Here is a 56358-nt window from a genome sequence, read left to right on the forward strand (position 1 = left end):
ACACCCGCATTTCGAACAAGACACAGGCGTTGCTAGCGCCGACCAACGGATACCACCCCGTGCACCCCACCGAGGTTTTGTTCCAGGACGATGCCCTGCCGGCCCAATTGCCGGTCTGCGACCACTACGCGGGCGCAGAAAAACTGATGCGCAAGTCGCTCGCCCTGCAACAAGCCCTTGGCCCCGTTTTCGATATCACGTTTGACTGCGAAGATGGCGCCGCCGTCGGCCAGGAACGTGCGCACGCCGAACTGGCCGCCGCACTCATCAATAGTGACGACAACCGCTTCAACCGCGTCGGCGTACGCATCCACGATCCGAACCACGATGCGTGGACGCATGACGTCGACATCCTTGTGGGCCTTGCCGGCCGCCGCCTCGCCTACGTGACCGTGCCAAAGATACGTGACGTCGTGGAAGTGGCGCGCGTGACCGATCGCGTCAACCAGGCCGCCAAGGCAGCCGGCATTGCGAGGCACCTGCCGATCCACGTGCTGATCGAAACGCATGGCGGGCTGGCGCAGGTGTTCGATATCGCCGCGCTGGTGCAGGTGGAATGCCTGAGTTTTGGCCTCATGGATTTCGTTTCAGCCCACAACGGTGCGATTCCAGGCGCGGCGATGGGCTCGCCCGAGCAGTTCGAACATCCGCTGATCCGCCGCGCGCTTGCCGAGATTTCGGCCGCGTGCCACGCGCACGGCAAGGTGCCGTCGCACAACGTCAGCACCGATATCAAGCACCCGGACCGCGCCGGCGCCGATGCCGCGCGTGCCCGCAACGAGTTCGGCTATCTGCGCAAGTGGAGCATCCATCCCGATCAGATCGCGCCGATCGTTTCCGCATTCCGCCCATCGCACGAAGAAGTGACACAAGCGAGCGCCATTCTGGCGGCTGCGCAGGATGCCTCGTGGGGACCGATCCAACATGAAGGCCGGCTGCATGACCGCGCGAGCTATCGCTATTGGTGGGCCGTGCTGCAGCGCGCGCACACGACCGGTGTGGAGTTGCCGGCCAACGCCGTCGCGCGATTCTTCGCGTGACAGCCACAGAGAGGAGATTCGCCATGATGGCAAATACCCATGCCAGTGCAGGCGCCCGCTTCCGCCAGGCGCTGGTCGATGAGTCGCCGCTGCAGGTGGTCGGCACCATCAACGCCAACCACGCGCTGCTGGCCAAGCGCGCCGGCTATCGCGCGATCTACCTGTCGGGCGGCGGCGTGGCAGCTGGTTCGCTGGGCTTGCCGGACCTCGGCATATCGGGCCTGGACGACGTTTTGACCGACGTCCGCCGCATCACCGATGTATGCGACGTACCGCTGCTGGTAGATGTCGACACGGGCTTCGGCGCTTCCGCCTTCAACGTGGCACGCACGACCAAGTCACTCATCAAGTTTGGCGCAGCGGCCATGCACATTGAAGACCAGGTCGGCGCCAAGCGCTGCGGCCATCGCCCCAACAAGGAGATCGTTTCTAAGGACGAAATGGTCGATCGCATCAAGGCTGCCTTAGATGCCCGCACCGACGCGAGCTTTGTCGTCATGGCCCGCACCGATGCGCTGGCCGTCGAAGGGTTCGACCGCGCCCTGGAACGCGCCGTGGCCTGCGTGGAAGCTGGTGCGGACGCGATCTTTCCCGAGGCGATGACGGAACTGTCGATGTACCGGAAGTTTGTCGACGCGGTAAAGGTGCCGGTGCTAGCCAACATCACCGAATTTGGGCAGACGCCGCTTTTCACGCGCGATGAGCTGGCATCCGCAGGTGTGTCGATGATCCTGTATCCGCTATCGGCATTCCGCGCGATGAACAAGGCAGCGGAGAACGTCTACACCGCCATTCGTCGCGATGGCACGCAACAGAACGTCGTCGACACCATGCAGACGCGCATGGAACTCTACGACAGCATCGGTTACCACGACTACGAAGCCAAGCTGGACGCGCTGTTCGCACAGAACCGCGGATGAACCGGCCAGCATCCATACCAACACAAACGAGGAGAACGGAAGGCAAAACCGCGGAGTAAGCTGCCTAGGAACGACCCAAAAAACGATGTTGATGCTTGCACGACACCCCCATTTGGCGGAGCGGTCGGGCCAGCATGTAACAGAACGTTGGGCACGGCGTCCAAATCGGTCAAAATACCGGCCGGTGTGCGAAATGCCGTGGCATTCCGTGGCCTGGCAGCCGCCTCCCCCAATCTGTCTTACCGAAGGAAACCCTATGAACAAATTCATCGTCGGCGCCTGTGCTGGCGTTCTTTCGCTGGCTGCATCGCCATATGCAACCGCCCAGACTACGCCGGCAAAGCCGGCTGCCAAAAAGGCTCCGGCCAAGAAGAAGGTCACCAAAAAGGCTGCTCCTGTTGCCGCCGCCAAGCCCGAAGGCGTGCAATGGAAGTGCGAACTCGGCAACGAGCTCTACATTACAGGCGACATGACGCGCGACCAGATCATCAAGCTGCACTGGAAGGGCAAGAACTACGACCTGCCGCGCCAGCTGACCCGCACCGGCGCCGACCGCTACTTTGACCAGAAGACGGGCTTCGACCTAGTGGTCATCCCGGCCAAGGCCATGCTGTTCGACCGCAACGAAGGCCACCGCCTGGCCGATGAATGCCAGACCGCCGAAATGGCTGCCGGCGCTCCGGCCCCGACGCAAGCCGGCGCCCTGCGCGCTCCGGCCGGCCTGCCGTTGATGATGCCGGACAGCCCGGCACCGGCACCGGCACCGGCACCGGCACCGGCACCGGGCACGGCCCAACCGGCCCAGCAGTAACGCGCTGTCGCGCAAGAGGCCCACAGGAACCGCCCATGTCCGCACCGTTTGCGAACATCCGCACGAATCCGGACAAGGTCATCGTCGACGATGTGACCTTGCATGGATGCGCCGGGCGCCTTGGGCCGGCCGTAACTGGAGCCGTCGAGCCGCATGGCACGATGGCTCCAGGCACCGCCCTCGCCGCCGCTCAGGCAATCGAGGCGCACCAAGATACCGTCGCCCGCGGCCAACGCACCCATGCGCTGCGCATGAAAATTGCCCGCGTGGACGACAAGCGTTTCACCACGAATGACCACGACGCCAAGAAGCGTTCGATCGCCCATGGCATCACCGCCCGCATCAACGGCGGCAAGGCGTTCGGCGGCGTCGTGGCGCAGTACCCGACCGGTCAGAAGCCATGTCGGTCAAGGCGTTTGCCGGTTTGTATGTGATTTGATTTTGTCGATTTGATGTGTCCGCCAGGGGTGCCCGGCACCCCGTGCAATCCTCAAGCCTTGGAGTCATGCCATGCCCCACAATCTGAAAAAAACACTCAAGGAATTTAAGATCAACGGCGGCCAGACCGGCAAGTTCCACTCCCTGCCGCAACTGGGCAAGGAACTGGGCGTGGCGATCGAGCGCCTGCCGGTGTCGATCCGCATCGTGCTGGAGTCCGTCCTGCGCAACTGCGACGGCAAGAAGGTGACCGAAGAGCACGTCGCACAACTGGCCAACTGGAAGCCGAACGCCGAGCGCGTTGACGAAATCCCGTTCGTGGTCGCCCGCGTGGTGCTGCAGGACTTTACCGGCGTGCCGCTGCTGGCCGATCTGGCCGCCATGCGCAACGTGGCCGAGCGCATGGGCAAGAACCCCAAGAAGATCGAGCCGCTGGTGCCGGTCGACCTGGTGGTGGATCACTCGGTGCAGATCGACCACTTCCGTGAAAAGAAGGCACTGGACCTGAACATGCAACTGGAGTTCTCGCGCAACAACGAGCGCTACCAGTTCATGAAGTGGGGCATGCAGGCATTCGACACGTTTGGCGTGGTGCAGCCGGGCTTCGGCATCGTTCACCAGGTCAACCTGGAATACCTGGCACGCGGTGTCCATAAGAAGGACGGCGTGTTCTATCCGGATACGCTGGTCGGCACTGACAGCCACACCACCATGATCAACGGCATTGGCGTGGTGGGCTGGGGCGTGGGCGGCATCGAAGCGGAAGCCGGCATGCTGGGCCAGCCGGTGTATTTCCTGACGCCGGACGTGGTAGGCGTGGAGCTGAAGGGCCGCCTGCGCGAAGGCTGCACTGCAACCGACCTGGTGCTCACGATCACAGAAATGCTGCGCAAGGAAAAGGTCGTCGGCAAGTTCGTCGAGTTCTTCGGCGAAGGCACGGCCAGCCTGTCTCTGCCGGACCGCGCAACCATCGGCAACATGGCACCGGAATACGGCGCCACCATGGGCTTCTTCCCGGTGGACGACAAGACGATCGACTACTTCAAGGGCACGGGCCGCACGAAGGACGAAATCAAGGCGTTCGAAGCCTACTTCCGCGCACAGAACCTGTTTGGCGTGCCGAAGGCCGGCGAAATCGACTACACCAAGACGCTCACGCTGGACCTCGGCACGGTTGCCCCGTCGCTGGCTGGCCCGAAGCGCCCGCAGGACCGTATCGAAATCGGCAATGTGAAGTCGACGTTCTCGTCGCTGTTCTCGAAGCCGGTTGCGGAAAACGGCTTCAACAAGAAAGCTGAAGATCTCGACAAGACCTTCACGACCACCAACGGCGTTGACGTGAAGAGCGGCGACGTGCTGATCGCCGCCATCACGTCGTGCACGAACACTTCCAACCCGAGCGTGCTGCTGGCGGCGGGTCTGCTGGCCAAGAAGGCCGTCGAAGCCGGCCTGGAAGTGGCGCCGCACATCAAGACCTCGCTCGCCCCGGGGAGCCGCGTGGTGACGAAATATCTGGAAGCCGCCGGGCTGCTGCCGTACCTGGAAAAGCTGGGCTTTGGCGTGACGGCATACGGCTGCACGACCTGTATCGGCAACGCCGGTGACCTGACGCCGGAGCTCAACGATGCCATCGTGAAGAACGACATCGTTGCTGCCGCTGTGCTGTCGGGCAACCGCAACTTTGAAGCGCGTATCCACCCGAACATCCGCGCCAACTTCCTGGCCTCGCCGCCGCTGGTCGTCGCTTACGCGATCGCCGGCAACGTGACGCGCGATCTGATGACCGAGCCGGTCGGCAAGGGCAAGAAGGGCAAGGACATCTATCTGGGCGACATTTGGCCGACCTCGGACGAGATCGCCAAGCTGATGAAGTTCGCGATGAACGCCGACACGTTCCGCACGAACTACGAGCAGGTCAAGAAGCCGTCCAAGCTGTGGGCCAACGTCAAGGGCACGAAGGGTCAGGTCTACGACTGGCCGAAGTCGACGTACATCGCCGAACCGCCGTTCTTCGAGAGCTTTGGCATGACGCCGGTTGCTGCCTCGGCATCGGTCAAGGGCGCACGCGCACTGGGCGTGTTCGGCGATTCCGTGACGACCGACCACATCTCCCCGGCCGGTTCGATCAAGGAAACCTCGCCGGCCGGCAAATACCTGCTGGCCAATGGCGTGCTGAAGGCCGACTTCAACAGCTATGGCTCGCGCCGCGGCAACCATGAGGTGATGATGCGCGGCACGTTCGCCAACGTGCGCATCAAAAACCTGATGATCCCGGCCAAGGCAGACGGTTCACGCGTGGAAGGCGGCGAAACGCTGTTCCAGCCGAGCGGCGAACAGATGTCGATCTACGACGCCGCCATGAAGTACATCGCCGAAGGCACGCCGACGGTCGTGTTCGGTGGCGAAGAGTACGGCACGGGCAGCTCGCGCGACTGGGCTGCCAAGGGCACGCAGCTCCTGGGCGTGAAGGCCGTCATCGCACGCAGTTTCGAGCGTATTCACCGTTCGAACCTGGTCGGCATGGGCGTGTTGCCGCTGCAGTTCAAGGGCAGCGACTCGGCACAGTCGCTGGGCATCGTGGGCGACGAGACCTTCGACATCGAGGGCCTGGACGGCGAAATCAAGCCGCAACAGGACGTCACCCTGGTCATCCATCGCGCCAACGGCGAGACCACGCGTGCGCAAGTGCTGCTGCGCATCGACACCCCGATCGAAGTGGACTACTACAAGCACGGCGGCATCCTGCCGTTCGTGCTGCGCCAGTTGCTGGCGGCTTAAGCCCTCAAGCCCCACGCTACGTTGGAGCAGACTGGAACCGGCTCTTCGGAGCCGGTTTTTTATTGCCTGCCGAATCAAACAAGGTGACGTCGCTCCCCAATCGGCGGGCAGGCTTTGGTACAGTGTGCCGAATAGGCCGCGTGATGTCTTCCCCCCCTTGGCAGCAAGCTCGCCGTCCGGCCTTGCCTGACCGTTTCATTGCTGGAGTCCCCCACCCATGGCCCAAGTGGTACTAGCGTTCATCGTCGTGGCGGCTGCCGTGTTCTACATCCTCGTCAAAGCACCGCAGACCGACGCCCCGATCCCGGCCCCGGCAGCGCCCGCTGTAGCGGCAGCGCCTGTGCCCCCGCCTCCGCCATTGGCAGCTTCCGCGCCGGTTGCCGAGCCACATCCGGCACCAGTCAACACACCGGCTGCATCCGAACCCACAGCGGTCTCCGTACCTGCGGCCGCAAGCAGCGCGGCAGCGGGAGCATCGGCGCCTGCGGCCAAGCCTTAACGTTTTTGCCCTATGGGTTTCGTAATAGGCGTCGCGCAGCGGCGTACAAGGGTAAAATGACGCCCCTTCATTCTTCCAACGAACGGTACGGCACAGCATGGCAGGATTCCGCTCCAAGGCTCCCCAACGTCTTTCCCCCGATGCAGAACGGCTGGTAGCCGATGCGCTGGCGCTGGACGCGTCAGGCAGCCGCATCGAAGACGTCTATTGGGAACAAAGGCTGTCCGAACGTCTTTCCCGGCTGCTCAAGAACGGCAGCCAGACCGCGCTCGACGCCGCGCTCGACCATCTTTTCAAGCACAACGAGGAGGCCTCCGACGTGCTCGCCGAACAGGCCGAGACACTCGCCGAATCGGCCATCCTCAGTTCGGGTGGCGTCGAATATGACGCGTTGCTGATCGCAGCGCCCATCCTGGCACACACGCGCTACATGATCCCGTCGGGCACGATCAAGCCCGAGATGGCGCAGACGCTGCAGGTACACCTGCAGGCCCATGTGATGGCCTCCAACGCTCGCGTAGCGCTGGCCCCTTACCTGTACAGCATCGATCAGCTGCCGCGCACGCATTCCGACACCTTTGCGCTCACGCACAAGCTGGCCGCCTATGCACTCTCTGGCCAACCCGCCAAGGTCGAATTGCGCGACATGCCCGAGACGGCGCCGATCCTGGCCGACCCGCGCTACCTGGTGGCAATCGTCGTGGCGCAGCACGGCCAAGCGCTGTTCCGCTGGCAGGAAGACGCCAAGGAGCACCACGCAGAGCGGTCCGCCTGCCTGGAGCAATGGCGCGAGCAGGTCACGCCGACCATCTCCATGCTGATGCCCGGCTGCGAGTTCGACCTGCTTTTGCCGGACGCCTTCTTCCTGTCCTGCCGCGAGTCCGACAAGCAGATCCGCCCGCTGACCGTGCGTGCTGCCGTCAATTACCTGCAGGGCGCGCTCGATATGCCGGCCAACCGCTTTGGCGCCATCATCGGCGCCTTCGGTGAAGAACAGATCGAGGAATACCGCGTGGCCTTCACGGTGCGCGGTGAGAAAGACCTCATCTACGGCATCGTCTGGCCTGTCTATGGCCGCGACGGTGGCGCCACGGATGTCGCCGCAGAAGGTGAACCGGGCAGCCCGCTGGAGCAGATCTGCGATGAGTTGCGCGCCTGCGGCATCGAAGACATCTTCCGCCACGGCCAGCTCTTCGAACCGGAGTACTGCGAAGACTGCGGCGCGCCGCTCTATGCGGATCGCTCGGCCGAGATCGTCCACGCAGAAATGCCGGAAGACGCGCCGACACAGCAACCGCTGTTCCATTGATCTGCGACGCACTTTGGCAAAGCCACCTTCGGGTGGCTTTTTTATTGCTCCGCCATCGTTCATATTGATTGTCGGTTTGCGTCGCACGCGCCCAACCGGGCTGCGGCACAATGACGATCTTCCGCCACATGGCATCACCGCCCGAACCCCAGGAGCCTCTCGATGACAACCCGTCCCCTCTTGTGTGTTCCCATCCGCGCCCTGATCCGCAACCTCGCCACATGCGCGCTGGCTGCGGCTGCCGCGATGCCGTTCGCCGCACAAGCCGACGACCTCCGCATCGGCCTGTCCGCCGACGTCACGTCGATGGACCCGCAATGGAACAACGCCGGCCCCAACAACGCCATGGCGCTGCATATCTTCGAGTCGCTGGTCTTCCTCGACAAGAACGGCCGCTACACGCCCGGCCTGGCCACCTCGTGGAAGCCCGTCGACGCCAACACATGGGAGATCAAGCTGCGCCCCAATGTGAAATGGAGCGACGGCACGCCGTTCACCGGCGAAGACGTGAAGGCATCGATCGAGCGTCCGGCGCGCCTGACCAACAGCCCGGGCCCCTTCACCAGCTATACCAAGTCGATTACCGAAGTACAGATCGTCGATCCGCTGACGGTGCGGTTGAAGTTGTCGACGCCCAATTACGCGAGCATCCCCAACGATCTGAACAGCCTGCCCATCATTCCGAAGAAGGTGGCCAACGCGCCGCAGGCGGACTTTGACGCGGGCCGCGCAATGATCGGCACGGGCCCGTTCCTGTTCGACCACTTTACGCGCGGGCAGGAAATCGTCCTGAAGAAGAACCCCCACTACTGGGGCCGCGTACCGCAGTGGGACAAGGTGACCTTCAAGATCATCACCGACAATGCGGCTCGCACAGCCGCACTGCTCTCCGGCGATGTGGATGTCGTCGAGGCCGTACCGGCTGCGGACGTCCCGCGCATCAAGCAGGACCCCAAGTTCCACCTCGAACAGCAGGTGTCGTGGCGCACGATTTTCTGGCAGATGGATCAGAGCCGCGATGTGTCGCCGTTCGTGACCGACAAGGCCGGCAAGCCGCTGGCCAAGAACCCGCTCAAGGACCATCGCGTGCGCGAGGCCATCGCGCTGGCCATCAACCGCGACGCCATCGTCAGCCGCGTGCTCGAAGGCCAGGGCGTGGTGGCCTCGAGCATCGTGTCACCGCAGATCTTCGGGCACCCGGGCGGCAAGCCGATCGCATATGACCCAGCACGCGCCAAGAAACTGCTTGCCGAGGCCGGCTATCCGGACGGCTTCGGGCTCACGCTGCACGCCACCAACAACCGCTACCTGAATGACGCGCAAGTCGCGCAAACCACCGCGCAGCTGCTCACGCGCATCGGCATCCAGACGAAGGTTGAAACGTTGCCGGTGGCGGCGTATTTCTCGCGCGCGCGTCAGGGCGAGTTCTCGTTCATGATGCTCGGCTGGGGCTCGGTGGCCGCCGATGTGGCGCTGCGCAGCATTCTCGGTACGCCCAACGCGCAAACCGGCTACGGCTCGTGGAACTGGGGCCGCTACAGCAACCCGGAACTCGACAAACTGGTACAGACGTCGCTCTCAACGGTCTCGAGCGAACAGGCACACGAGCAGGCTGCCAAAACTGCGGCACGCTTTGCGCAGACCGACTACGCGATCATCCCGTCGCATCACCAACTAGCGACGTGGGCCATGCGCAAGGGCATCCGCTACGAGGCGCGCACTGACGAATGGTCGCTCGCGTGGTTGTTCACCAAGCAATGATGATCGCTTGGTAACGAACACCGTGCCGTAACGCGCCGTTACGGCAAATTCGCCTGATGTGCCGCATTGGGGACGCATTGGGGTAACTAGCAGGAACTTTCGTCCTTAGCTTTCCTCTATCATGGCGATTTCCACGCCGACACCCTGTAACTCGTGATGTTGCGACCCAAACTACTCTGTCTCGGCGTCGTCGCTTTGCTGGCCGCCTGCTCCAACCTGCAGACTGAACCGACCGATGCGTCGGCCCAGGCCACCAACGCCACGCCGAGCACCACCGCCGCGCAAGCCAAGCCGGCCGTCCTGCCCGCCCCGACCACGCCGCCCATCGTCTTCGGCTCGACCGATGGCAGCGGCACCACGACGGTCAACCTGCCCTCCAAGGACAAGATGAGCTTGTCCGAGTACCGCGCACAAACCCGTGACCGCCTGATTCAATCGGAAGGTGCCCGCCCCGACGTGGCCGACTGCGCCGCACACGCGAGCTGGATCATTCCGCGCTCGACCAATTTCGACCAGTTCCGCCTGCCAACCGGTGCGCTCTCCAACGACCAGGCCAAGGTCGAGCCATGGGACTCGCGCTTCTCGTCGAGCAAGCAAGGGGCGATCAAGGTGTCGAGCGTGGTCAGTTTCAATGCCGCCGTGCACAAGCGCGGCACGGGCAATGACCAATGGGAGCCCGTGCGCGTGCGCTGCGGGTATCACGAAGGGATGATGCTGGCGTATGAGCTGCTCGACGCCAATGGCCAGCCATTCGCCGCGCCGGCCGCTGCGCCCTCGTCATCAGCAGCGCGCACGCACTGCCGCCGCGGTCATCGCTGCACGACGAGTGCGGCGGCACACGGCAAGACCACCGCCAAGGGCAAGGCCTCGTCAAAAGCGACGGCCAAGTCAGCCAAGGGCAGCGGCACAGCCAAGACCAAGTCGACCACGGCAAGCAAATCCACCGCCAAGTCGACGGCAAAGAAGACGACGAAGAAGTCGTCTTCCAACTAAGCGCAACGCGCCGCCCACACAGGCGGCGCAGCGTTTGTCTTCAGCCGAGATACTCCAGGATCGCCTGCAGCCGCACCCAAAGCGGCGCTGCGGGCGCCGTCCCAGCCCACGCGTGCGTCGGGCAGGTCGGCGTTGTCCTTGAACGGCATTTCCAGCGTCAACGACAGGCAGCCATAGGTGTGGCCGATGTACTTGGAGGCGAGCTTGAGCGCGTCTTCGTTGTACCTGCTGGCCTCGTAGCCGTATCGCGTCTGGAAATCCGGTGATGCCCGCAGGAAGGCCGCGACAAAGCGGTCCTGATCGGCACGCTGTGCATCGGTAAAGCCGGGCAGCATTTCACTGCCGGCCACAAACACATAAGGCAGCGCCTCGTCGCCGTGGATGTCGAAAAACAGGTCGACGCCGGTTTGCTCGATGGCCTGCCGCACAGCCAACACCTCGGGACTGCGCTGCGCGTCGGGTTCCATCCACTCGCGGTTCAGGTTGGCGCCTGCGGCATTGGTGCGCAGGTTGCCCAGGGACGAGCCATCCGGGTTCATGTTCGGCACGATATGGAAGACGGCGCGCTCGGCGAGCACACGGCCGATGGGATCGCCGCGCCAGACACCCTGACGCGTCAGGCGTGCGAGCAGCCCTTCAACGAACCATTCGGCCATCGTCTCGCCCGGATGCTGGCGCGCGATGATCCACACGTTTTTCTTGCCGGGGCCGGGTTCACCGACGGTGATGCTGGTCATGTCGCGGCCCTGCACCGTTTGCCCCAGGCGCTGCGTGCGCACGCCCGGCTGCGTTTGCGCAGCGGCCACGAGCGAAAGGTGTCGCTCGTCCGAATACGGCTCGAAATAGGCAAACCAGATGCTGTCGTGCTCGGGCGTCACCTCGACCGTCAACGTCTTGCCGTCATAGCGGGTCGGCACACGAAACCAGTGCTCGCGGTCATACGAGGCGACGGCGCGGTAGTCCTTCCAGCCGGAGGCGTAGGTGCATTCGCCGGCGTTTTCCAGGGCCAACTTGCAGGCCTGGCCCTGCACGCCTTGCAGGCGAAAGTGGAACCACTGCGTGAAGTCAGCGTGCGAATCGCGGCGAATGCGCAGGCGGATGGCATCGGCGCGTGCGGCATCGACGATTTCGATGGCGCCGCTGTCGAACGCGCTGGAGATGTGCGGTTGATTGGCAGTCATGTCAGATCCTGCGATCAGGTGAGCTTGCGGCGGAAGACCCAGCGCTCGTCGTCGGAATCGGCAGCGGCAAAGGCATAGCCGTCGACATCGAACGCCTTGAGCTTGCGCGGATCGGTGATACGGTGCTCGATCGCATAGCGCGCCATCAGACCGCGCGCACGCTTTGCGTAGAACGAAATGATCTTGTACTGGCCGTTCTTCCAGTCTTCAAACACCGGCGTGACGATGCGCGCCTTGAGCACCTTGGGCCGCACCACCTTGAAATACTCTTCCGACGCGAGATTGACGAGCACGGCGTCGTCGTCCTGCTTGAAGAGCTCGTTAAGCGCGAGCGTCACGTCATCGCCCCAGAAGGCGTACAAATCCTTGCCGCGCGGATTGGCAAGGCGCGTGCCCATTTCCAGGCGATACGGCTGCATCCAGTCGAGCGGACGCAGCACGCCGTAAAGCCCCGACAGAATCCGCAGATGCTTCTGCGCGAACTGCAGATCGTCCACCGCCAGCGAGTTGGCATCGAGCCCGCCGTAGACATCGCCGTCGAAGGCCAACGCGGCCTGCTTGCTGTTTTCGGCAGTGAATTCGGGCGACCAATCGGCATAGCGCGTGGCATTGAGCGCCGCCAACGGGTCGGAAATGTGCATGAGCGTGCCGATCTGGGCCGGCGACAGCTTGCGAAGCACGTCAATGAGTTCTGCGGAGCGCTCGATGAAATCGGGCAGCGTGTGGGTCTTGGTGCGCGGCGGCGTGTCGTAGTCGAGCGACTTGGCCGGCGAGAGGACGATGATCATGTCAGAATCGCGGTTCACAAGTCTGGAATTGTATCGAATGGCAGACGCTGCCGCCCTCGCCCACTCCACCCAGGCTCCGGCCCCGCGCGTGGTGCTGGACTCCAACATCTGGGTCGACATCCTGATCTTCGACGATGCGGTTGCGCGCCCGATCCGCGCTGCGCTGGAAGCCGGCCGGCTGGACGCCATCATCAGCCCCGCCTGTCGCGAAGAACTGCGCCGCGTGCTCGGCTACCCGCAATTCGCCCGGTACGCCGTCGACGCGAAAGCCGCACTCGCGTGGGTCGATCGCGTAACCCGATCCGTCGCCGATCCTGAAGACGCGGCCCGCGTGCAAGGCGAAGCGTTCGTCCCGCGCTGCAAGGATCGCGACGACCAGAAATTTCTCGCGCTCGCCGATGCCGCCGACGTTGCCTATCTCGTTTCCAAGGACCGCGCCGTGCTCAAGCTCAGGCGCCGCATGGCCAAGTATTGCGACGTGGCGGTGTTGCCACCCAAGCAGTTCGTCGCGCTGGTCCAGTTGGAAAACGCGTCCCTTGCTGCAATCCCAAATCAAGCCTGAAGCCGTCTTGTCATGACCACTGTTGAATCGCTCGCGCCCATCGCCCCGCCGCCGTCGCGGCTACCGAATGTCGGCACCACCATCTTCACCGTGATGTCTGCGCTGGCCGTGGAAAAGCAGGCCGTCAACCTGGGCCAGGGCTTTCCTGATTTCGATTGCGATCCGCGCATCGTCGATGCGGTGTCCGACGCCATGCGCGCCGGCCTGAACCAATACCCGCCGATGACCGGCGTGCCCGCCCTGCGCCAGGCCATCGCCGCGAAGATCGCCAATCTGTACGGCCACGCTTACGATGCCGACCGCGAGATCACCATCACCGCCGGCGCCACGCAGGCGCTGCTGACCACCGTGCTGTGCTGCGTGCATCCGGGCGACGAAGTCATCGTCTTCGAGCCGACGTACGACAGCTACATCCCTTCGATTGAACTGGCGGGCGGCAAGGTTGTGCCGATCACGCTGAACGCGCCGGACTTCCGCATCCCGTTCGACACGCTGGCCGCGGCCATCACGCCGCGCACGCGTCTGATCATGCTGAACACACCGCACAACCCGACCGGCACGGTCTGGCATGCGGACGACATGCGCAAGCTCGCCGAGATCCTCGCGCCGACCAACGTGCTGCTGCTCTCCGATGAGGTGTACGAGCACATGGTGTACGACGGCGTGCCGCATGCCTCGGTGGCGCGCATTCCCGAGCTGGCGCGGCGCGCCTTCGTGGTGTCGAGTTTCGGCAAGACGTATCACGTGACAGGCTGGAAGGTCGGCTACGTGGCCGCGCCCGCCGCGCTCATGGCGGAATTCCGCAAGGTGCACCAGTTCAACGTGTTCACCGTCAATACGCCGATGCAGCACGGCCTGGCAAGCTACATGGCCGATCCGCGTCCATACCTGGAGTTGCCGGCGTTCTATCAGCACAAGCGCGACCTGTTCCGCGCGGGGCTGGGGAAGACGCGCTTCAAGCTGCTGCCCTGTCAGGGCACGTACTTCCAGTGCGTGGATTACAGCGCCATCTCCGATCTGCCCGAGGCCGAGTTCGCCAAGTGGCTGACGAGCGAGATTGGCGTGGCGGCAATTCCCGTGTCGGCGTTCTACTCGCAGCCGCACGAATCGGGCGTGGTGCGCTTCTGCTTCGCCAAGAAAGACGAAACGCTCCAGGTTGCCCTGGAGCGTTTGTCGAAGGTGTAAAACCGTAAGGCCGAGGCCGATCAGCGCTTGCTGGCGTAGTGCGCAAGCATCTGCTCGAGATTGGCCTTGCTGTCTGCCCGCACTTTCTGCACGTTGGGATTCTCGGCCATCTTGGCCAGGTAAGGCTTGACGCCTTCGACCTGCGCCAGCAGGTCTTCACCGTAGATGATCTTGGTGGCCTGACTCACCAGCGGGAAGTGCACGATGGCCGCGCAGTCGGCGATGGTGAACGTGTCGCCCGCTACGTAAGGCGAGAACTTGAACAGCTTGGCCGCCGCCGGGATGTTCTTCTGCAGTTGTTCGCGCACCTTGACCTTCAGGTTGTCGCTGATCTTGCCGCCGAAGAACGCTTCGGGAAACAGCTGGCGCGCGACCAGTTCCAGATGCAGCTCCAGGAACGTGACAATCTCACGCACCTTGGCCGCCTTGAACGGATCGGCCGGAATCAGCGGATGTTGTGGGTAGCGCGCCTCCAGGTAATCGAGGATGACCTGCGATTCGCACATTCCACCGTCCTCGCCCACGAGATACGGCACCTTGTGCAGCGGCGACACCTCGCCGTCGGTCTGGTCCGGCCAGCGCAGCGATTCCTCGAACGCAATCCCCTTCTCCATCAGCGCGAGCTTGACCTTGTTGTAGTAGTTGCTCGCGGCAAAACCGTATAGCGTCAGCATGAACCCATCTCCTTGGTAATTTGGCCGTCCGTTATGGTCGGTGCGGATGCCAGAAATCGCACGCTCGTGCTATTTTAGCCAGACTTCTTTCGATCGCAGCGGATTTCATATGCAGACTATCGGGATTGTGGGCACCGGCGCCATGGGGCGCGGCATTGCACAGATCGCGGCCCAGGCAGGTTTGCGCGTCAAACTGTTCGACGCCAATCCGCAAGCCGTGGAAGCGGCGCGCACGGCGCTGGCCGACACGCTGGCCAAGCTGGCCGCCAAGGGCAAGCTCACAGCAGATGAAGCTGACGCCACAATCGCCCGCCTGATTCCGGCCGGCGCCCTCTCCGACCTGGCCGACTGCGATCTGGTGGTCGAGGCCATCGTCGAGAAGCTCGACGTCAAGCGCGACCTCTTCCGTCAACTCGAAGACATCGTCCGCGCGGATGCCATCCTGGCGTCGAATACCTCATCGCTGTCGATCACCGCGATTGCCGCGACATGCAAACACCCGGAGCGCGTCGCTGGTTTCCACTTCTTCAACCCGGTTCCGCTGATGAAGGTGGTCGAAGTCATCGACGGCCTGCGCAGCGCACCCGCCACCGGTGACGCCCTGGCCGCACTGGCCAAGCGCATGGGTCACACCGCCGTGCGCTGCATCGACATGCCGGGCTTCATCGTCAACCACGCCGGGCGCGGCATGAATACCGAAGGGCTGCGCGTGGCGCAGGAAAGTGTGGCGGCCTATGCGGACATCGACGCCATCATGCGCGAGCAGGCCGGCTTCCGCATGGGGCCGTTCGAGTTGATGGACCTCACAGGGCTGGATGTTTCGCACCCGGTGATGGAATCGGTCTACCGCCAGTTCTACGACGAGCCGCGCTATCGTCCGTCGCAGATCACGGCGTTGCGCTTTGCCGGCAGCATTCTGGGCCGCAAGACGGGCGAAGGGTTCTACCGCTATCCGGAAGGACAGAAACAGGTGCCGGCTGAAGCGCCCGCCCCGTCCGCGCGCCCGTCTTCAGTGTGGATCAGCCGCGCGCATGACGCCGGCCACGCCGCAGCGCAGCGCCTGTTGCTCGATCTGGGCATTACGCCCGAAGGCGGTTCCAAACCGTCCGCCGACGCATTGATCATCGTCACGCCGCGCGGGCTGGATGCCACGGCCTGCGTGACCGCCGAGGGGCTCGACGCACGCCGCACCGTGGCGCTCGACACGCTCTATCCGTTTGCCGCCACCAAGCGCCGCACGCTGATGACCACACCCGCCACCGACGCAGCCTACCGCGATGCCGCACACGGCTTGCTCGCGTCCGACGGCGTACCGGTCACGGTGATCCGCGATTCGGGTGGCTTTGTCGCGCAGCGCATCGTCGCATGCATCGTCAACATCGCGTGCGATATCGCACAGCAGCGCATTGCTACGCCCACCGACATCGACCTCGCCGTCACGCTGGGGCTCGGTTATCCCAAAGGGCCGCTGGCACTCGGCGATACGCTGGGCACGAACGCCATCCTGGAAGTCCTGCAGAATCTCTACGCGCTTTATGGCGATCCGCGCTATCGCCCGAGCCCGTGGCTGCTGCGCCGTGCCCGTCTGGGCATGTCGCTGCTCACGCCTGATGCCTGACGCCTGATTGCCGCTTACCCTGACGAGGCCGCCATGACCGCGCAACTGCTCTCCAAACGCATCGGTTCGACGCTGGTGCTGACGCTGTCCAACCCTGACGCGCGCAACGCGCTGGACCCGGTGATGTACACCGCGTCGATGGAAGCGCTGGACCGCGCCGCCAACGACAACGAGATCCGCGCCATCATCTTCACGGGCGACGGCAACGCCTTCTGTGCGGGCGGTAATCTGAACCGCCTGCTGGAAAACCGTAGCAAGCCGCGCAGCGTTCAAGAAGAAGGCATCGACGCGCTCAACCACTGGATCGAGACGATCCGCACGTTTCCCAAGCCGGTGATCGCCGCGGTGGAGGGCCCAGCGGCCGGCGCAGGTTTCTCGCTGGTGCTGGCGTGCGATTTTGCGATTGCCGCGTCGGATGCGAAGTTCGTGATGGCGTATGTGAACGTGGCGCTTACGCCGGACGGCGGCGGCTCATGGCACATCGCGCGCTTCCTGCCGCGCCCGCTGGCGAGCGAAATCATCATGCTCGGCAAGCCTGTCAGCGCGGAGCGGCTGGCGCACTTCGGGCTCATCAATGAGGTGGTCAAACCTGGCGAGGCGCTGGACCAGGCATTGGCACTCGCGGAAAAACTCGCTGCGCAATCGCCGCACGCGGTGGGCCGCATCAAGGGCCTGATCGCCCACGCCGAAGACGCCTCGCTGCACGATCACCTCAAGGCCGAGCAGCACAGCTTTGTCGAAGCGCTGCACCACGCCGATGGCAACGAAGGCATCTCGGCCTTCCTGCAAAAGCGCAAACCCCAATACCGCTAGTTTCAGGCTCGCATGGTTCCCTTCCCGACACCCAACCGCCGCCGCGTCTACCTGATGCGTCACGGCGCCGTCACGTACTTCGACGAAACCGGCCGGCCCGTTCCGTCGCCCGAGGCCGTGCCGCTCAACGAACTGGGCCGCAGCCAAGCCACCGCTGCCGGCAAGATCTTCGCCGCCGAGAACATCGTCTTCGACCGCGTGATCGTCAGTGGCTTGCCGCGCACGGTGGAAACCGCGCAGCGTGTGCTGGCCGAGATGCCCGCGATGCAGGAACGCGGCATTGCGCTTGAACACTGGCCCGAGCTGCAGGAAATCCGAGGCGGCAAGCTGGCAGAAATTCCCGAGCACGAACTCGCGCAAGCCTTCATCGGCGCGTTTGAAGGCACGGTGTCGGAAGACCGGCGCTTCCTCAACGGCGAGAGCATCGGCGAGTTTCTTGACCGCGTGACGCCGGCCATCGCCAGACTGCGTTCGCAAACCGACTGGGACACCGTGCTGCTCGTGCTGCATGGCGGCACCAACCGCGCGATCCTCTCGCATGCCATCACCGGCGGCGAGCGCGTGTTCTTCGGCAGCTTGGCCCAGACCGCCGGCTGCATCAACGTGCTCGATGTTGGTGATGCCCCGACCGACTGGGTGCTGCGCATGAGCAACTTCTCGGCACCCTCGCCCGCGCATCTCGGCTCGCGGCTGACGACGATGGAAGTGCTGCTGCAGCAGTACCTTCGCCATCGCCAACCGACCTGAACTTTCCTCGATACACAAGAAGATTCGGAGACACACCCATGGCACAAACGGACCAGCAGGATTTTTCCGCCTTCGAGGGCACGCGCCCCGTGGCAGAACAGCAGAAGTTCGACATTGGCGCGCTGGAAGCGTGGATGCGCGAACACGTGGCCGGCTTTGCCGGCCCGCTCACGGTTGAACAGTTCAAGGGCGGCCAGTCGAACCCGACGTTCAAGCTGATCACGCCGTCGCGCACGTACGTGATGCGCGCGAAGCCTGGCCCCAAGGCGAAGTTGCTGCCGTCGGCACACGCCATCGAGCGCGAATATCGGGTGATGGATGCGCTCGCCAAGACCGACGTCCCCGTCGCGAAGATGTATGCGCTGTGCGAAGACGAAGCCGTGATCGGCCGCGCCTTCTACATCATGGAGTTCGTACAGGGCCGCGTGCTGTGGGATCAGGCCCTACCCGGCATGGCGCCCGCCGAGCGCACCGCGATCTATGACGAGATGAACCGCGTCATTTCTGCGCTGCACACGGTGGACTACGCCGCCATCGGCCTGGCCGACTACGGCAAACCCGGCAACTATTTCGCGCGCCAGATCGAGCGCTGGAGCAAGCAGTACAAGCTGTCGGAAACCGAGTCGATTCCGGCCATGGACAACCTGATCGAATGGCTGCCCAAGCACGTGCCGCAGGAAGCCGAGGAAATCACCAGCATCGTTCACGGCGACTACCGGCTCGACAACCTGATCTTCCACCCGACCGAGCCGCGTGTGCTGGCCATCCTCGATTGGGAACTCTCGACGCTGGGCCACCCGCTGGCCGATTTCAGCTACCACTGCATGAGCTGGCACATCGAGCCGGGTCAGTTCCGCGGCGTGGCAGGTCTGGACTTCGCCGCCCTCGGCATCCCCACAGAAGCCGAGTACATCCGCCAATACGAAGAACGCACCGGCCGCCGCATCACAGGCGACTGGAACTTCTACCTCGCCTACAACATGTTCCGCATTGCCGGCATCCTGCAGGGGATCATGAAGCGCGTGGTGGATGGCACGGCGTCGTCGGCGCAGGCGATGGAAGCGGGCAAGCGCGCCCGCCCGATGGCCGAACTGGGCTGGAAGTACGCCCAGCAGGCCGGCGCCTGACGCCGCGGCTTTACTCGTGCTCGCGCGCTGCTTCCAGAGGACCGGACAGCGGCGCCTCCAGCTCCAGCACCACCCCGCCCGGCAACTGCACGAAGATCTGTGCAGCAGGCCGCGCGGGGTGTTTTTTTACCTGGTGCGGGATGCCGCTTTCGCGCACGGCGGCCAGCACATCGGCCGCGTCCTTCCCGGTGCGGAACGCGATATGCGAGAACACCAGCTCCGGCGTATCGCCCTCCTGCGTCACGAGATGGACCAGCGCATCATCGTTCTGGTATAGCCACGTGCCGGGAAACGGAAACGCCGGGCGCGGCCCCGGTTTCCAGCCGAGCACATCGGCGAAGAATTTCAGGATGGGCGCATCTCCTGCCACGTGAAAGTTCACGTGGTCGAAGGTCCAATCGCCGTCGGGTGTCATAGCAAACCGCCTCCTTCAATGTCGATGATGGCGCCGGTCATGAAACCGTTGGTCATGGCCAGCAGGTAGCCTTGGGCGAGGTCTTCCGGCGTGCCGACGCGGCCGACCGGCAGGCCGCTGCCGATGCGCGCAAGCATGGCCTGCCGATCTGCCGGCGCACCCCATACTTCCGTATCCACCACACCGGGGCTGATCACGTTGACACGACGCGGTGCCAGTTCCTTCGCCAGGTTCTTGCCAGCAGCTTCCACCGCCGCGTTGATCGAGCCACGCAGCAGGCCGGTTGCTGTCGCCTTGCGTGAAAGCAGGCCAGAGGTGAGCGTAATCGATGCGCGTTCCGCCAGATGTGGCAATGCGGCCTGCACTGCCATCAAGGCGGCAAAGAACTTGGTGCCAAACGCCTGTTCCAGGTCAGCACGTTGCAGCGCGGCAAACGGCGGTGGGCTCGTACGCGAGCCGATGGTGATGACGAGATGGTCGATCTTGCCGCTGGGCGACAACTGGGCTGCCTGCGCCAGCGCGCTGGCGAGCGACGCCGTGTCGTTCGCGTCGACGGCAATGCCGTGCGCGCCATCCGCCGCTTTGGCCGAGCGCCCCAGCACCGTCACGCGCGCCCCTTCGGCTACAGCCGCGCGTGCCACCGCCTGGCCAATACCGGCCGTACCGCCCAACACCACCACGGACTGATCCTGCAAGGTCTTCGAAGTCATGCCAATGCTCCTTTGTTTTGAGAGGAGGAAAGAAAAAACTGTCAATCAATTGGGCCATTCTTTCATCAAACAAAAGCAAGATAATCTGGCTATGCTTTGATGATTCTCCAAATCTGCTTTGACAATGATCGCCCTCGACGACCTCCGACTGCTGGTGCGCATCGCCGACGCCGGCAACCTTTCCGCCGCTGCGCGCCAGCTCGGTTGGCTGCCCGCCACCGCCAGCGCAGCGCTCAAGCGCGTGGAGACCGAACTCGGCGCCCGCCTGTTCGAGCGCACCACGCGCAGCATGCGGCCGACCGAAGCCGGCCAGCGTTATCTAGGGTATGCAAGACAGGCGCTGGAGGCACTGGACGAAGGCGCCGAAAGCCTGGGGCAGGACCGCACCGAGCTGTCCGGCCCCATCCGCATTGCCGCCACATCGGACCTCGGGCGACACATCCTGCGCCCATGGCTCGACGCCTTTTGCGATGAGCACCCCGGCGTGCGGATCACGCTGGTGCTGGGCGACCGGCTGGCCGACCTGATGCGCGAAGACCTCGACTTTGCGCTGCGCTACGGGCATCTGCAGGATTCGGCGCTGGTGCGGCGGCCCCTTGCGTCACATCCGCGCGTGATCGTGGGCGCGCCGTCGTACTTCAAGAAGCATGGCCGGCCTGCACACCCGAGCGACCTCGCCGACCACCGCTGCCTGATCCTCCTGCGCAACGGCGAGCCCGTCACGCGCTGGCAACTCACGCACGCCAGCGGCCCTGCCCCGATCGACGTACGCGGCGATTTCCAATGCGACGACGGCGCCGTGGTGCGCGACTGGGCGGTCGCCGGGCGCGGCCTGGCATTCAAATCGTGGCTGGATGTCGCGCAAGACGTGAGCGCAGGCCGGCTGGAGGTGGCATTGCCGGCGTGGAGCCATGCGCCCACGCCGCTGCAGCTCGTGGCCCTTGCGCGCCGCCATCGGCCTGCGCGGCTGACGGCGTGTGCGGACTTTCTCGCCGCGCGCTTTGCCGAGTTCAGCGCGCGTTATCCGTTCCCGTCCGCACAGGGGGCAGCGGCATCGCAAAAGCTGGCCAAGGCGGCCAAGCCGACCAAAACCAAGTCGGCCGTCACCGCGAACACGTAGGTGTCCTTAATGGTTGTTGCGGCGGCGGACCACCCACCACGCAACGACCACGGTGAATGCCGCCACCAGCCCCACCATCAGCCAGAAACCGGGGCACACCGAATGCTATCAATCTGTCATAAACCGGCGTGGTTACGCCATTTGCGCTGCGTAACCCCGATGATTGCGTCCGACTTTCCGTTCGTCAACGCCCGTCGGCGAATGCCGCCACAGCATCGTCCAGGGCGACCTCCGCCATCGCGGCGAACACGTGGTCGCGCAGCCAGCGGCTGGCGGCATCCTGGTCGCTGTTGGTGTGCCAGTACAGGTACAGCTCAAGCGGCTGCACGTTGAACGGCAGGGGCAGCATCACGTTGCCATACGGCTCGTTGGCAATGCGCGCATAGCGGATCGGCAACGTGGCAAGCAGGTCCGTGCAGCTCACCACGCGGCAGGCGGCCGGGTAATGCTGGCAACGCAGCCGCACGCGCCGCTCGTGGCCAAGGCGACGCAGCTCCACATCCTCCAGCCCTGCGCCACGGCGCCGCGACGACACATGCACGTGTTCACACGCCAGGTAGCGCTCCAGCGTCAGCGGTTCATGCGCGATGGGGTGGCCGGGGCGCGCCAGCACCACCATCGGATCGGTCAGCAGCGGCGCATGCCGGATGGCTGGGGATGCCGGCAGCAGAATGTCCGCCGCTGCGTCGATGGTGCCGGCCAGCAACTCGGTTTCGAGCTGGCGGCGGTCTCCGCGCACGGTCGTGACGTCGATGCGCGGCGCCTCCTTGGCGATGGCCGCCATGAGCGGCGGCAGCAACGTCGCTTCCAGCGCATCGCGCATCGACAACGTGAAGCGGCGCTCGCTCGTGGCGGGGTCGAAACGCGTGCCTTCACGCAGGGTGCGCTCGAAGCCCTGCAGCGCCGTGCGGACCTCCGCAATGAGCGTGCGCGCCAGCGGCGTCGGCACCATGCCCTGCCCGCGCCGCTCGAACAGCGGGTCGTCAAACAGTTCGCGCAGCCGCCCCAGGGCGTGGCTGACCGCCGGCTGCGTCAGGTTGAGCGTGCGGGCGGCCGCGGTAATCCCGCCTTCCGTATAGATGGCGTCGAAGACGACGAACAGGTTCAGATCGACGCGCGATATATGCATGACATTGATGGACCGCAATCTACGAAATTCATTTCTCTTATTGTAGGCGAAGGCTTATTCTGCGGACACCACTTGGGAGTTGCGCCACGCGCCATGACCACATCCCCCGATCTCGCCGTTCCCCCGGGCTTTGTTCTGCTGAACAAGCCGAGCCCTTTCCTGACGATGCTGGGGCCGGTGTATGCCAAGGGGATGGGCGCGTCGATGGTGATGGGTTTTCACGTGCAGCATCACCACCTGAACCGGCGCGGCATCCTGCACGGCGGCGTGGTGGCATCGCTGGCCGATGCGGCGCTCGGCTATTGCCTGGCCGAGCCCGGCGAAGGCACCGGCGGCGCCCTGGCCATGTCCACCGCCAGCCTGACTGTGGATTTCATCGCCTCTGCCGGAGAAGGCGACTGGATCCAGATCACCCCGGAGGGATTGCGCACGGGCAGCAAACTGGCCTTTGCGCAGGCCCTCTTCCATCGCGGCGACCGGCTGATTGCGCGCGCGAGTGCCGTGTTTGCAGTGCTCGGCGGACATGTTTGATGCATGGCCGAGCCCGACTGAACTGAGTTGATGGTTGCCCGTTCGGGGCGCTTGTTCGATGTACTGAGGAGACACCATGAATTTCGATTACACGCCCAAGGTCAAGGACATGCAGGCACGCCTGCTCGCATTCTTCGACCAGCACATCTACCCGAATGAGCACCGCTTCCACGAAGAAATCGAGGCCAACCGCCGCGCCGGCAATGCGTGGATCCCGACCAAGGTGATCGAAGAACTCAAGCCGCTGGCACGCAAGGCCGGGCTGTGGAACCTGTTCCTGCCGCGTTCGCCGCGCGCGCCCGAAGGGCTGTCGAACCTCGAATACGCGCCGCTGTGCGAGATCATGGGCCGCGTGCCCTGGGCGCCGGAAGTGTTCAACTGTTCCGCGCCCGACACCGGCAACATGGAGACGCTTGAGCGCTATGCGTCGGAAGAACTGAAAGACCGCTGGCTGGAGCCGCTGCTGCGCGGTGAGATCCGCTCGGCCTTCCTGATGACCGAACCGGCCGTGGCTTCGTCGGACGCCACCAACATCGAATGCCGCATCGAACGCCAGGGCGACGAATACGTCATCAACGGCCGCAAGTGGTGGTCGTCGGGCGCCGGCGACCCGCGCTGCGCCGTCTACATCGTCATGGGCAAGACCAACCCGGATGCCGGCCGCCACGAGCAGCAATCGATGATCGTGGTGCCAGCCAATGCGCCGGGCATCACGGTCATGCGCCCGCTGTCGGTGTTCGGTTACGACGATGCGCCGCACGGCCACATGGAAGTCGACCTGAAAGACGTGCGCGTGCCGGTGGGCAACATCCTCCTGGGTGAAGGCCGCGGTTTCGAGATCGCTCAAGGCCGCCTGGGCCCGGGCCGCATCCACCACTGCATGCGCAGCATCGGCGTGGCCGAGCGTGCGCTGGAGCTGATGTGCAAGCGCCTGTCGTCGCGCATCGCATTCGGCAAGGCCATTGCGCAGCACAGCGTCTGGCACGAACGCATTGCCGAAGCGCGCTGCATGATCGAGCAGGCCCGCCTGCTGACGCTCAAGGCCGCGTACATGATGGACACCGTCGGCAACAAGGTCGCCAAGGCCGAGATCGCGATGATCAAGGTCGTGGCACCGAACATCGCCTGCCAGATCGTCGACTGGGCGATCCAGGCACACGGCGGCGGCGGCGTGTCGGGTGATTTCCCGCTGGCTTCGGCCTACGCCCACCAGCGCACGCTGCGTCTGGCCGACGGCCCGGATGAAGTGCACCGCGCGGCCATCGCCAAGCTGGAACTGGCCAAGCATCTGCACCTGAAAGACGTTGTCGACATGCCGGTCACACGCGGCGCCTGACCTGCGGCACGGCTGTACCGTTCACTCCTTAACCCCGCCTTGAGCGGGGATTTTTTTGCCCGCTGCCCGGCGTCTGCGCGTTTCTCGGTTCTGTGCTGGAATGGAACACTTTGCAGGCTGCTGGTGGCCTGCACCTCTCTTCCCGGCCAGAAGCCAAGGAGCCAACTCGATGATCGACGTCTATAGCTGGGCCACGCCCAACGGGCACAAAGTGCACATCATGCTGGAAGAATGCGAGCTGCCTTACCGCGTTCACGGCATCAACATCGGCGCCGGCGACCAGTTCAAGCCCGACTTCCTCAAGATCAGCCCCAACAACAAGATCCCGGCCATCGTCGATCAGGATGGCCCCGACGGCAAACCGATCTCGCTGTTCGAATCGGGCGCGATCCTGCTGTACCTCGCCGGCAAGACCGGCAAGTTCCTGCCCGACGACGTGCGTGGCAAATACGAAGTGCTGCAGTGGCTGATGTTCCAGATGGGCGGCGTCGGCCCGATGCTCGGCCAGGCGCACCACTTCCGCATCTACGCGCCCGAGAAGATCGAATACGCGATCAACCGCTATACGAACGAAGCCAAGCGACTGTACGGCGTGATCGACAAGCGCCTGGGCGAATCCAAGTACCTCGGCGGCGCGGAGTACTCCATCGCCGACATCGCCACGTGGCCGTGGCTGCGCAGTTGGAAGAACCAGGGGATCGAACTGTCGGACTACCCCAAGCTGCAGCGCTGGTTTGAAGCCATTGAAGAACGCCCCGCCGTGCAGCGCGCGGTGAAAGTGCTGGCCAAGGAACGGCCGGCTGTGCAGGACGACAAGGCAAATGAAATCCTGTTTGGCGCCACGCAGTATCAGCGCCGTTGAGCCGCACACGCATCACGAGACAAAAGGCCGCGCATGCGGCCTTTTTAATGGCCGTTAGCAGGGCGCACCCCGCGCCGGTCCTACACTGAGCGCATGCGGATTCTCCTGGAGCAATCATGGCGGCATCAGCCAGGTTTGGTTTTGCAGCGGTGATTTCGGTACTCGGCTATCTCGCGCTCGCAGCGTGGGGCTGGGGCGGCGTTGGCCCGCTGCTTGCGCATCCGGCACGCGTGGCGCTGGTGGTGGTGACGGCTGCGCTGACGATTGCTGCAATGTTCGCAGGCGGCAATCTCAGCGCCGGTGAGCGAGAGGACCGGTCCAACCGGTGGGTGTTGCCCGTGTTTGGCTTGATCGGCCTCGTCAGCGCCTGGCTGCCGGCGTATACGGACCGGCACGACCTCTTTTGCATCGACGGCGATTTGGTGAGGTGGCTGGGTGTGGTGCTCTATGCCGCGGGCGGCGCCCTGCGGTTGTGGCCCGTGCATGTGCTGGGCAACCGCTTCAGCGGACTGGTGGCGATTCAGCCGGGCCATACGCTGATGACCAGCGGCATCTACCGCTACGTGCGCAACCCCAGTTACGTGGGATTACTGGTCAGTACGCTGGGATGGGGCCTGGGATTCCGGGCGGTGGCCGGCGTGGTGCTCACCGCATTGCTGATTCCGCCGCTGGTGGCACGCATGCACGCTGAGGAAGCCCTGCTGCAATCGCAATTTGGCGCCGAATACGACGCATACCGTGCCCGGACCTGGCGCCTGATTCCTGGCTTGTACTAGCGCCTCGTTCAAAGCGGCAGCGCAAGACACTGGACATCCGGCGCCGTATAAGGCGTCGGATACGGCGACCTGGGCCCCACCTCCAGCCGCATCGGGGCAAGCGCAAGCACCTCGGCTTCGTTGCGCTCGCGCGTAGTCAGCGCCGGCCCCGGCGGAGCGGGCCGGACCAGCGGCTCGTTGATGGCGCAGCGCACATGCTTGCCGTCATGCAGGCGCACCTCCATCGTGTAAGACGGGCCCGAGACGACGGGAGTGCACGCCGCTGCACCCCAGGCGAATGCCACCAGCAGCAGCCAACGACGTGTTCCCATCCGGCACCTCCCATCACGCACAGACCACCGTGGATTTGACTTGCCGTGCGATCGGGAGTGCCCCGTATCCGGCTCCTCAGGCCGCCAGCATCCCCTGCCGCTCAATGAACCTGATGACCTCATCCAACCCACCCTGCGCGCGCAGATTGCACATCACGAACGGCCGATCGCCGCGCATCTTGCGCGTGTCGCTCTCCATCACCTCCAGCGACGCCCCGACATACGGCGCCAGGTCGGTCTTGTTGATGATGAGCAGGTCCGACTTGGTGATGCCCGGGCCGCCCTTGCGCGGGATCTTCTCGCCGCCGGCCACGTCGATCACATAGATGGTCAGGTCCGACAGCTCGGGGCTGAACGTCGCCGCGAGGTTGTCGCCGCCCGACTCAATGAAGACGACATCCGCATCCGGAAACTTGGCGAGCATGCGATCCACCGCTTCAAGGTTGATCGACGCATCTTCGCGGATGGCCGTGTGCGGGCAGCCGCCGGTTTCGACGCCCATGATGCGTTCGGCAGGCAGCGCGCCGGAGATGGTCAGCAGGCGCTGATCTTCCTTCGTGTAGATGTCGTTGGTGATCGCCACGAGGTCGTAGCGCTCGCGCATCGCCTTGCATAGCATTTCGAGCAGCGTGGTCTTGCCGGAGCCCACCGGGCCGCCCACGCCAACGCGCAGGGCAGGAAGTTTCTTGGTTCGCATGATGATCAGGTTCAGGAACGAAAGAGTCGTGAGTATTGCGTTTCATGCCGGGCGGACAGCACGCCCAGCCCCGGCGAAAACGTAGACAGTTCAGGCGGATGACAGGCCGCGCGGCGTGTCGCCTCCTCCACCGCACGCGCCACCGCTGCGTGCAGGCCAAAGAGAATCCGTTGCCCCGCAGCCTGCCCGAGCGGCACGGCCTTGACTGCCGCCGCCATCTGGTTTTCCACCCAGGCAAAGCAGTACGCCGTCACGCCATCGCGCGGGTCGACATTCAGCGCGGCAGCAGCGGCGGCAAACGCGGTCGGAAACGTCACCGAAGCGCATGCGGCCAAGGCACTGCGCAGTGCGTCATCGCCCCACGCCATCTGCTGGATGAGGCGATTGAGCGACCAGCCCATCTGAGACGTTTCGAGCCGCAGCTCGCGCGTCTCGCGGGTGGCGAGGAACCACGCATCGCGCTCGGCAACGGCATCGAAGCGGCCTGCCTGCCAGTCGGCAAACTGCAGCAGCCATAGCGGTGCCTCGCATGCGGCGAGCACGTCGAGCCCCTCGGCAATCCACGCGGCAGCCGACGCTTCGTCCGCCACGCGCCGCACATCCACCGCCGCCTCCAGCCCCTGCGAATAGCTGAACGCGCCCACCGGCAGCGCCGGGGACGCGAGATGCAGCAAGGCGGTGAGCTGCGCCGCGTTAGTCATGGTGATGGTGGTGATGGCCGCAACCGGGCCCATGGACATGGCCGTCGTCGTGGTCGTGACCATGTGCGTGATCGTGGCCATGCGAGTGACCATGATCGTGCCCGTGATGCTCGTGGTACAGCGCCTGCGCGGCCGCGTAGTCCTCTTCGAACGTCGCATCGTGGCCGTGACGATGGCCGCCACCATAGGCGCCCGCCTCGGGCTCGAACGGCGCCTCCACATGCGCGACGGTCACGCCCAGGCGGACCAGCATGTCTTCGAGCACCGGATCGGCTTCGAGCTGCAGCGCATCGGCGCTCACCTGCACGGGCGTGTGCCGATTGCCGAGGTGATACGCGGCGCGCATCAGCGCGAGCCGGTTGTCGCTGCTTACGCGCAGCACCTGCTCGGGCGCGGCCTGCACTTCCACCAGCGTGCCGTCTTCAGCGACCAGCACATCGCCGCCGCGCATGACGGTGCCCCGCGGCAACACGACGGCCACTTCACGGCCATCGTCGAGGGCGGCGCGCAGGCGGCTGCGGCTGCGCTCCAGGAATGGCAGCACCAGCTTGGGCGCACGCTTGACCAGCACGGAGGCCAGGCCATGCGGCGCGGGGAGATGTTTGTTGATGGCAAGCATCTATAGGACCTAATTCGTCATCCAACTATGAAGCTCGAAGTTCTGAAATCCAAGCGCCACGTTCTGATCTCCACGCGTGGAGTTTCGATCTCGGAGCGGCGTGGCATCCCTTGTTTCACCTCCTGCCGGGGACGATACGACGGATGGACCAACAACAAGAAACCCGAGCCCACCCCGCACCACCAGCTAGAACAAGAAATACCGCTGCGCCATCGGCAACACCTCCGCCGGCTCACAAGTCAGCACCGTCCCATCCGCCACCACCTGATACGTCTCCGGATCCACCGAAATATCCGGCTGCCAGTCGTTATGAATCATGTCCGCCTTGCTCACAGTACGCGTGCCCTTGACGACCGCCGTGGTCTTGGCCAACCCATACTGCTCCGCCACGCCAGCCGCAGCAGCCGATTGCGACAGGAACGTCAACGACGTCCGCCCCAGCGCCCCGCCCGCTGCCCCAAACATCGGCCGATAGTGCACTGGCTGCGGCGTTGGGATCGACGCATTCGCATCGCCCATCGCCGCAGAGGCAATCATCCCGCCCTTCAGGATCAGGCTCGGCTTCACGCCAAAGAACGCAGGCTTCCACAGCACGAGGTCTGCCCACTTGCCGACTTCAACCGAGCCGACTTCATGTGCGATGCCGTGCGTGAGCGCGGGGTTGATCGTGTACTTCGCCACGTACCGCTTGACGCGGAAGTTGTCATGTCCGCCCCGCGCATCGTTCGGATCACCGGCCAGCTTGCCGCGCTGCACCTTCATCTTGTGTGCGGTCTGCCACGTACGCAGCACGACTTCGCCGACGCGGCCCATGGCCTGCGAATCGCTGGAGATCATCGAGAACGCGCCCAGGTCGTGCAGGATGTCTTCGGCGGCGATCGTCTCGCGGCGGATGCGGCTTTCGGCAAAGGCGATGTCTTCGGCGATGGACGCATCGAGGTGATGGCACACCATCAACATGTCGAGGTGCTCGTCCAGCGTGTTGACGGTGAACGGCCGCGTCGGGTTGGTCGATGACGGCAGCACGTTCGATTCACCGCACACACGGATGATGTCCGGTGCATGCCCGCCGCCCGCGCCTTCCGTGTGATACGTGTGGATCGTGCGGCCCTTGAACGCAGCGACGGTCGCTTCAACGAAGCCCGATTCGTTCAACGTATCGGTGTGGATGGCGACCTGCGTATCGGTGTCGTCGGCCACGCCCAAGCAGCAATCGATGGCGGCGGGCGTGGAGCCCCAGTCTTCGTGCAGCTTCAGGCCGATGGCGCCTGCGTCGATCTGCTCGCGCAGCGCGCCCGGCAGGCTGCCGTTGCCCTTGCCGAGGAAGCCGATGTTCATCGGGTACGCATCCGCGGCCTGCAGCATGCGCTGCATGTGCCACGGGCCCGGCGTGCAGGTGGTGGCATAGGTGCCGGTGGCGGGGCCAGTGCCGCCGCCAATCATCGTCGTCACGCCGCTGTTGAGCGCCTCATCGATCTGCTGCGGGCAGATGAAGTGGATGTGCGTGTCGACGCCGCCGGCGGTGACGATCATGCCTTCGCCCGCGATGATCTCGGTGCCGGGGCCGATGACGATGGTCACGCCGGGCTGGATGTCCGGATTGCCCGCCTTGCCGATCGCCGAGATGCGCCCGTTCTTCAGGCCGATGTCAGCCTTGACGATGCCCCAGTGGTCGATGATCAGCGCGTTGGTGATGACGGTGTCGGTGCAGTCTTTCGATTCGCGCTGGCTCTGGCCCATGCCGTCGCGGATGACCTTGCCGCCGCCGAATTTCACTTCCTCGCCGTAGACGGTGAAGTCGCGCTCGACTTCGACGATGAGGTCGGTGTCGGCCAGACGCAGGCGGTCGCCCGTCGTGGGGCCGAACATTTCCGCATAGGCGCGGCGATTGATCTTCAATGTCATGTCCGTGTCTCGCTCAAAGCTTGCCCATCACACGGCCGGCGAAGCCGTAGACCACGCGATCACCCGCCAGCGCCACGAGTTCGACCGTACGCTCCTGCCCCGGCTCGAAGCGCACGGCGGTGCCGGCGGCGATGTTCAGCCGAAAGCCGCGCGCAGCTTCGCGGTCAAAGCGCAGCGCGTCGTTCACTTCATAGAAGTGGTAGTGCGAGCCGATCTGCACCGGGCGATCGCCCGTGTTGGCCACCGTTACCGTCACCGTGGGGCGGCCTGCGTTGAGTTCCAGATCGCCGTCTTGCGGCAGGAGTTCGCCGGGGATCATGGTGAAAGCCCCCTCAGATCGCCGTAACCAGCAGGCCTGCGCCGTACAGCGCCACACCCACACCCGACAGACGCGCCAGCCACGCCATGCGCGGCTTCAGTGCAAAGCCCGCGCCGATGCCGGCGGTATGCAGCAGCGCCGTCGCCACGGCAAAGCCGCCAACGAAATACGGGAACATGGCCTGCGCGCCTGCGGGGAATTCCGTGCCGTGCGCATAGCCGTGGAACAGCGCGAACGCGCCGCACAGCAGTGCACCGCCCCAGGTCGGCAGCTGCGCGCGTGCGGCAATCAGCAGGCCGAACACCAGCAGCGATGCGGCAATCATCGGCTCAGCCATCGGCAGCGCCCCGCCGCCGGCGCCGAGCAGCGCGCCCAGGATCATCAACGCGACAAAGGCGACCGGCGCCCACAACGCGTCGCGCACCGAGCGCGAGGCCAGTGCGCTCCACACACCCACGGCCACCATCGCCAGGAGGTGATCTGCACCGGTGAGCGGATGCAGGAACCCCGCGAGCAGGCTGCCCTCGGCGGTATGGCCCGGATGCCCCGGGTGAGCGAAGGCAACAGAGGCGCCAAACGTGAGCGCAATGGCCGCAGCGGGCCGGACGAAGCGAGACAGGGTAGGCGTCATGGCGGGACTCGTAGTGGTGAGTGGCGTGCGGACTTCAGAACGTCAAACAATCGGGTGGTGGACGGTGACGAGCTTCGTGCCGTCCGGAAAGGTGGCCTCGACCTGGATGTCGGGAATCATCTCGGCCACGCCGTCCATCACGTCATTGCGCGTGAGCAGCGTGGTGCCGTAGTGCATCAGGTCGGCCACGGTCTTGCCGTCGCGCGCGCCTTCCATGATGGCAGCGCTGATGAAGGCGACGGCTTCCGGGTAGTTGAGCTTGAGGCCGCGGCCCTTGCGGCGCTCGGCCAGCAAGGCGGCGGTGAAGATCAGCAACTTGTCTTTTTCGCGCGGGGTCAGTTCCACGTGGGGCTCTCTTCGGTGAGGGTCAATTCAGTACAGTTCAGATCGGGCGATGCGAGGTCACGTTGCCATCATGTGGCCGTCATGTAGACCAGAGCCGCAGCGGACGGCCCGCTACGCCATGCATCGGTTCGCGCAGCGCCAGCCACGTCTGGGCCAACAAGGCACGTGCATCTTCGGGCCGGCGTGCAAGCACGCGCAGCAACAAAACGTTTGGCAGGCCGGGCGCATCTTGCGTGAGGCAGGTGACGCCCGCGCGCAGGTCGTCGTTGTACGGCAGGTGCTCGGCCATCGATTCGGCCAGGGCTTCGGTGGCGCCCTCGCCCACGGCCCACAGCGTGCCGACAACGTGGAAGCCGGCCATGCCCGTCGTCGCATTCAGCACGGGCGATTGCGCGTCGAACGCGGCCGATTCAATCCACAGCGGCTGGCCGTTGCAGCGCAATGCGGTGCGCAAGACGATACGGCCTTCGGCCCACGATTCACCGGCGGCATGGCGGCCGAGCATGGTCGCGTCCCAACCGATGGCGGTGGCGCCCGGTGCCAGATCCAGCGTCAGGTCGATGATCGGGCAGGCCTGGTTGAAGACGATGTTCTCTTGTGGCACCCAGTCGAGCCGCGCGCCTGTCTCTGCCCGGATGGCAACGCGCTGCGTGGCCGTGCGGCCGAGCGACTTGTACCACTTGGTGGCGCCGGGCGTGGTCAGCACGGCATGCGCGTCGGCACCGAGTTCGATGTTGATATCGAGCACATCGCCACCGGCAATGCCTGCGGGCGGATGCAGCATGACGGCATGGCACACGCCCTCGCCTTCCGGATACAGCGCCTTCTGCACCCGCAGCGGCCCCTGATGCCGGCACGTGGCCAGCACGGTGCGCTCACCGCGCCGTGCAAACGCCAGGCGCAGCGAGGCTTCCCAGGACGCGAACGAATCGGTCTGCGGCGGCACAGGAAAATCGGGATGGCGCATCAGGAAGGCAGCACGGCGGCTAGGAATTTTCTCATCATAGCCAGATGCCACAGATTTGGCATTCGACTTTTTCCGTCGAATGCCGGGGCATCAGCCGGGGCATCAGACGGCCACCAGATCACGCACGCCATCGGCTTCCATATTGGCGCCGTCGCCCTGGGCGATGACCTCGCCGCGGCTCATGACGACATAGCGGTCGGCAATGCTGCGCGCAAAGTCGTAGTACTGCTCGACCAGCAGCACCGACATGCCGAACTCATCGACAAGGCGCCGCAGCGTTCGGCCGATCTCCTGGATGATCGACGGCTGGATGCCCTCGGTCGGCTCGTCCAGGATCAGCAGGCGCGGCTCGCTCATCAGCGCGCGGCCGATGGCAAGTTGCTGCTGCTGGCCGCCGGACAGATCACCGCCGCGCCGGCCCTTCATCTCCTTGAGCACCGGAAACAGCTCGTAGATGAAATCGGGCACCTTGGACGGCGCACGCTTGGCGGCCGCACCAATCAGCAGGTTCTCTTCCACCGTCAGGCGCGGGAAGATCTCGCGGCCCTGCGGCACATAGGCGAGCCCCTGCGAGACACGCTCGTACGCGGGCAGTTTCTGGATGGTGCGCCCTTCCCAATCGATCGCACCGCTGGCGGTGGGCACCACCCCCATCAAGCATTTGAGCAGCGTCGTCTTGCCCACGCCGTTACGGCCAAGCAGCGTGGTCAGCTTGCCCGTGGGGACGTCAAAGCTGACGTTGCGCAGGATGTGGCTGCCGCCGTAGAACTGGTTCAGTTGTTGGACCTGCAACATATCAACGCCCCAGATAGGATTCGATCACACGCTCATCGCGCTTGACGGCATCGAGCGCGCCTTCGGCCAAGACGCTGCCTTCGGCCAGCACAGTCACGCGTCCTTCTGCCCCTGCCAGCGCAGCGACGAACTCCATGTCGTGCTCCACGACCATGATGGAGCACGTGCCGCGCAGGCCATTGAGCAACGCTGCGAGCTGCATCGTTTCTTCGTCCGTCATGCCGGCAACGGGCTCATCGAGCAGCAGAAGTTGCGGTTGCTGCATCAGCAGCATGCCGATCTCCAGCCGCTGCTTCTGGCCGTGCGAGAGCAGCCCGGCGGGCCGATAGGCCTCCGCTTCCAGATGGATGCGACCGAGCGTTTCTTCGATGCGCTGGCGGCCGTCGTTCAGCAGGCGCGCGCGCAGCGAGACCCACCAGCGCTTGTCGGCTTTCATGGCCAGTTCCAGGTTTTCCCACACGGTGTGCTGCTCGAACACGGTCGGCTTCTGGAACTTGCGGCCGATGCCGATCTGCGCGATGCGCGGCTCGGTCAGGCGCAGCAGGTCGATGGTCTGGCCGAGGAAGACACGGCCGGTCACGTCGGCGTTGCGTGGCCCCGTCTTGCCAGTAATCACGTCCATCATCGTGGTCTTGCCCGCGCCGTTGGGCCCGATGATGCAGCGCAGTTCGCCGTGGTCGATCGACAGCGTGAGCGCGTTCAGTGCGCGAAAGCCGCCAAAGCGCACCGTCACATCTTCGAGATACAGGATGGCGCCGTGCGAGACGTCGATGGTGTCCGGCTCGACCAGATGGCCCATGCCGGTGGCGGTGCCGGTCTCCGCGCGGTCGGGGAGTTCGGTGAAGGTGCTCATGCGTGGTCTCCGGTGACGGTCGCGGTTTCATGCGCCTTGGCTTGCGTGGGCGTGCGCCGCTTCATCCGCAGCTTGCCCAGCAGCCCCAGCACGCCGTTCGGCAGATACAGCGTCACCAGCACAAAAATCGCACCGAGCACGAACAGCCAGTACTCCGGCACCCACGCCGTGAGCAACGTCTTGGCCCCGTTGACGAGGAACGCGCCGATGATCGGGCCGATCAACGTGCCGCGCCCGCCCACGGCCACCCACACCGCCATCTCGATGGAATTGCCCGGGGACATCTCGCCCGGGTTGATGATGCCGACCTGCGGTACGTACAGCGCGCCCGCGATGCCGCACAGCACCGCCGAGAACGTCCAGACGAACAGCTTGTAGCCGAGCGGGTTGTAGCCGGAGAACATCACGCGCGCTTCGGCATCGCGGATGGCCGTGACCACGCGGCCGAACTTGGACGTGACGATGGCGCGGCACGCAATGAACGCCAGCACCAGCGCGACGAACGTGGCTACGAAGAGCACGGTGCGCGTAGGCAACGCCGAGATCGGGAATCCGAGGATGCGCTTGAAATCGGTAAAGCCATTGTTGCCGCCAAAGCCAGTCTCGTTGCGGAAGAACAGCAGCATGGCCGCGTACGTCATCGCTTGCGTGATGATCGACAGGTACACGCCCTTGACGCGTGAGCGGAAGGCGAAGAAGCCGAACAGCCACGCCAGCACGCCGGGCACCAGAATCACCAGCAGCATCGCCCACGCGAAGTGCTCGGTGCCGTGCCAGAACCAGGGCAGCTCTTTCCAGTCGAGGAAGACCATGAAGTCGGGCAGATCGCTCTTGTACACGCCCTCGCGTCCGATGGAACGCATCAGGTACATGCCCATCGCGTAGCCGCCCAGCGCAAAGAACACGCCGTGGCCGAGGCTGAGGATGCCGCAGTAGCCCCACACCAGATCGAGCGCCAGCGCCGCCAGCGCGTAGCACATGATCTTGCCGATGAGCGTGAGCGCATACGCCGACAGATGCAGCGGGCTGCCTTCCGGCACGAGCAACGCGCACACGGGCGCGCCAATACACACGATGAGCGACACCAGCACCAGCGCGGACCACCCGCGCCGCGACAGCAACGGCATGCGCGCCGGAATATCGAGTTTGAATTGAGTCGTCATATCAGGCCTCGGCGCTGCGGCCCTTGAGGGCGAACAGCCCCTGCGGACGCTTCTGGATGAACAGCACGATCAGCACCAGCACGATGATCTTCGCCAGCACCGCGCCGTAGAAAGGCTCGATGAACTTGTTGATGAGCCCGAGCCCGAACGCGCCGATGATCGTGCCGGCCAGCTGCCCCACTCCGCCCAGCACCACGGCCATGAACGAATCGATGATGTAGCTCTGGCCAAGGTCCGGCCCGACGTTGCCGATCTGCGAGAGCGCACAGCCGCCCAGCCCGGCAATGCCCGCGCCGAACGCAAACGCGTAGCTGTCGACCTTCCACGTGCGCACGCCAACGCAGGCGGCCATCGTGCGGTTCTGCGTGGTGGCGCGCACGAACAGCCCCAGGCGCGTACGATTGAGCACCGCCCAGGCGATCGCCACCACAGCCAGCGCAAACAGCAGGATGACGAGCCGGTTGTACGGCAGGATCAGCCCGGGATACAGCGCAATGCCGCCGCTCATCCAGCTCGGGTTCGCCACCTCCACGTTCTGCGCACCGAAGATCGAGCGCACCGCCTGCATGAGCAGCAGGCTGATCCCGAAGGTGGCGAGCAGCGTTTCCAGCGGACGGCCGTACAGGTGACGCAGCACCAGCCGTTCCAGCGCAAAACCGACGATGGCCGCCGCCAGGAACGCGGCAGGCAGTGCTGCGGGCAGATACCAGTCGAATGCGCTGGGGAAGTAGGTGCGGAAGATGGTCTGCACCACGTAGGTGGCGTACGCACCGATCATCAGGAACTCACCGTGCGCCATGTTGATGACGCCGATGAGCCCGTAGGTGATGGCCAGCCCGAGCGCCGCCAGCAGCAGCACCGAACCGAGGCTCAGCCCCGCAAACAGGTTGCCGACCAGCTCGGCCTTGCGTTGCTGCGCGGCGAGGCCGTCGAGCGCCTGTTGGGCCGCGGCGCGCAGTTCATCGTCGGCGCCGCTGTCCTTGGCAAGCAACGGGGCGATGCGCTGGCGCGTCTGCGGATTGGTATCGCCCGCAAGCAGCTTGAGCGCTTCGAGCTTCTCGGCATGCGTGCCGTCGTCCAGTGCCAGGTTGGCCCACAGCAGGTCGAGCTTGGCGCGCAGAGCAGTGTCAGTTTCGTGCTTGCGAGCGGCATCGACAATCGGCCGCGATGCTGTCTCGAGATGCGCCAGCAAGGTGTCGACCGCTTGTGCGCGCACGGCACGATCGGGCGATTGCAGCACGAAGCCGCTCGCCGCGCTGTCCACTTGGGCACGCAGGGCATTGTTCAGTGTGAGGGATTGCAGGTCGTCGGCCTTGACGGTGACGGGCTGGCCAGTGATTGCGTCCAGGTATTTCTCGCCGTCCTGACGCACCATGCCGACGGCGGGCGCGAAGAACAGCGCGTCATTCTGCAGAGCTTGCAGGATCGGCCCGGCTTGTTCAGCCGGGGCGGCGGTCAGCGCGTTGAGCGTCTTGACCTTAGCGTCGAAGTCGTCTTCGGCCAGCGGCTTGAGATCGGCCTGGGTCAGGGGTTGTCCGGCAGCCCACGCAGAGGTTTGGGGCATCGCAGCCAGACAGAAGGCGCACAGCAGTGCGGCAAGGGAATGAAACAACCAGCGGGACAAGCGCATCATGGCAATCCGATGCGTGGCGGCCGGTGTTGGGGCCGTCCGCCACGTCGTGCAGCGTCGTTCAAAGGACCGGCCGCGCTGTATGCGCCGCCGGTCCGCCTGATTACTTCACTTCGTCAGGCTTGCCCTCGTTGCCCGAGATGTACGGGCTCCACGGCTTGGCGCGGATCACCGTCGGCGTCTTCCACACGACGTTGAACTGGCCGTCGCCACGCACCTCGCCGATCATGACCGGCTTGCTCAGGTGATGGTTGTTGTTCATCACCAGCGTGAAGCCCGACGGTGCCTTGAACTGCTGGCCGTACATCGCCTTGCGGACCTTGTCCACGTCGGTCGAACCGGCTTTCTCGACAGCCTGCTTCCACATCATGATGCCGACGTAGGTGGCTTCCATCGGGTCGTTGGTGACGCGCTTGTCGCCGCCGGGCAGGTTGTTGGCCTTGACCCATGCAGCCCACTTCTTCTTGAAGTCGTCGTTGACCGGGTTCTTGACCGACATGAAGTAGTTCCATGCGGCCAGATGGCCCACCAGGGGCTTGGTGTCGATGCCGCGCAGTTCTTCTTCACCCACCGAGAAGGCCACCACCGGTACGTCCTTGGCCTTCAGGCCCGCGTTGCCGAGTTCCTTGTAGAACGGCACGTTAGAGTCGCCGTTGATGGTCGACACCACGGCCGTCTTGCCGCCCTGCGCGAACTTCTTGATGTTGGCGACAATGGTCTGATAGTCGGAGTGGCCGAACGGCGTGTAGACCTCTTCGATGTCGCTGTCCTTCACGCCCTTGCTGTGCAGGAACGCACGCAGGATCTTGTTGGTCGTGCGCGGGTAGACGTAATCGGTACCGAGCAGGAAGAAGCGCTTGGCGCCGCCGCCTTCCTTGCTCATCAGGTATTCCACGGCCGGAATGGCCTGCTGGTTGGGTGCCGCGCCGGTGTAGAAGACGTTCTTCGACATCTCTTCGCCTTCGTACTGCACCGGGTAGAACAGCAGGCCATTCAGCTCTTCATAGACCGGCAGCACCGACTTGCGCGACACCGACGTCCAGCAGCCGAACGTCACCGCCACCTTGTCCTGCGTCAGCAGCCCGCGCGCCTTCTCGGCAAACAGCGGCCAGTTCGATGCCGGATCCACCACCACCGGTTCCAGCTTGCGGCCCAGTACGCCGCCGCTCTTGTTGATCTCGTCGATCGTCATCAGCGCGACGTCTTTCAGCGACGTCTCGGAGATGGCCATCGTGCCCGACAGCGAATGCAGGACGCCGACCTTGATCGGTTCTTTTGCCTGAGCAAACGCGAGGCTTGACACGGACAACAGCGTTGCGGCGGCGACGGCAGACAGCTTCAACAGCTCACGACGTTTCATTGCGGCTCCTTGGGTTTATTGGTGGCGAGAACGACTCCCGGGGCCCAAAAGTGCAACTACCGTGCCATCGCATTTGGCTCATTCGAAGGGAAATACGCGCCAAAACGGTGCTGGAACCGCGCCAACTCTGCGCATCTGTTCGTCGGAATGCGCCCGCTTGGGGCGCAGGAAGACAAGCACAAGACAAGCGGAGCGCAAGGACGGGCGATACAAAAAGAAAGGCCGGCATCGCGCCGGCCTCGGGAACTTGAAAAAAGCCAGACTCAGGAATAGCGGCGCGAAATCGATTCGGCGACACACACCGGGCGCTCCTGCCCCTCGCGCTCGATGGTGACGGCCCAGGTCATCTGCGCGCCGGTCAACGTGGGTGCATTCGGCAACGGCGGCAGCGCTTCCATCTCCAACAGCTTGACTCGCGCGCGTACACGGCTGCCCACCGGCACGGGCGCCGTAAAGCGAACCTTGTTCAGGCCGTAGTTCACGCCCATTTTCACGTCGGACATCTCGATCGCGTTGGCCATCAGCATCGGCAGCAGCGACAGCGTCAGAAAACCGTGTGCCACCGGTGCGCCAAACGGCGACTCGCGCCTGGCGCGCTCCACGTCCACGTGAATCCACTGGTGATCGCCCGTGGCCTCGGCAAAGAGGTTCACCTGTTGCTGCGTGATCTCGGTCCAGTCACTCACGGCAACTTCCTGGCCGATCAAACCTTTCAGCTCGTCGAGCGATTCGATGATGCGCATCTGCGTTGTCTCCTTGTTGTGATGCGATGACGTGTCATCAAGCCTTCGGGCGGCGGCCAAACAAGCCCATGCCCGTGACCGTGCACACAAGTTCTCCGCGCTGGTTGCGAGCCTCCCAGCGGTTGACGGCCACGCCGCGGTCCGGCTTTGACTGCGACGGACGCACTTCCATGCAGGTGCTCGACACCGACAGCGTATCGCCCGGATACACCGGCTTCATCCAGCGGATTTCATCCACGCCTGGGGAACCCATGCTGGCTGCCTTGCCGAGGAAGCCGGTGACCATCAGCCGCATCATGATCGAGCAGGTCATCCAGCCGCTCGAAATAATGCCGCCGTAGATGCTGTGCTTGGCGGCCTCTGCATCGATGTGGAATGGCTGCGGATCGTACTGCCGCGCGAAGGTCAGAATCTCGTCTTCGGTGACGGTGTAGGAACCCATCTGCAGCGTGCGCCCGACTTCAAAATCGTCGAAGTAGAACTCGTACGATCGTGTGGCCTCTGCCCTTTCGTTCTCTGCCATGTCGTCTCCTCCAAATGACAACGCCCCGCACGAATGCGGGGCGTTCAGGTTTGCCGTTACGCCGCCTGCTGGAAGCCGGGCAGCGATGTGAAGCGTGCGAGGTGATGATCCACGTCGCCCAGCGTCGTGTTGATCATCGTCAGCCGCTTGAACATGTGCGCGGCGGGCAGTTCGTTCGTCACGCCCATGCCGCCGTGCAGTTGCACCGCTTCCTGGCCAACGTCACGCGCCGCCTGGCCGACACGTGCCTTGGCAGCAGACACATAGCGGCGGCGCGCCTCGACATCGCCATCTTCAAAATGCGCAGCGGCAAGATACGTGATCGAACGCGCCTGCTCGCCATGGATGAACATGTCGACCATGCGATGCTGCAGCGCCTGGAAGCGCGCGATGGGCACGCCAAACTGCTGGCGGGTCTTGGTGTACTCCAGCGTTGCGGCGTTCAGCGCATCGATCAGGCCGATCGCTTCTGCGCACAACAGCACGCAGCCAAGATCGGCTACGGCGTCGATGGTCTCCCACGCTTCGCCGGCCTTGCCCAGCAGCGTTGCCGGCGCGTTGTCGAAGCGGATATCCGCAGCGTGCAGGTTGTCGATCGTGCGGTAATCCTTGACCGTCACGCCGGCGGCATCACGGTCGACCACGAACAGCGACAGGCCCGACGTATCACGCGCTTCGCCGCCCGTGCGCGCCGAGACGATCAGCTTGTCTGCCTGCGCGCCATGCACCACAACCGCCTTCTCGCCGGTGAGCGTCCAGCCGCTGCCCTGCTGCGCAGCACGCGTGGTGACATTGAAAAGCTCGTAACGCGATTGGCGCTCGCCAAAGGCAATGGCCAGCTTCACGGCGCCGCCAGCGACTTCTTCCAGCAACCCTTCCTGGCCGCCCGCGAGCTTCAGCGCCTGGGCACCCAGCACGGTGGCCTGATACGGCTCCACGACCAGGCCGCGGCCCAGTTCCTGCATCACCACCAGCAAGTCCATCGCACGGCCGTCAAAACCGCCTTGTGCTTCGGGCACTGGCAGCGCGGTCAGGCCCAGTTCTGCCAGTGCATCCCAATGGCTCTGCGACACACCTTCCGGCGAATACACCACCTTGTTGCGCGCTTCAAAGCCGTAATCCTTCTCAATGAAGCGGCGCACCGCATCGGCAAGTTGCTTCTGTTCGTCGGTGAACGAGAAATCCATGTTTGTCTCCGCTATGTGTTCTGTCGCCGTTCTGGTCAGACGCCAAGGATCATCTGCGAGATGATGTTGCGCTGGATCTCGTTCGACCCGCCGTAGATCGAGGTCTTGCGATAGTTGAAGTAGTACGGCGCGAGCGGTGCGGCGTCGTTGTCGCCCGTCACGGCCTGCAAGGTGTCGCCTTCGAGGTAGCTCGGATCGAACGGCTGGGCGTACGGCCCCGCGGCCTCGACCATCAACTCGGTCAGCATCTGCTGGATCTGCGTGCCCTTGATCTTGAGCAGCGACGCCTCGGGGCCCGGGCCCTTGCCGGCGTTCTCGCTCGACACCACACGCAGCACCGTCATCTCCAGCGCCAGCAGTTCGATTTCCAGCGAGGCTACCTTGGCACCGAATACCGGATCCTGCAGCAGCGGCTTGCCGTTCTTCTGGTGTTGCTGGGCGACACGCTTGAGAAACGCCAGTTCGCGCTTGGAATTGCCCACACGCGCAATGCCCGTGCGCTCGTGGCCGAGCAGGTACTTGGCGTACGTCCAGCCGCGGTTCTCATCACCGATCAGGTTTTGAACCGGCACCTTCACGTTGTCGAAGAAGACTTCGTTCACCTCGTGCTCTTCGTCGAGCATGATGATCGGGCGCACGGTGATTCCTGGCGTCTTCATATCGATCAACAGGAACGAAATACCCTCTTGCTTCTTCGCGTCCGGATCCGTGCGGACCAGACAGAAGATCATGTCGGCGTGTTGGCCGAGCGTGGTCCACGTCTTCTGGCCGTTGACGATGTAGTGATCGCCTTCGCGCACGGCACGCGTCTTCACCGAGGCCAGATCGGAACCGGACCCCGGCTCCGAATAGCCCTGGCACCACCAATCGGTGCAATCAACGATGCGCGGCAGGAAGTAGCGCTTCTGCGCTTCATTGCCGTACTTCATGATGACGGGCGCGACCATGCTGACGCCGAACGGCAGAACGCCGGGCGCGCCGACCCGCGCGCACTCTTCGTCCCAGATGTGCTTTTGGATGGGGGACCAGCCGGTACCGCCCCACTCGACCGGCCAATGCGGCACCGACCAGCCCTTGCCCGCGAGCGCCTTGTGCCAGCGAACGAAATCTTCGCGGTTCAGGCGCCGGTGGTTCAACACCTTGTCCTGGATGTCCTTGGGCAGATTGGCTTCCAGCCAGCTGCGGACTTCCTGGCGGAACGCATCATCGGCCGCCGAGTAGTTCAGATCCATGCCTGTCTCCTGTGGTTGGCTCCCCACCGTGGCAAATCGGTGGAGAACGTTCTGTCGGACCGGCGCGGACCTGAATCGGGGCTGCTAGTGCACGGGCTGCTTGAGCGCGTCGGGCACCAGCAGCGGCATCACGTCGATGCCTTCCTCCGCCAGTTCCTGCGCTTCCTCCCGAGATGTCGTCCCGCGAATGCCCCGCTCCGGCGCCTCGTTGTAATGCATGCGGCGCGCCTCTTCTGCAAACCGCTCGCCGACGTCCTCGGTATTGGCAAGGACATGGCGCACGGCTTTCAGGTAGAGCTGTTGCAGGGCTGCGGGCGAACCGCCCTCGCCCTCGACCGCCTTGCCGGCCCCGCCCTTCTGGGCGGTCTCCGCACGAGACGACGACAGGTTCAGGCGCGGCGCACTCGGCAAGCGCTCAACCTCGTTGTGACCGCAAACTGGGCACGTCAATAGCCCGCGCTTTTGCTGCGATTGCAAGTCGGCATCGGAGCCGAACCAGCCTTCGAAGCGGTGGTCATTGGCACAACGGAGGTCCAGCACTTTCATGATCGGTCCAGCGCATGGGGACGAGTGTATCCCCGATTCGAAAATTTGTGAACGGTCGTGCTAATTTTTTCGCACGACCGTTCGCCATGATAGCGGCAATAGGAAAACGGTCTGATCAAGCGAGGATCACAAGCGGCTCAGACGGCACCTGGCGTCCATGCTCCGGACAGAATCTTCTCGAGCCAGAACGTGCCGATGATGGTCTTCACGTCGGAAATCTTGCCTTCGCGCACCCAATCGATCAGTTGGCCGGCCGGCGTGACGAAGGTCTCGAGAAATTCGCCTTCATCCAGCATTGCCGCGCCCTGCTTGAGATCGCGCGCGAGATAGATGTCGATGAACTCGGTGGAATACGAAATGACGGGGTGAATGCGCGTGAGGTACTCCCAGCGCTCGGCCGTGTAGCCGGTTTCCTCGCGCAGTTCGCGCTTGCCGCATGTGAGCGCGCCTTCCTGCGGATCCAGCTTGCCGGCGGGGAATTCAATCATCACCTTGCCAACCGGGTAGCGGAACTGACGCTCCATCAGCACCGTACCGTCGTCGAACAACGGGATCATCATTACCGCGCCTGGGTGGATGAGATATTCGCGGCTGGCGTTGCGGCCGTCCGGCAGGCGGACGATGTCGTGCTTGAGCGTGAGAAATTTACCCTGGTGCATCAGCGCGGATGCAACTTGCGTCTCGCGCAGACCGGCGTCGGGGTCCTGCGTCGCATCAGGGGCTTCGTTCAGAGGGGTGTGATCGGACATGGCGCTCTCTCATGCCGAGACAGCGGGAACCTGCCCGGCGGGAATTAACGGGAATCGCGGGGATGGCGAACCAGGTATTGCCACGTAAAGCCCGGAAACGCGAACACCAGCATCAGGCAAGCGGTGATCGCGTAGAACTGCCAACCCTGGGGAAACGCATTACCCTGGCTCGATTCGATACCGAAGCCGATGAGCCCCACCACAACATACATGGCAACCAGCTCGGCGCCGCGCAGCCAGAACGGCTTGCGCGGCCAGCGTGCCGGCACCAGCGCCAGCACGCGTTGATTGACGAACGGCAGGTTGGCACAAATCAGTGCCAACACGATGACAAATAGACCGCCCGTCGATGTGTTCATGGCGCTCCGCGTTTTACGAAGCCAGCGTCAGGCGGATGGCCTGATAGCACACGGCCATCAGGCCAGCCGGGAAGATACCCAGCAACAGCACCAGCAAGCCATTGACCGACAGCAGCGAGCGCAGGCCGAAGGAGGCTTCAACGGGGCCTTCGTCAGCCGGCACATCGAAGTACATGACCTTGATGACACGCAGGTAGTAGAACGCACCCACCAACGAAAACAGCACCGCCACAACGGCCAGCCACGGCATACCGGCATCGACCACCGCACCCAGGACCGACAGCTTGGCGTAGAAGCCAACCGTCGGCGGCAGGCCTGCCAGCGACATCATGATGAACAGCATCAGCAGGGCAAACCACGGGCTCTTCTTCGACAAGCCCTTGAGGTCGGCAATCTCTTCCGCCTCGTAGCCTTTGCGCGCCAGCAGCAGGATGATGCCGAACGCGCCCAGCGCAGTCAGTACGTAGGTGATGGCGTAGAACATCGACGCACTGTAGGCCTGTGCCGTCAGATCCGGCTTGCCGGAACTGACGCCCGACACGAGGCCCAGCAGCAGGAAGCCCATATGCGAGACGGTCGAGTAGCCCAGCAGACGCTTGAAGTTGGTTTGCACAACGCCGGTGATATTGCCGATGGCCAGCGACACAACGGCCAGCACAATCAGCATGTTCTGCCAGTCGAACGCCAGCGGCAGCAGGCCTTCAACCAGAATGCGCAGCGTCATCGCGAACGCAGCAACCTTCGGGGCGCCGGCAATCAGCAACGTCACGGCCGTCGGCGAGCCTTGGTACACGTCCGGCACCCACATGTGGAACGGTGCCACACCCAGCTTGAAGCCGAGCCCGGCAACGATGAACACTACGCCGAACACGAGAATCGTCTTGTTGATCTCGCCGTTCTTGATGGCGTCAAACACCTTGCCCAGTTCCAGCGAGCCGGTGGCGCCATACAGCATCGACATGCCATACAGCAGCAGGCCCGAGGCCAGCGCACCCAGGATGAAATACTTCATGGCCGATTCGGACGACACGTTCGAACGGCGACGCAGCGCAACCAGTGTGTACGACGCCAGCGACAACAATTCAAGGCCCAGATAGAGCACGAGGAAGTTGTTGCCGGTGATCATCACCACCTGGCCGCCCAGTGTGAACAGGGCGAACATGTAGAACTCACCCGCATACATGTCACGGTCGGCCAGATAGCGGCGCGTGTACACCAGCGTGGCAAACAGCGTCAGCGCACAGAACGACGCCAGCACGTTGGCCATCGGATCGATCACCGCCATGTTGCCGAAGACGTAGTGCGTCTCACCGTTCGCAGCGTTCAGCGCAAACCACACCGCCAGCACCAGCGTAATCACCAACGAAACCGGATAGGCCACGCTGCTTCGTTTCTGGCCGCGTGCCAAGTCAATCCAGTTGACGGCACCAATGCCCAGCGCGAGAAAAACGATTGGGGCAAAAGCCGCAATAGAGGAGGACGATTGCATAGTTTCTTCTCGCTGCTTACAGCTTCGACTGAGCCACGTGGGTCAGCAGATTGACCACGGACGCATGCATGACATCGGTGAAGGGCTTCGGATACAGGCCCATGTACAGGGTGGCGATCGCGAGCACGCCCAGCATGAAGAACTCGCGGCAATTCAGGTCCTTCAGCTCGGCCACATGCTTGTGCGTCACATCACCGAAGATCACGCGCTTGACCATCCACAGCGAATACGCTGCGCCAAAGATCAGCGCCGTGGCGGCCAACAAGCCAATCCAGAAGTTGAACTTGACGGAACCCAGGATCACCATGAATTCGCCGACGAAACCGGAGGTTGCCGGCAGGCCGCAGTTGGCCATCGCAAAGAAGACCGACAGCGCCGCAAACTTCGGCATCGTGTTCACCACACCGCCGTAATCGGCAATCTGACGCGAATGCACGCGGTCATACAACACGCCAATACACAGGAACATTGCGCCTGAGATGAAGCCGTGCGAGATCATCTGGACGATACCGCCCTCCACACCGATCTCGTTGAAGATGAAGAAGCCCAGCGTGACGAAGCCCATGTGCGCGATCGACGAATACGCGACCAGCTTCTTCATGTCGGCCTGCACCAGCGCCACCAGACCGATGTAGATCACGGCAACCAGCGAGATCGCGATGATGAACGCGGACAGGCTGTGGCTGGCGTCCGGCGCGATCGGCAGGGAGAACCGCAGGAAACCGTAGGCGCCCAGCTTCAGCATGATGGCAGCCAGCACAACGGAGCCGCCGGTCGGGGCTTCCACGTGGGCGTCCGGCAGCCAGGTGTGCACCGGCCACATCGGCACTTTCACGGCAAAGGCCATGAAAAACGCGAGGAAGATCAGGACCTGCTCGTTCATCGACAGCTTGACCTGATGCCACTGCAGGATTTCGAACGTGCCGCTGTGGAAATACAGATACAACAGCGCAACCAGCGTCAGCAACGAACCAAGCAGCGTGTACAGGAAGAACTTGAATGCCGCGTAGACGCGGTTCGGGCCGCCCCACACACCGATGATGATGTACATCGGGATCAGCGTGGCTTCGAAGAACACGTAGAACAGCAGACCGTCGAGCGACGCAAACACGCCGATCATCAGACCGGACAGGATCAGGAACGCGGCCATGTATTGCGCCACGCGCTCGGTGATGACTTCCCAGGCGGCAATGACGACGATGACGGTGATGAACGCGGTCAGCACCACGAACCACATCGAAATGCCGTCGACTCCAAGGTAGTAGCTGATGTGGAAGCGCTCGATCCACGACGATTTCTCAACGAACTGCATCGCAGCCGTCGTCTTGTCGAAACGCGTGATGAGCGGGAGCGTCATCACGAAGCTGATTACGGAGCCGATCAGCGACATCCAGCGGACATAACCGGGATTGCGGTCTGAGCCCGAGGCCAGCACCAGCACGCCGAAGAAGATCGGCAGCCAGATCGCAAAAGACAGAACCATTTTTGTAATCCCTTATTTGCCTGCCAGAAACACGAAATACGTCAGCAGCCCAACCGTGCCGATGATCATCGCGAACGCATAGTCATAGATGAAGCCGGACTGGAGCAGGCGCACGACGGTCGCGAACCAGCCCACCAGACGCGCGCTGCCGTTGACGACAACACCGTCGATCACACCTTGATCGCCGCCCTTCCACAGGCCACGGCCAAACTTGACCGCACCGTTGGCAAAGACGATCTCGTTGATCTTGTCCATGTAGTACTTGTTGTCCAGCAGCTTGTAGACGCCGGAGAACCGCTTGGCGATTGCTGCCGGAATATCCGGGCGCTTCAAGTAGAAGAACCACGACAGCACCACACCCGCCAGCAGCAGGATGAACGGTGCCGACGTAAAGCCGTGCAGCGCCATCTCGACCCAACCGTGGAAGTCTTCGGCCAGCACCTTCATTGCTTCGTGGTTGTCAGCATTGAAGATGACCTCCGAGAACACAACACCGTGCTTGAAGAACTCGCCGAACAGCATCGGCTGGATTGCCATCGCACCGATGATGACCGAAGGAATCGCGAGCAGCACCAGGGGGACCGTCACCACCCACGGCGACTCGTGCGGCTTCTGACCCGGAGCCAGGCCGTGGTGATGGTCAGCGGTTTCCTCTTCGTCCACGTGATTGCCTTCGTGATGCGAGTGTTCCTTGCCGAAACGCTCTTCACCGTGGAACACCAGGAAATACATGCGGAACGAGTAGAACGCGGTCACGAACACGCCAGCCAGCACAGCCCAGTAGGCAAAGCTGGCGCCCGGCAGGTGCGATTCGCGCACCGCTTCGATGATCGAGTCCTTCGAGTAGAAACCTGCAAAGAACGGCGTGCCAATCAGCGCCAGCGACCCCACCAGCGATGTCAGCCACGTGACCGGCATGTACTTGCGCAAGCCGCCCATGTTGCGCATGTCCTGATCGTGGTGCATGCCGATGATGACCGAGCCCGCGCCGAGGAACAGCAGCGCCTTGAAGAACGCGTGCGTCATCAGGTGGAACACCGCGACTTGGTAAGCCGACGCGCCCAGCGCGACGGTCATGTAACCGAGTTGAGACAGCGTCGAGTACGCCACCACACGCTTGATATCGGTCTGGATGATGCCCAGGAAGCCCATGAACAGCGCGGTAATGGCGCCGATGATCAGCACGAACGACAGCGCGGTGTCCGACAGTTCGAACAGCGGCGACATGCGCGCGACCATGAAGATACCGGCGGTCACCATGGTGGCCGCGTGAATCAGTGCGGAGATCGGGGTCGGGCCTTCCATCGAGTCCGGCAGCCACACGTGCAGCGGGAACTGCGCCGATTTACCCATCGCGCCGATAAACAAGCAGATACAAGCGACCGTCAGCATGTGCCAGTCAGTACCCGGGAAGCCAATCGTGGCCAGGTTGTCGCGGGCAGCGAACACATCGGCGTAGCTCAGGCTACCGCTGTACGCCAGCAACAGGCCGATACCGAGCACGAAGCCGAAGTCACCCACGCGGTTGACCAGGAACGCTTTCATGTTGGCGTAGATGGCCGTCGGACGCTTGAACCAGAAGCCGATCAGCAGGTACGACACCAAACCCACCGCCTCCCAGCCGAAGAACAGCTGCAGGAAATTGTTGCTCATCACGAGCATCAACATCGAAAAGGTGAACAGCGAGATGTACGCGAAGAAACGGTTATAGCCGTCGTCTTCCGCCATGTAGCCAATGGTGTAGATATGCACCATCAGCGAGACGAAGGTCACCACGCACATCATCATCGCCGTGAGCGAATCGATGAGGAAGCCGATTTCCATCTTCAGCGAGCCAACCGTCATCCATCCATAGACGGTGCCGTTGTAACCGGCGCCATTGATGACGTCGGACAGCGTCAGCGCTGACAGAATGAAGGCGATCGCGACACCGAGGATGGTGACGCTGTGGGATGCCGTGCGGCCGATCTTCTCGCCAAAGAACTTGGTGCCGAACAGCCCGGCGATCGCCGCGCCGGCCAGCGGCGCGAGCGGGATCGCCAGCAGCAGGTTGGGATTGAGCGTGGTAGCCATGGAACGCTTCTTTTAGGTGGATGCGGAGGTCAGCCCTTGAGGCTGTCCAGATCGTCGACGTTGATGGTGTCCAGATTACGGAACAGCACCACCAGGATGGCGAGACCGATCGCGGATTCCGCCGCGGCCACCGTCAGGATGAAAAACACGAACACCTGCCCCGCCAGATCGCCCAGGTAATGGGAGAACGCGACGAAGTTCAGGTTGACCGCCAGCAGCATCAGTTCGATCGCCATCAGCAGCACGATGACGTTCTTGCGGTTCAGGAAGATGCCGACGATGCTGATGGCAAACAGCACCGCGCCGAGCACGAGGTAATGGGCAAGGGATAGCGAAGACATATGGGTTCTCCCGGGGCTCAGCTGTTGGATTCAGCCGAAGCTGCGCCAGCCGATTTTTCCGCCGGCATCGAGACCAGACGCACGCGGTCCTTGCGCTTCACGCGGATTTGATCAGACACGTTCTGTGCCTTGGTGTCCTTGCGGCGGCGAGCGGTCAGAGCCACGGCCGCGACAATCGCCAGCAGCAGCACCGCGCCAGCCACTTCAAAGGCGTAGATGTAATCGGTATAGATGAGCTTCCCGAGCGCCTGTGTGTTCGGGCCGGTGAAGCCCTTCGGCAGCTCCTGCACGGGCTGTACGCGCCCCATGAAGGTCTTGGTCAGCACGACAGCCATTTCCAGGATGATGACCACGCCCACGAAGGCTGCCATCGGTACGTAGGTCCAGAAATCGCGTCGCAGGTGTTCGATGTCGATATCGATCATCATCACCACGAACAGGAACAGCACCATCACTGCCCCAACGTAGACCAGCACCAGCGTGATGGCGAGAAACTCCGCCTTGAGCAGCATCCAGATCGCCGCCGCGGTGAAGAACGAGAGCACGAGGAACAGCGCCGCGTGCACCGGGTTCTTCGCGGTGATGACCTTCAGCGCTGCGAGCACCAGCACGAGCGCGAAACAGTAGAAGATGATCGTCGTGATTTCCATGATCCTGGCACGGGCCGTTTTGCGGCACGCGCTTATCCAAAGCCGCGATGGCGTGACGCCACCGCAACTGGTTGGCTCTCGAGGAGCCGTTGTCCAACCGGGATGTCAACTGCACCGCCCGCCAACTGCACGGCGGACGTCCTGACTCAGCGGTACTTCGCGTCGGCCGCCTTGTTGGCCGCAATTTCCGGCTCGAAGCGATCACCCACGGCCAGCAGCATGTCTTTGGTGAAATACAGGTCGCCGCGCTTTTCACCGTGGTATTCCAGGATGTGCGTCTCGACGATGGCGTCCACCGGGCAAGCCTCTTCACAGAAGCCGCAGAAAATACACTTGGTCAGGTCGATGTCGTAGCGCGTGGTGCGGCGAGTGCCGTCGTCGCGCTGATCCGATTCGATCGTGATGGCCAGGGCCGGGCACACGGCTTCACACAGCTTGCAAGCGATGCAGCGTTCTTCGCCATTCGGATAGCGACGCAGTGCATGCAGGCCGCGGAAGCGCGGCGACAGCGGCGTCTTCTCTTCCGGAAAGAGAACAGTGATCTTGCGCGCAAACAGATAGCGCCCGGTCAGAGCCAGCCCCTTGAAGAGTTCCTTCAGGAGCAGGCTGTTAAAGAATTCCTTGATGGCAAGCAACATGGTGCCTTCCTATTGTCCCGTTACTTCCAGATGTTCCACGGCGACACCAACCAGATGGCGACGACGACAAGCCAGCCCACAGTGAGCGGAATGAAGATCTTCCAGCCCAGACGCATGATCTGGTCATAGCGATAACGCGGGAACGATGCACGCAGCCAGATGAAGACCGACAGCAGCAGGAAAACCTTGATCAGCAGCCAGAAGAAGCCCGGAATCCAGTTGAGGACCGGTGCGTCGATCGGCGAAGCCCAGCCGCCCAGGAACAGCGTCGCCGTCAGCGCCGAGATCACGATCATGTTGATGTACTCGGCCAGGAAGAACAGCGCGAACGCCATGCCCGAGTATTCGATCATGTGGCCGGCCACGATTTCGGATTCACCTTCCACCACGTCAAACGGATGGCGGTTCGTTTCAGCTACACCCGAGATGAAGTAGACGCCGAACATCGGCAGCAGCGGCAGCCAGTTCCACGACAGGATGTTGATACCGTGACCTGCAAAGAAACCGCGGTTCTGCGAGTTGACGATGTCCGACAGGTTCAGGCTGCCCGTTACCATCAGCACGGTCACGAGCGCGAAGCCCATGGCGATTTCGTACGAAATCATTTGTGCCGAAGCACGCATCGCACCCAGGAACGCGTACTTCGAGTTCGAAGCCCAGCCCGCCAGAATCACGCCGTATACGCCCACCGAGCTGATCGCCATCACGTACAGCAGGCCAGCGTTGATGTTCGACACCATCGCCTCGGCCTGGAACGGAATCACCGCCCAGATCGCCACGGCGGGCATCAGCACCATCAGCGGCGCGATGATGTACATGCCACGGCTGACCGCGCTCGGCACCATGACTTCCTTGAGCAGCAGCTTGAGCACGTCGGCAATCGGCTGCAGCAGGCCCATCGGGCCCACGCGGTTCGGGCCCAGACGCACGTGCATCCAGCCGATGAGCTTGCGCTCCCACAGGATCAGGTAAGCCACGCACAGCAGCAGCGGCAGAATGATGCAGACCGCACGGACCAGCGTCCAGACCAGCGGCCACCAGCCACCGAAGGTGGCGGTACCGAAAGAAGTAATCGACTCGATCATGTTGACCCTTACACCGTAGCCGCCAGCGCGGACGATTCAACCTTCTCAACGCTTACCGCCCCGAACATGGCACCCAGCTGAGCCGACGCCTCGGTAGCGGCGGGCACACGGATCACGCCGGAAGCCAGCGACTTGTCCAGCACGGCCGGCAGCACCACGCTGCGCTGCCCTTGCGTCACGCGCACGGCGTCACCATTGGCCAAGCCCAGTTGTGCGTAGAGATCGGCCGGCACGCCAGCGCGCACGGCCGCGCGTGCCGCAGCCGTCAGTTGCAGAGAACCAGCGCGGCGCACGATCGGATCAGCGTGGTAGATCGGCACATCGGCCAGACGTTCGAGGCCTGCTGCGGCGGCGGCCGGAGCAGCGGTCAGCGCCGTCGTCGTGTTCGACAAACGGGCGGTGACCGGCTTGGCCAGTACTTCGTCGCGCACCACTTCGGAGCTGTCGTATTCGAAGCCCGACACGTTCAGCAGGTTGCCCAGCACGCGCAGGACCTTCCACGCCGGACGCGAATCGCCCAGGCTGCGCACAACGCCGTTGAAGCTTTGCGGCAGACCTTCGCAGTTCACAAAGGTGCCCGAGGTTTCCGTGAACGGCGCCGTCGGCAGCAGCACGTCGGCGTACTCGAGTGCAGCGCGGGAGGCAAACGGCGCCAGCACGATCACCGTGTCAGCCTGGTCCAGTGCCGCACGGGCCTGCCCAGGGTTCGCGGTATCGAATTCCGGCTCGGCACCCAGCAGCACGTAAGCACGACGCGGTTGCGCCAGCATGGCGGCGGCGTCCAGACCATTGCCTTGCGGCAACGCACCGGCAACGTAGCCGCCCACGGTGTTGGCCGCTTCCGTCAGGAAACCCAGCGTCGCGCCGGTCTGCTGCGCCACCCACTGGGCCAGCGCATGCAGTTGCGAGAACTGCGGATGCGCCACAGCAGCGTTACCGAGGAACACAGCCTTACGCTCTCCCGACGCAAGGCTCGCAGCGATGCGCTTGGCAACGTCACCGGCTTCGATGCTATCGGTGCCACCCGGGCGGGCAACGTTGTTGGCAGCCGCCACCGCCACCGCAACTTGCGACAGCAGCGACAGCCATTGCGACGGCGCGCCCAGCAACTGCGTAGCAGGCATCAGCAAATCTTCGCCACCTGCGCCGATCACGCTCAGTTGCGCACCCTTCTTGCCTGCCTGACGCAGACGCGCGGCCAGCAGCGGGTGATCCTTGCGCAGGAAAGAGCCTACGACCAGCGTACGCTGCAGCAGCGACACGTCGGCGATCGGCATGCCGAGCCACGGAGCGCCCGTCGGCTTGACCGAGAAATCGGACTGACGCAGACGGAAGTCGACGTTGTCGCTGCCAATGCCGCGCACCAGTTTTTGCAACAGGAACAGCTCTTCCAGCGTGCTGTGCGGGCTGGCCAATGCACCAATCTGCTCTGCGCCGTGATCACGCTTGATTTCGTTGAGGCCGTTGGCCACGTATTCCAGCGCGGTGGTCCAGTCGACCGCCTTCCACTGACCGCCTTGCTTGAGCATCGGCTGGGTCAGGCGGTCGTCGCTATTCACGCCTTCATAGGCGAAACGGTCCTTATCGGACAGCCAGCATTCGTTGATGGCTTCGTTGTCCAGCGGCAGAACGCGCATCACACGCTGATTCTTCGTCTGGACGATCACGTTGGCGCCCAGGCCATCGTGCGGCGACACCGACTTGCGGCGTGCCAGTTCCCACGTACGGGCCGAATAGCGGAACGGCTTGCTGGTCAGCGCACCAACGGGGCACAGGTCGATCATGTTGCCCGACAACTCGGAGTCAACGGTCTGACCGACGAACGTCGTGATCTCGGAATGCTCGCCGCGGTTGAGCATGCCCAGTTCCATCACGCCGGCAATTTCCTGGCCGAAACGGACGCAGCGCGTACAGTGAATGCAGCGCGTCATTTCTTCCATAGAGATCAGCGGGCCCACATTCTTGTGGAACACCACACGCTTCTCTTCCTGGTAGCGCGATTCAGACTTGCCGTAGCCCACGGCCAAGTCCTGCAACTGGCACTCGCCGCCCTGGTCACAGATCGGGCAATCCAGCGGGTGGTTGATCAGCAGGAACTCCATCACGGACTTCTGCGCCTTCACTGCCTTCTCGGAATTTGTGAAGACCTTCATGCCCGCGGTGACGGGCGTGGCGCAGGCCGGCAGCGCCTTGGGCGCCTTCTCGACCTCGACCAGGCACATCCGGCAGTTGGCCGCGACCGACAGTTTGCGGTGATAGCAGAAGTGAGGAATGTAGGTGCCCGTCTGGCGAGCCGCCTCCATCACCAGGCTGCCTTCGGCAACCTCGACCTTCTTGCCATCGATTTCGATTTCAACCATGTTCTGCCACGCTTAAATGTAGGTGGGCACCATGCACTGCTTGTGTTCGACGTGATACGCGAACTCATCCCAGTAGTGCTTGAGCATGCCGCGGACCGGCATCGCAGCGGCATCGCCGAGTGCGCAGATGGTCCGGCCCATGATGTTTTCGGCCACGTTGTTCAGCAGGTCCAGGTCTTCCTGGCGGCCCTTGCCGTGCTCGATGCGGTCGACCACGCGGTACAGCCAGCCCGTGCCTTCGCGGCACGGTGTGCACTGGCCGCACGACTCTTCGAAATAGAAGTACGACAGGCGCAGCAGCGACTTCACCATGCAACGCGTTTCGTCCATCACGATCACTGCACCCGAGCCCAGCATCGAACCAGCCTTGGCGATCGAGTCGTAGTCCATGTCGGAGGCCATCATCAGGTCGGCCGGCACCACGGGCGCCGACGAACCACCCGGGATGACCGCCTTGAGTTTCTTGCCACCGCGCATGCCACCGGCCAGCTCCAGCAGCTTGGAGAACGGCGTGCCGAGCGGAATCTCGTAGTTGCCCGGACGCTCCACGTCGCCGGACACAGAGAAGATCTTCGAGCCACCGTTGTTCGGCTTGCCCATCTTCAGGTAGTTGTCCGGACCGATCGCGAGCAGGAACGGCACCGCGGCAAAGGTTTCGGTGTTGTTGATGGTGGTCGGCTTGCCGTACAGGCCAAAGCTTGCCGGGAACGGCGGCTTGAAGCGCGGCTGGCCCTTCTTGCCTTCCAGCGACTCGAGCAGCGCGGTCTCTTCGCCGCAGATGTACGCGCCATAGCCATGGTGCGCATGCAGCTGGAAGTTGAAGCCGGACCCCAGGATGTTGTCACCGAGGAAGCCTGCAGCGCGCGCCTCTTCTAGGGCCTGCTCGAAGATCTTGTATTCGTTCCAGATCTCGCCGTGGATGTAGTTGTAGCCAACGGTGATGCCCATCGCGTAGCCGCCGATGGCCATGCCTTCGATCAGCGCGTGCGGGTTGTAACGGATGATGTCGCGATCCTTGAACGTCCCCGGCTCGCCTTCGTCCGTGTTGCAGACTAGATACTTCTGGCCCGGGAACTGGCGCGGCATGAAACTCCACTTCAGACCGGTCGGGAAGCCCGCACCGCCCCGGCCACGCAGGCCCGACGCCTTCACGTCGGCAATGACCTGCTCTGGGGTGATCTTCTCGGTGAGGATGCGCTTGAGCTGTTGATAGCCGCCACGCTTGACGTAATCTTCGAGGTGCCAGTTGTCGCCGTTCAGGCCGGCAAGAATCAACGGCTGGATATGTCGATCGTGCAGAGAGGTCATTTACTTGCCTGCTCCGTTGGTCGGCGCCTTCGACTGGAGGTCGGCGATCAGCGCGTCGAGCTTCTCGTTGCTCATGAAGCTGCACATGTGGGTGTTGTTGACGATCATGACCGGCGCATCACCGCACGCGCCCATGCACTCGCCTTCCTTCAGCGTGAAGGTGCCGTCGGCGGTGGTCTCGTTGAAACCGATGCCCAGCTTCTTCTTCAGGTAGTCGGCAGCACGCTCGCCGCCCGACAGCGCGCACGGCAGATTCGTGCACACCGACAGCTTGAAGCGGCCCACCGGCTTGGTGTCGTACATGTTGTAGAACGTCGCCACTTCCTCGACCCACACCGGCGGCATTTCGAGGTACTCGGCCACGAACTGCATGACTTCGGGCGAGACCCAGCCTTTCTCGCTCTGCGCGACCGCCAGCGCCGCCATCACGGCGGACTGCTTCTGGTCGGCGGGATATTTCGCGACCGCCCGGTCGATTTCCTTGAGAGCTTCTGCTGATAGCATGTTCGTTGCGATTGGTGCGGGACGCGGGGCGTGTTACCTAACTACCTTACCCCGGCGTGCGTCCTCGTTTCACAGCCGCGCTTGCCTGCGCGTCAAACCGTTGTTTCCTGCGGGTTCAGCGATCGATCTCGCCAAACACGATGTCTTGCGTACCGATGATCGTCACCGCATCGGCAATCATGTGACCCTTCGCCATTTCGTCAAGCGCGGCCAGATGAACGAAGCCCGGTGCGCGGATCTTCAAGCGGTACGGCTTGTTGGCGCCGTCGGAGATTGCATAGATGCCGAACTCGCCCTTCGGGTGCTCAACAGCGGCATACGCCTCGCCTTCGGGCACATGCATACCTTCCGTGAAGAGCTTGAAGTGGTGAATCAGCTCTTCCATGTTGGTCTTCATGTCCACACGCGACGGCGGCGCCACCTTGTGGTTATCGGTGATCACAGGGCCCGGGTTTTTGCGCAGCCACTCGATGCACTGGCGAATGATGCGATTGCTCTGGCGCATTTCTTCCACGCGCACCAGATAACGGTCGTAGCAATCGCCGTTCACGCCAACCGGGATGTCGAAATCGATGCGGTCGTACACCTCATACGGCTGCTTCTTGCGCACATCCCATTCGATGCCCGAACCACGCAGCATCGCACCGGAGAAACCTTTGTTAAGCGCAC

57 protein-coding genes and 1 pseudogene (1 of these 58 running past the window's edge) are annotated in these 56358 nt (G+C 63.5%); 20 read left to right on the top strand and 38 right to left on the bottom strand.

The window, feature by feature from the left end; translation table 11 throughout:
- Positions 1-59 precede the first annotated feature (59 nt).
- The 9 genes from BEK68_RS08930 (at position 60) to BEK68_RS08965 (ending at position 10549) form a co-directional block, all read left to right on the top strand.
- On the top strand, positions 60-1040 hold the full coding sequence (locus BEK68_RS08930) for an HpcH/HpaI aldolase/citrate lyase family protein (RefSeq protein WP_012436030.1): 981 nt from the start codon (positions 60-62) through the stop codon (positions 1038-1040).
- Positions 1041-1063: 23 nt separating this feature from the next.
- Positions 1064-1960: a methylisocitrate lyase gene (gene prpB, locus BEK68_RS08935; protein ID WP_012436031.1), complete on the top strand. Its 897-nt coding sequence runs from the start codon at positions 1064-1066 to the stop codon at positions 1958-1960.
- Positions 1961-2216: 256 nt separating this feature from the next.
- Positions 2217-2771, top strand: coding sequence for a hypothetical protein (locus tag BEK68_RS08940; RefSeq protein ID WP_012436032.1), 555 nt, complete (start codon positions 2217-2219; stop codon positions 2769-2771).
- Positions 2772-2806: 35 nt separating this feature from the next.
- Entirely contained in the window at positions 2807-3205 is a 399-nt protein-coding gene (locus BEK68_RS08945; protein WP_012436033.1) for a 2-methylcitrate dehydratase, read from the top strand.
- A 76-nt stretch (positions 3206-3281) separates the two neighbouring features.
- A complete protein-coding gene (gene acnA / locus BEK68_RS08950) occupies positions 3282-5987 on the top strand; it encodes an aconitate hydratase AcnA (RefSeq protein WP_012436034.1) in 2706 nt (901 codons plus the stop codon).
- A gap of 217 nt (positions 5988-6204) precedes the next feature.
- Complete coding sequence (locus tag BEK68_RS24795; RefSeq protein ID WP_012436035.1) at positions 6205-6486, top strand: hypothetical protein; 282 nt, start codon at positions 6205-6207, stop codon at positions 6484-6486.
- A gap of 97 nt (positions 6487-6583) precedes the next feature.
- Positions 6584-7795, top strand: a complete 1212-nt coding sequence (locus BEK68_RS08955) for a DUF2863 family protein (RefSeq protein ID WP_004636476.1) — start codon at positions 6584-6586, stop codon at positions 7793-7795.
- Between the two features lie 162 nt (positions 7796-7957).
- Complete coding sequence (locus tag BEK68_RS08960; protein ID WP_012436036.1) at positions 7958-9556, top strand: ABC transporter substrate-binding protein; 1599 nt, start codon at positions 7958-7960, stop codon at positions 9554-9556.
- A gap of 156 nt (positions 9557-9712) precedes the next feature.
- Positions 9713-10549, top strand: coding sequence for a BspC domain-containing protein (locus BEK68_RS08965; protein WP_012436037.1), 837 nt, complete (start codon positions 9713-9715; stop codon positions 10547-10549).
- 40 nt (positions 10550-10589) lie between these two features.
- Here the strand turns inward: BEK68_RS08965 and BEK68_RS08970 are convergent.
- Positions 10590-11730: pseudogene (locus tag BEK68_RS08970) on the bottom strand (M14 family metallopeptidase).
- 14 nt (positions 11731-11744) lie between these two features.
- Positions 11745-12518: a peroxide stress protein YaaA gene (yaaA, locus tag BEK68_RS08975; RefSeq protein WP_012436039.1), complete on the bottom strand. Its 774-nt coding sequence runs from the start codon at positions 12516-12518 to the stop codon at positions 11745-11747.
- A 37-nt stretch (positions 12519-12555) separates the two neighbouring features.
- Between yaaA and BEK68_RS08980 the strand changes: the two genes are divergently transcribed.
- Both BEK68_RS08980 and BEK68_RS08985 read left to right on the top strand, forming a co-directional pair.
- On the top strand, positions 12556-13080 hold the full coding sequence (locus tag BEK68_RS08980) for a putative toxin-antitoxin system toxin component, PIN family (RefSeq protein ID WP_012436040.1): 525 nt from the start codon (positions 12556-12558) through the stop codon (positions 13078-13080).
- 12 nt (positions 13081-13092) lie between these two features.
- Positions 13093-14265, top strand: coding sequence for a pyridoxal phosphate-dependent aminotransferase (locus tag BEK68_RS08985; RefSeq protein WP_004636488.1), 1173 nt, complete (start codon positions 13093-13095; stop codon positions 14263-14265).
- A gap of 20 nt (positions 14266-14285) precedes the next feature.
- Here BEK68_RS08985 and BEK68_RS08990 read toward each other — a convergent pair whose 3' ends face one another.
- The gene (locus BEK68_RS08990) at positions 14286-14939 is read right to left on the bottom strand and encodes a glutathione S-transferase (RefSeq protein ID WP_012436041.1); all 654 of its coding nucleotides are present in this window, start codon (positions 14937-14939) and stop codon (positions 14286-14288) included.
- A 46-nt stretch (positions 14940-14985) separates the two neighbouring features.
- Here BEK68_RS08990 and BEK68_RS08995 point away from each other — a divergent pair, with 46 nt between their 5' ends.
- The 4 genes from BEK68_RS08995 to BEK68_RS09010 are packed head-to-tail and all read left to right on the top strand — an operon-like array spanning position 14986 to position 19244.
- A complete protein-coding gene (locus BEK68_RS08995) occupies positions 14986-16557 on the top strand; it encodes a 3-hydroxyacyl-CoA dehydrogenase (RefSeq protein ID WP_137910936.1) in 1572 nt (523 codons plus the stop codon).
- Positions 16558-16590: 33 nt separating this feature from the next.
- Positions 16591-17370 carry an oxepin-CoA hydrolase, alternative type gene (locus tag BEK68_RS09000; protein WP_012436043.1) on the top strand — a complete coding sequence of 260 codons (780 nt, stop codon included), beginning with the start codon at positions 16591-16593 and terminating at the stop codon, positions 17368-17370.
- 12 nt (positions 17371-17382) lie between these two features.
- Positions 17383-18117, top strand: a complete 735-nt coding sequence (locus BEK68_RS09005; protein ID WP_012436044.1) for a histidine phosphatase family protein — start codon at positions 17383-17385, stop codon at positions 18115-18117.
- Between the two features lie 38 nt (positions 18118-18155).
- Entirely contained in the window at positions 18156-19244 is a 1089-nt protein-coding gene (locus BEK68_RS09010) for a phosphotransferase (RefSeq protein WP_012436045.1), read from the top strand.
- A gap of 10 nt (positions 19245-19254) precedes the next feature.
- Here BEK68_RS09010 and BEK68_RS09015 read toward each other — a convergent pair whose 3' ends face one another.
- Positions 19255-19659 carry a glyoxalase gene (locus BEK68_RS09015; RefSeq protein WP_012436046.1) on the bottom strand — a complete coding sequence of 135 codons (405 nt, stop codon included), beginning with the start codon at positions 19657-19659 and terminating at the stop codon, positions 19255-19257.
- Positions 19656-20369 (bottom strand): SDR family oxidoreductase, encoded by a 714-nt coding sequence (locus BEK68_RS09020; RefSeq protein ID WP_004636503.1) that lies wholly within the window; start codon positions 20367-20369, stop codon positions 19656-19658. Before BEK68_RS09020 ends, BEK68_RS09015 begins: the two co-directional genes overlap by 4 nt.
- Positions 20370-20493: 124 nt before the next feature.
- Between BEK68_RS09020 and BEK68_RS09025 the strand changes: the two genes are divergently transcribed.
- Positions 20494-21489 carry a LysR family transcriptional regulator gene (locus BEK68_RS09025; protein ID WP_012436047.1) on the top strand — a complete coding sequence of 332 codons (996 nt, stop codon included), beginning with the start codon at positions 20494-20496 and terminating at the stop codon, positions 21487-21489.
- A 184-nt stretch (positions 21490-21673) separates the two neighbouring features.
- Here BEK68_RS09025 and BEK68_RS09030 read toward each other — a convergent pair whose 3' ends face one another.
- Positions 21674-22618 carry a LysR family transcriptional regulator gene (locus tag BEK68_RS09030; RefSeq protein WP_012436048.1) on the bottom strand — a complete coding sequence of 315 codons (945 nt, stop codon included), beginning with the start codon at positions 22616-22618 and terminating at the stop codon, positions 21674-21676.
- Positions 22619-22711: 93 nt separating this feature from the next.
- Between BEK68_RS09030 and BEK68_RS09035 the strand changes: the two genes are divergently transcribed.
- The 4 genes from BEK68_RS09035 to BEK68_RS09050 all read left to right on the top strand — a co-directional run bounded on the left by BEK68_RS09035 (position 22712) and on the right by BEK68_RS09050 (position 26123).
- On the top strand, positions 22712-23149 hold the full coding sequence (locus BEK68_RS09035; RefSeq protein WP_012436049.1) for a PaaI family thioesterase: 438 nt from the start codon (positions 22712-22714) through the stop codon (positions 23147-23149).
- A gap of 76 nt (positions 23150-23225) precedes the next feature.
- Complete coding sequence (locus BEK68_RS09040) at positions 23226-24485, top strand: acyl-CoA dehydrogenase family protein (protein ID WP_004636510.1); 1260 nt, start codon at positions 23226-23228, stop codon at positions 24483-24485.
- A 169-nt stretch (positions 24486-24654) separates the two neighbouring features.
- Positions 24655-25347: a glutathione binding-like protein gene (locus BEK68_RS09045; RefSeq protein ID WP_012436050.1), complete on the top strand. Its 693-nt coding sequence runs from the start codon at positions 24655-24657 to the stop codon at positions 25345-25347.
- A gap of 116 nt (positions 25348-25463) precedes the next feature.
- Positions 25464-26123, top strand: a complete 660-nt coding sequence (locus tag BEK68_RS09050; RefSeq protein WP_004630744.1) for a methyltransferase family protein — start codon at positions 25464-25466, stop codon at positions 26121-26123.
- An 8-nt stretch (positions 26124-26131) separates the two neighbouring features.
- Here BEK68_RS09050 and BEK68_RS09055 read toward each other — a convergent pair whose 3' ends face one another.
- The 32 genes from BEK68_RS09055 to BEK68_RS09210 all read right to left on the bottom strand — a co-directional run.
- Positions 26132-26434, bottom strand: coding sequence for a hypothetical protein (locus BEK68_RS09055; protein ID WP_004630745.1), 303 nt, complete (start codon positions 26432-26434; stop codon positions 26132-26134).
- A gap of 76 nt (positions 26435-26510) precedes the next feature.
- On the bottom strand, positions 26511-27131 hold the full coding sequence (gene ureG / locus BEK68_RS09060; protein WP_004630747.1) for an urease accessory protein UreG: 621 nt from the start codon (positions 27129-27131) through the stop codon (positions 26511-26513).
- Between the two features lie 11 nt (positions 27132-27142).
- Positions 27143-27832 (bottom strand): urease accessory protein UreF, encoded by a 690-nt coding sequence (locus tag BEK68_RS09065; protein WP_012436051.1) that lies wholly within the window; start codon positions 27830-27832, stop codon positions 27143-27145.
- A complete protein-coding gene (gene ureE, locus BEK68_RS09070) occupies positions 27825-28451 on the bottom strand; it encodes an urease accessory protein UreE (RefSeq protein WP_012436052.1) in 627 nt (208 codons plus the stop codon). Before ureE ends, BEK68_RS09065 begins: the two co-directional genes overlap by 8 nt.
- Before the next feature lie 186 nt (positions 28452-28637).
- Entirely contained in the window at positions 28638-30356 is a 1719-nt protein-coding gene (gene ureC, locus BEK68_RS09075; protein WP_012436053.1) for an urease subunit alpha, read from the bottom strand.
- Between the two features lie 13 nt (positions 30357-30369).
- A complete protein-coding gene (locus BEK68_RS09080) occupies positions 30370-30675 on the bottom strand; it encodes an urease subunit beta (RefSeq protein WP_004630755.1) in 306 nt (101 codons plus the stop codon).
- A gap of 13 nt (positions 30676-30688) precedes the next feature.
- A complete protein-coding gene (locus BEK68_RS09085) occupies positions 30689-31306 on the bottom strand; it encodes a HupE/UreJ family protein (protein WP_012436054.1) in 618 nt (205 codons plus the stop codon).
- A gap of 42 nt (positions 31307-31348) precedes the next feature.
- Complete coding sequence (locus tag BEK68_RS09090; protein ID WP_004630759.1) at positions 31349-31651, bottom strand: urease subunit gamma; 303 nt, start codon at positions 31649-31651, stop codon at positions 31349-31351.
- Between the two features lie 79 nt (positions 31652-31730).
- Positions 31731-32618, bottom strand: coding sequence for an urease accessory protein UreD (locus BEK68_RS09095; RefSeq protein ID WP_004630760.1), 888 nt, complete (start codon positions 32616-32618; stop codon positions 31731-31733).
- Positions 32619-32720: 102 nt separating this feature from the next.
- The gene (urtE, locus tag BEK68_RS09100; RefSeq protein WP_012436055.1) at positions 32721-33413 is read right to left on the bottom strand and encodes an urea ABC transporter ATP-binding subunit UrtE; all 693 of its coding nucleotides are present in this window, start codon (positions 33411-33413) and stop codon (positions 32721-32723) included.
- Between the two features lies 1 nt (position 33414).
- The gene (gene urtD / locus BEK68_RS09105; RefSeq protein WP_012436056.1) at positions 33415-34266 is read right to left on the bottom strand and encodes an urea ABC transporter ATP-binding protein UrtD; all 852 of its coding nucleotides are present in this window, start codon (positions 34264-34266) and stop codon (positions 33415-33417) included.
- A complete protein-coding gene (gene urtC / locus BEK68_RS09110) occupies positions 34263-35429 on the bottom strand; it encodes an urea ABC transporter permease subunit UrtC (protein WP_012436057.1) in 1167 nt (388 codons plus the stop codon). The genes urtD and urtC overlap by 4 nt, the downstream gene beginning before the upstream one ends.
- A 1-nt stretch (position 35430) precedes the next feature.
- On the bottom strand, positions 35431-37062 hold the full coding sequence (gene urtB, locus BEK68_RS09115) for an urea ABC transporter permease subunit UrtB (protein WP_012436058.1): 1632 nt from the start codon (positions 37060-37062) through the stop codon (positions 35431-35433).
- 100 nt (positions 37063-37162) lie between these two features.
- Positions 37163-38419: an urea ABC transporter substrate-binding protein gene (gene urtA, locus BEK68_RS09120; RefSeq protein WP_004630766.1), complete on the bottom strand. Its 1257-nt coding sequence runs from the start codon at positions 38417-38419 to the stop codon at positions 37163-37165.
- Between the two features lie 263 nt (positions 38420-38682).
- Positions 38683-39162 carry a MaoC family dehydratase gene (locus BEK68_RS09125; RefSeq protein ID WP_004630769.1) on the bottom strand — a complete coding sequence of 160 codons (480 nt, stop codon included), beginning with the start codon at positions 39160-39162 and terminating at the stop codon, positions 38683-38685.
- Between the two features lie 37 nt (positions 39163-39199).
- Positions 39200-39685, bottom strand: coding sequence for a MaoC family dehydratase (locus BEK68_RS09130; RefSeq protein WP_012436059.1), 486 nt, complete (start codon positions 39683-39685; stop codon positions 39200-39202).
- Positions 39686-39741: 56 nt separating this feature from the next.
- Positions 39742-40872: an acyl-CoA dehydrogenase family protein gene (locus tag BEK68_RS09135; protein ID WP_012436060.1), complete on the bottom strand. Its 1131-nt coding sequence runs from the start codon at positions 40870-40872 to the stop codon at positions 39742-39744.
- A gap of 35 nt (positions 40873-40907) precedes the next feature.
- Complete coding sequence (locus BEK68_RS09140) at positions 40908-42104, bottom strand: acyl-CoA dehydrogenase family protein (RefSeq protein ID WP_004630775.1); 1197 nt, start codon at positions 42102-42104, stop codon at positions 40908-40910.
- Positions 42105-42188: 84 nt separating this feature from the next.
- The gene (locus tag BEK68_RS09145; protein WP_004630778.1) at positions 42189-42650 is read right to left on the bottom strand and encodes a DUF1178 family protein; all 462 of its coding nucleotides are present in this window, start codon (positions 42648-42650) and stop codon (positions 42189-42191) included.
- 137 nt (positions 42651-42787) lie between these two features.
- Entirely contained in the window at positions 42788-43399 is a 612-nt protein-coding gene (locus BEK68_RS09150) for an NUDIX domain-containing protein (RefSeq protein WP_004630779.1), read from the bottom strand.
- A 44-nt stretch (positions 43400-43443) separates the two neighbouring features.
- Complete coding sequence (locus BEK68_RS09155) at positions 43444-43758, bottom strand: DUF2818 family protein (protein ID WP_012436061.1); 315 nt, start codon at positions 43756-43758, stop codon at positions 43444-43446.
- A gap of 13 nt (positions 43759-43771) precedes the next feature.
- A complete protein-coding gene (gene nuoN, locus BEK68_RS09160; protein ID WP_004630783.1) occupies positions 43772-45247 on the bottom strand; it encodes an NADH-quinone oxidoreductase subunit NuoN in 1476 nt (491 codons plus the stop codon).
- A gap of 16 nt (positions 45248-45263) precedes the next feature.
- Positions 45264-46730, bottom strand: a complete 1467-nt coding sequence (locus BEK68_RS09165; protein WP_004630785.1) for an NADH-quinone oxidoreductase subunit M — start codon at positions 46728-46730, stop codon at positions 45264-45266.
- Positions 46731-46742: 12 nt separating this feature from the next.
- The gene (nuoL, locus tag BEK68_RS09170; protein ID WP_012436062.1) at positions 46743-48803 is read right to left on the bottom strand and encodes an NADH-quinone oxidoreductase subunit L; all 2061 of its coding nucleotides are present in this window, start codon (positions 48801-48803) and stop codon (positions 46743-46745) included.
- Between the two features lie 29 nt (positions 48804-48832).
- On the bottom strand, positions 48833-49144 hold the full coding sequence (gene nuoK / locus BEK68_RS09175) for an NADH-quinone oxidoreductase subunit NuoK (protein WP_004630788.1): 312 nt from the start codon (positions 49142-49144) through the stop codon (positions 48833-48835).
- Between the two features lie 17 nt (positions 49145-49161).
- Positions 49162-49794 (bottom strand): NADH-quinone oxidoreductase subunit J, encoded by a 633-nt coding sequence (locus tag BEK68_RS09180; protein ID WP_004630790.1) that lies wholly within the window; start codon positions 49792-49794, stop codon positions 49162-49164.
- 146 nt (positions 49795-49940) lie between these two features.
- Positions 49941-50432 (bottom strand): NADH-quinone oxidoreductase subunit NuoI, encoded by a 492-nt coding sequence (gene nuoI / locus BEK68_RS09185; protein WP_003261939.1) that lies wholly within the window; start codon positions 50430-50432, stop codon positions 49941-49943.
- A 20-nt stretch (positions 50433-50452) separates the two neighbouring features.
- The gene (nuoH, locus tag BEK68_RS09190; protein ID WP_012436063.1) at positions 50453-51517 is read right to left on the bottom strand and encodes an NADH-quinone oxidoreductase subunit NuoH; all 1065 of its coding nucleotides are present in this window, start codon (positions 51515-51517) and stop codon (positions 50453-50455) included.
- A gap of 8 nt (positions 51518-51525) precedes the next feature.
- Positions 51526-53877 (bottom strand): NADH-quinone oxidoreductase subunit NuoG, encoded by a 2352-nt coding sequence (gene nuoG, locus BEK68_RS09195; RefSeq protein WP_012436064.1) that lies wholly within the window; start codon positions 53875-53877, stop codon positions 51526-51528.
- A 12-nt stretch (positions 53878-53889) separates the two neighbouring features.
- Entirely contained in the window at positions 53890-55185 is a 1296-nt protein-coding gene (nuoF, locus tag BEK68_RS09200; RefSeq protein ID WP_004630799.1) for an NADH-quinone oxidoreductase subunit NuoF, read from the bottom strand.
- On the bottom strand, positions 55186-55689 hold the full coding sequence (nuoE, locus tag BEK68_RS09205) for an NADH-quinone oxidoreductase subunit NuoE (RefSeq protein ID WP_012436065.1): 504 nt from the start codon (positions 55687-55689) through the stop codon (positions 55186-55188).
- A 115-nt stretch (positions 55690-55804) separates the two neighbouring features.
- Positions 55805-56358: the 3' portion of an NADH-quinone oxidoreductase subunit D gene (locus tag BEK68_RS09210; RefSeq protein ID WP_004630803.1), read on the bottom strand. Its footprint extends 700 nt past the window's final position; 554 of the gene's 1254 nt are visible here — the last part of the coding sequence; the start codon falls outside the window, past its right edge — the gene reads right to left on this strand; the stop codon is at positions 55805-55807.

It is taken from the genome of Ralstonia pickettii (genome assembly GCF_001699815.1).
Lineage (GTDB): Bacteria > Pseudomonadota > Gammaproteobacteria > Burkholderiales > Burkholderiaceae > Ralstonia > Ralstonia thomasii.

Bases quoted from the DNA above. Each gene is read 5' to 3' on its own strand.
- BEK68_RS08965 (WP_012436037.1), top strand. From the start codon at position 9,713: ATGTTGCGACCCAAACTACTCTGTCTCGGCGTCGTCGCTTTGCTGGCC.
- urtD (WP_012436056.1), bottom strand. From the start codon at position 34,266: ATGAGCACCTTCACCGAACTCCCCGACCGCGCGGAGACCGGCACCGCC.
- BEK68_RS08985 (WP_004636488.1), top strand. From the start codon at position 13,093: ATGACCACTGTTGAATCGCTCGCGCCCATCGCCCCGCCGCCGTCGCGG.
- BEK68_RS09180 (WP_004630790.1), bottom strand. From the start codon at position 49,794: ATGGAAATCACGACGATCATCTTCTACTGTTTCGCGCTCGTGCTGGTG.
- BEK68_RS09130 (WP_012436059.1), bottom strand. From the start codon at position 39,685: ATGGCAGAGAACGAAAGGGCAGAGGCCACACGATCGTACGAGTTCTAC.
- BEK68_RS09125 (WP_004630769.1), bottom strand. From the start codon at position 39,162: ATGCGCATCATCGAATCGCTCGACGAGCTGAAAGGTTTGATCGGCCAG.
- nuoH (WP_012436063.1), bottom strand. From the start codon at position 51,517: ATGATCGAGTCGATTACTTCTTTCGGTACCGCCACCTTCGGTGGCTGG.
- BEK68_RS09135 (WP_012436060.1), bottom strand. From the start codon at position 40,872: ATGGATTTCTCGTTCACCGACGAACAGAAGCAACTTGCCGATGCGGTG.
- BEK68_RS08960 (WP_012436036.1), top strand. From the start codon at position 7,958: ATGACAACCCGTCCCCTCTTGTGTGTTCCCATCCGCGCCCTGATCCGC.
- yaaA (WP_012436039.1), bottom strand. From the start codon at position 12,518: ATGATCATCGTCCTCTCGCCGGCCAAGTCGCTCGACTACGACACGCCG.
- nuoE (WP_012436065.1), bottom strand. From the start codon at position 55,689: ATGCTATCAGCAGAAGCTCTCAAGGAAATCGACCGGGCGGTCGCGAAA.
- BEK68_RS09005 (WP_012436044.1), top strand. From the start codon at position 17,383: ATGGTTCCCTTCCCGACACCCAACCGCCGCCGCGTCTACCTGATGCGT.
- BEK68_RS09140 (WP_004630775.1), bottom strand. From the start codon at position 42,104: ATGGATCTGAACTACTCGGCGGCCGATGATGCGTTCCGCCAGGAAGTC.
- BEK68_RS09035 (WP_012436049.1), top strand. From the start codon at position 22,712: ATGACCACATCCCCCGATCTCGCCGTTCCCCCGGGCTTTGTTCTGCTG.
- BEK68_RS24795 (WP_012436035.1), top strand. From the start codon at position 6,205: ATGGCCCAAGTGGTACTAGCGTTCATCGTCGTGGCGGCTGCCGTGTTC.
- prpB (WP_012436031.1), top strand. From the start codon at position 1,064: ATGATGGCAAATACCCATGCCAGTGCAGGCGCCCGCTTCCGCCAGGCG.
- ureG (WP_004630747.1), bottom strand. From the start codon at position 27,131: ATGCGAACCAAGAAACTTCCTGCCCTGCGCGTTGGCGTGGGCGGCCCG.
- BEK68_RS09040 (WP_004636510.1), top strand. From the start codon at position 23,226: ATGAATTTCGATTACACGCCCAAGGTCAAGGACATGCAGGCACGCCTG.
- BEK68_RS08990 (WP_012436041.1), bottom strand. From the start codon at position 14,939: ATGCTGACGCTATACGGTTTTGCCGCGAGCAACTACTACAACAAGGTC.
- BEK68_RS09010 (WP_012436045.1), top strand. From the start codon at position 18,156: ATGGCACAAACGGACCAGCAGGATTTTTCCGCCTTCGAGGGCACGCGC.
- BEK68_RS09165 (WP_004630785.1), bottom strand. From the start codon at position 46,730: ATGGTTCTGTCTTTTGCGATCTGGCTGCCGATCTTCTTCGGCGTGCTG.
- urtE (WP_012436055.1), bottom strand. From the start codon at position 33,413: ATGTTGCAGGTCCAACAACTGAACCAGTTCTACGGCGGCAGCCACATC.
- BEK68_RS08940 (WP_012436032.1), top strand. From the start codon at position 2,217: ATGAACAAATTCATCGTCGGCGCCTGTGCTGGCGTTCTTTCGCTGGCT.
- BEK68_RS09095 (WP_004630760.1), bottom strand. From the start codon at position 32,618: ATGCGCCATCCCGATTTTCCTGTGCCGCCGCAGACCGATTCGTTCGCG.
- BEK68_RS09000 (WP_012436043.1), top strand. From the start codon at position 16,591: ATGACCGCGCAACTGCTCTCCAAACGCATCGGTTCGACGCTGGTGCTG.
- BEK68_RS08945 (WP_012436033.1), top strand. From the start codon at position 2,807: ATGTCCGCACCGTTTGCGAACATCCGCACGAATCCGGACAAGGTCATC.
- nuoI (WP_003261939.1), bottom strand. From the start codon at position 50,432: ATGTTGCTTGCCATCAAGGAATTCTTTAACAGCCTGCTCCTGAAGGAA.
- BEK68_RS08995 (WP_137910936.1), top strand. From the start codon at position 14,986: ATGCCAGAAATCGCACGCTCGTGCTATTTTAGCCAGACTTCTTTCGAT.
- BEK68_RS09150 (WP_004630779.1), bottom strand. From the start codon at position 43,399: ATGTCCGATCACACCCCTCTGAACGAAGCCCCTGATGCGACGCAGGAC.
- urtA (WP_004630766.1), bottom strand. From the start codon at position 38,419: ATGAAACGTCGTGAGCTGTTGAAGCTGTCTGCCGTCGCCGCCGCAACG.
- nuoL (WP_012436062.1), bottom strand. From the start codon at position 48,803: ATGGCTACCACGCTCAATCCCAACCTGCTGCTGGCGATCCCGCTCGCG.
- BEK68_RS09050 (WP_004630744.1), top strand. From the start codon at position 25,464: ATGGCGGCATCAGCCAGGTTTGGTTTTGCAGCGGTGATTTCGGTACTC.
- BEK68_RS09065 (WP_012436051.1), bottom strand. From the start codon at position 27,832: ATGACTAACGCGGCGCAGCTCACCGCCTTGCTGCATCTCGCGTCCCCG.
- nuoN (WP_004630783.1), bottom strand. From the start codon at position 45,247: ATGCAATCGTCCTCCTCTATTGCGGCTTTTGCCCCAATCGTTTTTCTC.
- BEK68_RS09055 (WP_004630745.1), bottom strand. From the start codon at position 26,434: ATGGGAACACGTCGTTGGCTGCTGCTGGTGGCATTCGCCTGGGGTGCA.
- BEK68_RS08955 (WP_004636476.1), top strand. From the start codon at position 6,584: ATGGCAGGATTCCGCTCCAAGGCTCCCCAACGTCTTTCCCCCGATGCA.
- nuoK (WP_004630788.1), bottom strand. From the start codon at position 49,144: ATGTCTTCGCTATCCCTTGCCCATTACCTCGTGCTCGGCGCGGTGCTG.
- BEK68_RS09030 (WP_012436048.1), bottom strand. From the start codon at position 22,618: ATGCATATATCGCGCGTCGATCTGAACCTGTTCGTCGTCTTCGACGCC.
- BEK68_RS09145 (WP_004630778.1), bottom strand. From the start codon at position 42,650: ATGAAAGTGCTGGACCTCCGTTGTGCCAATGACCACCGCTTCGAAGGC.
- ureE (WP_012436052.1), bottom strand. From the start codon at position 28,451: ATGCTTGCCATCAACAAACATCTCCCCGCGCCGCATGGCCTGGCCTCC.
- urtB (WP_012436058.1), bottom strand. From the start codon at position 37,062: ATGATGCGCTTGTCCCGCTGGTTGTTTCATTCCCTTGCCGCACTGCTG.
- nuoG (WP_012436064.1), bottom strand. From the start codon at position 53,877: ATGGTTGAAATCGAAATCGATGGCAAGAAGGTCGAGGTTGCCGAAGGC.
- urtC (WP_012436057.1), bottom strand. From the start codon at position 35,429: ATGACGACTCAATTCAAACTCGATATTCCGGCGCGCATGCCGTTGCTG.
- BEK68_RS09020 (WP_004636503.1), bottom strand. From the start codon at position 20,369: ATGACTTCGAAGACCTTGCAGGATCAGTCCGTGGTGGTGTTGGGCGGT.
- acnA (WP_012436034.1), top strand. From the start codon at position 3,282: ATGCCCCACAATCTGAAAAAAACACTCAAGGAATTTAAGATCAACGGC.
- BEK68_RS09015 (WP_012436046.1), bottom strand. From the start codon at position 19,659: ATGACACCCGACGGCGATTGGACCTTCGACCACGTGAACTTTCACGTG.
- BEK68_RS08980 (WP_012436040.1), top strand. From the start codon at position 12,556: ATGGCAGACGCTGCCGCCCTCGCCCACTCCACCCAGGCTCCGGCCCCG.
- BEK68_RS09155 (WP_012436061.1), bottom strand. From the start codon at position 43,758: ATGAACACATCGACGGGCGGTCTATTTGTCATCGTGTTGGCACTGATT.
- BEK68_RS09025 (WP_012436047.1), top strand. From the start codon at position 20,494: ATGATCGCCCTCGACGACCTCCGACTGCTGGTGCGCATCGCCGACGCC.
- ureC (WP_012436053.1), bottom strand. From the start codon at position 30,356: ATGACATTGAAGATCAATCGCCGCGCCTATGCGGAAATGTTCGGCCCC.
- nuoF (WP_004630799.1), bottom strand. From the start codon at position 55,185: ATGACCTCTCTGCACGATCGACATATCCAGCCGTTGATTCTTGCCGGC.
- BEK68_RS09045 (WP_012436050.1), top strand. From the start codon at position 24,655: ATGATCGACGTCTATAGCTGGGCCACGCCCAACGGGCACAAAGTGCAC.
- BEK68_RS09080 (WP_004630755.1), bottom strand. From the start codon at position 30,675: ATGATCCCCGGCGAACTCCTGCCGCAAGACGGCGATCTGGAACTCAAC.
- BEK68_RS09085 (WP_012436054.1), bottom strand. From the start codon at position 31,306: ATGACGCCTACCCTGTCTCGCTTCGTCCGGCCCGCTGCGGCCATTGCG.